53 protein-coding genes, 3 tRNA genes and 1 pseudogene (1 of these 57 running past the window's edge) are annotated in these 57,671 nt (G+C 37.8%); 42 read left to right on the forward strand and 15 right to left on the reverse strand.

Annotated elements, in window-relative coordinates; genetic code table 11:
• The 9 genes from MT391_RS09130 to rsxA form a co-directional block, all read right to left on the reverse strand.
• On the reverse strand, nucleotides 1-1,311 hold a 1,311-nt coding region (locus tag MT391_RS09130; protein WP_499497676.1), incomplete at its 3' end, for a hypothetical protein.
• Nucleotides 1,311-2,621 carry a tyrosine-type recombinase/integrase gene (locus MT391_RS09135; protein ID WP_499497678.1) on the reverse strand — a complete coding sequence of 437 codons (1,311 nt, stop codon included), beginning with the start codon at nucleotides 2,619-2,621 and terminating at the stop codon, nucleotides 1,311-1,313. The genes MT391_RS09135 and MT391_RS09130, both read right to left, overlap by 1 nt.
• A gap of 123 nt (nucleotides 2,622-2,744) precedes the next feature.
• Nucleotides 2,745-3,380, reverse strand: a complete 636-nt coding sequence (gene nth / locus MT391_RS09140; RefSeq protein ID WP_499497680.1) for an endonuclease III — start codon at nucleotides 3,378-3,380, stop codon at nucleotides 2,745-2,747.
• Nucleotides 3,377-4,111, reverse strand: a complete 735-nt coding sequence (locus MT391_RS09145; RefSeq protein ID WP_499497682.1) for an electron transport complex subunit E — start codon at nucleotides 4,109-4,111, stop codon at nucleotides 3,377-3,379. The genes nth and MT391_RS09145 overlap by 4 nt, the downstream gene beginning before the upstream one ends.
• Nucleotides 4,111-4,746: an electron transport complex subunit RsxG gene (rsxG, locus tag MT391_RS09150; protein WP_499497684.1), complete on the reverse strand. Its 636-nt coding sequence runs from the start codon at nucleotides 4,744-4,746 to the stop codon at nucleotides 4,111-4,113. Before rsxG ends, MT391_RS09145 begins: the two co-directional genes overlap by 1 nt.
• Nucleotides 4,743-5,798 carry an electron transport complex subunit RsxD gene (gene rsxD / locus MT391_RS09155; RefSeq protein WP_499497686.1) on the reverse strand — a complete coding sequence of 352 codons (1,056 nt, stop codon included), beginning with the start codon at nucleotides 5,796-5,798 and terminating at the stop codon, nucleotides 4,743-4,745. The genes rsxG and rsxD overlap by 4 nt, the downstream gene beginning before the upstream one ends.
• A 3-nt stretch (nucleotides 5,799-5,801) precedes the next feature.
• Nucleotides 5,802-8,504, reverse strand: a complete 2,703-nt coding sequence (rsxC, locus tag MT391_RS09160; RefSeq protein ID WP_499497688.1) for an electron transport complex subunit RsxC — start codon at nucleotides 8,502-8,504, stop codon at nucleotides 5,802-5,804.
• A gap of 1 nt (nucleotide 8,505) precedes the next feature.
• Nucleotides 8,506-9,078, reverse strand: coding sequence for an electron transport complex subunit RsxB (gene rsxB, locus MT391_RS09165; protein ID WP_166371581.1), 573 nt, complete (start codon nucleotides 9,076-9,078; stop codon nucleotides 8,506-8,508).
• The gene (rsxA, locus tag MT391_RS09170; RefSeq protein ID WP_028870201.1) at nucleotides 9,075-9,653 is read right to left on the reverse strand and encodes an electron transport complex subunit RsxA; all 579 of its coding nucleotides are present in this window, start codon (nucleotides 9,651-9,653) and stop codon (nucleotides 9,075-9,077) included. The genes rsxB and rsxA overlap by 4 nt, the downstream gene beginning before the upstream one ends.
• Nucleotides 9,654-10,112: 459 nt before the next feature.
• On the opposite strand from rsxA, the gene nrdD reads away from it, so the two are divergent.
• The 6 genes from nrdD (at nucleotide 10,113) to clpA (ending at nucleotide 17,755) form a co-directional block, all read left to right on the forward strand.
• Nucleotides 10,113-12,245 (forward strand): anaerobic ribonucleoside-triphosphate reductase, encoded by a 2,133-nt coding sequence (gene nrdD / locus MT391_RS09175; protein WP_499497690.1) that lies wholly within the window; start codon nucleotides 10,113-10,115, stop codon nucleotides 12,243-12,245.
• 197 nt (nucleotides 12,246-12,442) lie between these two features.
• Complete coding sequence (gene nrdG / locus MT391_RS09180; protein ID WP_499497692.1) at nucleotides 12,443-12,916, forward strand: anaerobic ribonucleoside-triphosphate reductase-activating protein; 474 nt, start codon at nucleotides 12,443-12,445, stop codon at nucleotides 12,914-12,916.
• 116 nt (nucleotides 12,917-13,032) lie between these two features.
• Nucleotides 13,033-13,740, forward strand: a complete 708-nt coding sequence (locus MT391_RS09185) for a DUF6942 family protein (RefSeq protein ID WP_499497693.1) — start codon at nucleotides 13,033-13,035, stop codon at nucleotides 13,738-13,740.
• 173 nt (nucleotides 13,741-13,913) lie between these two features.
• Nucleotides 13,914-14,858, forward strand: a complete 945-nt coding sequence (locus MT391_RS09190) for a chemotaxis protein CheV (protein WP_499497695.1) — start codon at nucleotides 13,914-13,916, stop codon at nucleotides 14,856-14,858.
• A 263-nt stretch (nucleotides 14,859-15,121) separates the two neighbouring features.
• Nucleotides 15,122-15,448 (forward strand): ATP-dependent Clp protease adapter ClpS, encoded by a 327-nt coding sequence (gene clpS, locus MT391_RS09195; protein ID WP_166371585.1) that lies wholly within the window; start codon nucleotides 15,122-15,124, stop codon nucleotides 15,446-15,448.
• 39 nt (nucleotides 15,449-15,487) lie between these two features.
• Nucleotides 15,488-17,755 carry an ATP-dependent Clp protease ATP-binding subunit ClpA gene (gene clpA / locus MT391_RS09200; protein ID WP_499497697.1) on the forward strand — a complete coding sequence of 756 codons (2,268 nt, stop codon included), beginning with the start codon at nucleotides 15,488-15,490 and terminating at the stop codon, nucleotides 17,753-17,755.
• A gap of 130 nt (nucleotides 17,756-17,885) precedes the next feature.
• On the opposite strand, the gene infA is transcribed toward clpA, so the two are convergent.
• Both infA and MT391_RS09210 read right to left on the reverse strand, forming a co-directional pair.
• Entirely contained in the window at nucleotides 17,886-18,104 is a 219-nt protein-coding gene (gene infA, locus MT391_RS09205; protein ID WP_007419779.1) for a translation initiation factor IF-1, read from the reverse strand.
• A 119-nt stretch (nucleotides 18,105-18,223) separates the two neighbouring features.
• Complete coding sequence (locus MT391_RS09210; protein WP_499497699.1) at nucleotides 18,224-18,940, reverse strand: arginyltransferase; 717 nt, start codon at nucleotides 18,938-18,940, stop codon at nucleotides 18,224-18,226.
• A 353-nt stretch (nucleotides 18,941-19,293) separates the two neighbouring features.
• On the opposite strand from MT391_RS09210, the gene MT391_RS09215 reads away from it, so the two are divergent.
• The 9 genes from MT391_RS09215 to nqrM all read left to right on the forward strand — a co-directional run bounded on the left by MT391_RS09215 (nucleotide 19,294) and on the right by nqrM (nucleotide 26,999).
• A complete protein-coding gene (locus MT391_RS09215; RefSeq protein ID WP_299665309.1) occupies nucleotides 19,294-19,605 on the forward strand; it encodes a BolA family protein in 312 nt (103 codons plus the stop codon).
• Nucleotides 19,606-19,879: 274 nt separating this feature from the next.
• Nucleotides 19,880-21,220 carry a Na(+)-translocating NADH-quinone reductase subunit A gene (locus MT391_RS09220; protein ID WP_166371589.1) on the forward strand — a complete coding sequence of 447 codons (1,341 nt, stop codon included), beginning with the start codon at nucleotides 19,880-19,882 and terminating at the stop codon, nucleotides 21,218-21,220.
• Between the two features lie 2 nt (nucleotides 21,221-21,222).
• Entirely contained in the window at nucleotides 21,223-22,428 is a 1,206-nt protein-coding gene (locus MT391_RS09225; protein ID WP_499441020.1) for an NADH:ubiquinone reductase (Na(+)-transporting) subunit B, read from the forward strand.
• A complete protein-coding gene (locus MT391_RS09230; RefSeq protein WP_166371591.1) occupies nucleotides 22,421-23,209 on the forward strand; it encodes a Na(+)-translocating NADH-quinone reductase subunit C in 789 nt (262 codons plus the stop codon). The genes MT391_RS09225 and MT391_RS09230 overlap by 8 nt, the downstream gene beginning before the upstream one ends.
• Complete coding sequence (locus tag MT391_RS09235) at nucleotides 23,202-23,834, forward strand: NADH:ubiquinone reductase (Na(+)-transporting) subunit D (RefSeq protein ID WP_166371592.1); 633 nt, start codon at nucleotides 23,202-23,204, stop codon at nucleotides 23,832-23,834. Before MT391_RS09230 ends, MT391_RS09235 begins: the two co-directional genes overlap by 8 nt.
• Before the next feature lie 5 nt (nucleotides 23,835-23,839).
• Nucleotides 23,840-24,448 carry an NADH:ubiquinone reductase (Na(+)-transporting) subunit E gene (gene nqrE / locus MT391_RS09240; RefSeq protein WP_166371593.1) on the forward strand — a complete coding sequence of 203 codons (609 nt, stop codon included), beginning with the start codon at nucleotides 23,840-23,842 and terminating at the stop codon, nucleotides 24,446-24,448.
• 66 nt (nucleotides 24,449-24,514) lie between these two features.
• The gene (nqrF, locus tag MT391_RS09245; protein WP_166371594.1) at nucleotides 24,515-25,738 is read left to right on the forward strand and encodes an NADH:ubiquinone reductase (Na(+)-transporting) subunit F; all 1,224 of its coding nucleotides are present in this window, start codon (nucleotides 24,515-24,517) and stop codon (nucleotides 25,736-25,738) included.
• A gap of 5 nt (nucleotides 25,739-25,743) precedes the next feature.
• Nucleotides 25,744-26,772 (forward strand): FAD:protein FMN transferase, encoded by a 1,029-nt coding sequence (locus tag MT391_RS09250; RefSeq protein ID WP_499497701.1) that lies wholly within the window; start codon nucleotides 25,744-25,746, stop codon nucleotides 26,770-26,772.
• Between the two features lie 2 nt (nucleotides 26,773-26,774).
• Nucleotides 26,775-26,999, forward strand: a complete 225-nt coding sequence (nqrM, locus tag MT391_RS09255) for a (Na+)-NQR maturation NqrM (protein ID WP_166371596.1) — start codon at nucleotides 26,775-26,777, stop codon at nucleotides 26,997-26,999.
• Nucleotides 27,000-27,079: 80 nt separating this feature from the next.
• Here nqrM and MT391_RS09260 read toward each other — a convergent pair whose 3' ends face one another.
• Nucleotides 27,080-27,529: a YaiI/YqxD family protein gene (locus tag MT391_RS09260; RefSeq protein ID WP_166371597.1), complete on the reverse strand. Its 450-nt coding sequence runs from the start codon at nucleotides 27,527-27,529 to the stop codon at nucleotides 27,080-27,082.
• Between the two features lie 759 nt (nucleotides 27,530-28,288).
• Here MT391_RS09260 and cspE point away from each other — a divergent pair.
• On the forward strand, nucleotides 28,289-28,495 hold the full coding sequence (gene cspE / locus MT391_RS09265) for a transcription antiterminator/RNA stability regulator CspE (RefSeq protein ID WP_019613006.1): 207 nt from the start codon (nucleotides 28,289-28,291) through the stop codon (nucleotides 28,493-28,495).
• A gap of 575 nt (nucleotides 28,496-29,070) precedes the next feature.
• Here the strand turns inward: cspE and MT391_RS09270 are convergent.
• The gene (locus MT391_RS09270) at nucleotides 29,071-30,666 is read right to left on the reverse strand and encodes a sensor histidine kinase (protein ID WP_499497703.1); all 1,596 of its coding nucleotides are present in this window, start codon (nucleotides 30,664-30,666) and stop codon (nucleotides 29,071-29,073) included.
• A gap of 114 nt (nucleotides 30,667-30,780) precedes the next feature.
• Here MT391_RS09270 and MT391_RS09275 point away from each other — a divergent pair, with 114 nt between their 5' ends.
• A complete protein-coding gene (locus MT391_RS09275) occupies nucleotides 30,781-32,007 on the forward strand; it encodes a cystathionine gamma-synthase family protein (RefSeq protein ID WP_499497704.1) in 1,227 nt (408 codons plus the stop codon).
• 56 nt (nucleotides 32,008-32,063) lie between these two features.
• A complete protein-coding gene (locus tag MT391_RS09280) occupies nucleotides 32,064-32,432 on the forward strand; it encodes a hypothetical protein (RefSeq protein WP_499497706.1) in 369 nt (122 codons plus the stop codon).
• A 224-nt stretch (nucleotides 32,433-32,656) separates the two neighbouring features.
• Here the strand turns inward: MT391_RS09280 and MT391_RS09285 are convergent.
• Nucleotides 32,657-32,887: pseudogene (locus MT391_RS09285) on the reverse strand (RNA recognition motif domain-containing protein); the annotation flags it as partial.
• Between the two features lie 593 nt (nucleotides 32,888-33,480).
• Here MT391_RS09285 and MT391_RS09290 point away from each other — a divergent pair.
• The 4 genes from MT391_RS09290 to greA all read left to right on the forward strand — a co-directional run bounded on the left by MT391_RS09290 (nucleotide 33,481) and on the right by greA (nucleotide 38,331).
• Entirely contained in the window at nucleotides 33,481-34,689 is a 1,209-nt protein-coding gene (locus tag MT391_RS09290; protein ID WP_499497708.1) for a multidrug effflux MFS transporter, read from the forward strand.
• Nucleotides 34,690-35,005: 316 nt separating this feature from the next.
• Nucleotides 35,006-36,592, forward strand: a complete 1,587-nt coding sequence (gene prfC / locus MT391_RS09295; RefSeq protein WP_299665277.1) for a peptide chain release factor 3 — start codon at nucleotides 35,006-35,008, stop codon at nucleotides 36,590-36,592.
• 392 nt (nucleotides 36,593-36,984) lie between these two features.
• The gene (locus tag MT391_RS09300) at nucleotides 36,985-37,770 is read left to right on the forward strand and encodes a TatD family hydrolase (protein ID WP_499497709.1); all 786 of its coding nucleotides are present in this window, start codon (nucleotides 36,985-36,987) and stop codon (nucleotides 37,768-37,770) included.
• Between the two features lie 78 nt (nucleotides 37,771-37,848).
• Entirely contained in the window at nucleotides 37,849-38,331 is a 483-nt protein-coding gene (greA, locus tag MT391_RS09305; RefSeq protein ID WP_028867983.1) for a transcription elongation factor GreA, read from the forward strand.
• 61 nt (nucleotides 38,332-38,392) lie between these two features.
• Here the strand turns inward: greA and yhbY are convergent, their stop codons facing one another.
• Nucleotides 38,393-38,689, reverse strand: coding sequence for a ribosome assembly RNA-binding protein YhbY (gene yhbY / locus MT391_RS09310; protein ID WP_028867984.1), 297 nt, complete (start codon nucleotides 38,687-38,689; stop codon nucleotides 38,393-38,395).
• 111 nt (nucleotides 38,690-38,800) lie between these two features.
• On the opposite strand from yhbY, the gene rlmE reads away from it, so the two are divergent.
• The 20 genes from rlmE to MT391_RS09410 all read left to right on the forward strand — a co-directional run.
• On the forward strand, nucleotides 38,801-39,454 hold the full coding sequence (rlmE, locus tag MT391_RS09315) for a 23S rRNA (uridine(2552)-2'-O)-methyltransferase RlmE (protein ID WP_166371605.1): 654 nt from the start codon (nucleotides 38,801-38,803) through the stop codon (nucleotides 39,452-39,454).
• Nucleotides 39,455-39,514: 60 nt separating this feature from the next.
• Complete coding sequence (gene ftsH, locus MT391_RS09320; RefSeq protein ID WP_499497761.1) at nucleotides 39,515-41,548, forward strand: ATP-dependent zinc metalloprotease FtsH; 2,034 nt, start codon at nucleotides 39,515-39,517, stop codon at nucleotides 41,546-41,548.
• Between the two features lie 89 nt (nucleotides 41,549-41,637).
• The gene (gene folP, locus MT391_RS09325; RefSeq protein ID WP_499497711.1) at nucleotides 41,638-42,468 is read left to right on the forward strand and encodes a dihydropteroate synthase; all 831 of its coding nucleotides are present in this window, start codon (nucleotides 41,638-41,640) and stop codon (nucleotides 42,466-42,468) included.
• Between the two features lie 205 nt (nucleotides 42,469-42,673).
• Complete coding sequence (gene glmM / locus MT391_RS09330) at nucleotides 42,674-44,005, forward strand: phosphoglucosamine mutase (protein ID WP_499441034.1); 1,332 nt, start codon at nucleotides 42,674-42,676, stop codon at nucleotides 44,003-44,005.
• A 212-nt stretch (nucleotides 44,006-44,217) separates the two neighbouring features.
• Nucleotides 44,218-44,541: a preprotein translocase subunit SecG gene (secG, locus tag MT391_RS09335; protein WP_166371608.1), complete on the forward strand. Its 324-nt coding sequence runs from the start codon at nucleotides 44,218-44,220 to the stop codon at nucleotides 44,539-44,541.
• 10 nt (nucleotides 44,542-44,551) lie between these two features.
• Nucleotides 44,552-44,636 (forward strand) — tRNA-Leu (locus MT391_RS09340).
• Between the two features lie 141 nt (nucleotides 44,637-44,777).
• Nucleotides 44,778-44,867 (forward strand) — tRNA-OTHER (locus MT391_RS09345).
• 66 nt (nucleotides 44,868-44,933) lie between these two features.
• Nucleotides 44,934-45,010, forward strand: a tRNA-Met gene (locus MT391_RS09350).
• A 308-nt stretch (nucleotides 45,011-45,318) separates the two neighbouring features.
• Complete coding sequence (gene rimP, locus MT391_RS09355) at nucleotides 45,319-45,777, forward strand: ribosome maturation factor RimP (protein WP_166371609.1); 459 nt, start codon at nucleotides 45,319-45,321, stop codon at nucleotides 45,775-45,777.
• A gap of 14 nt (nucleotides 45,778-45,791) precedes the next feature.
• Nucleotides 45,792-47,291 carry a transcription termination factor NusA gene (nusA, locus tag MT391_RS09360; RefSeq protein WP_166371610.1) on the forward strand — a complete coding sequence of 500 codons (1,500 nt, stop codon included), beginning with the start codon at nucleotides 45,792-45,794 and terminating at the stop codon, nucleotides 47,289-47,291.
• A 25-nt stretch (nucleotides 47,292-47,316) separates the two neighbouring features.
• Nucleotides 47,317-49,968 (forward strand): translation initiation factor IF-2, encoded by a 2,652-nt coding sequence (gene infB / locus MT391_RS09365; protein WP_166371611.1) that lies wholly within the window; start codon nucleotides 47,317-47,319, stop codon nucleotides 49,966-49,968.
• Between the two features lie 92 nt (nucleotides 49,969-50,060).
• Nucleotides 50,061-50,486, forward strand: coding sequence for a 30S ribosome-binding factor RbfA (rbfA, locus tag MT391_RS09370; RefSeq protein ID WP_028867992.1), 426 nt, complete (start codon nucleotides 50,061-50,063; stop codon nucleotides 50,484-50,486).
• Complete coding sequence (gene truB, locus MT391_RS09375; protein WP_166371612.1) at nucleotides 50,486-51,424, forward strand: tRNA pseudouridine(55) synthase TruB; 939 nt, start codon at nucleotides 50,486-50,488, stop codon at nucleotides 51,422-51,424. The genes rbfA and truB overlap by 1 nt, the downstream gene beginning before the upstream one ends.
• 75 nt (nucleotides 51,425-51,499) lie before the next feature.
• Complete coding sequence (locus tag MT391_RS09380) at nucleotides 51,500-51,709, forward strand: hypothetical protein (protein WP_166371613.1); 210 nt, start codon at nucleotides 51,500-51,502, stop codon at nucleotides 51,707-51,709.
• 22 nt (nucleotides 51,710-51,731) lie between these two features.
• Entirely contained in the window at nucleotides 51,732-52,334 is a 603-nt protein-coding gene (locus MT391_RS09385) for a protein-disulfide isomerase (protein WP_299665247.1), read from the forward strand.
• Between the two features lie 297 nt (nucleotides 52,335-52,631).
• On the forward strand, nucleotides 52,632-54,488 hold the full coding sequence (locus MT391_RS09390; RefSeq protein WP_166371615.1) for a TIGR00341 family protein: 1,857 nt from the start codon (nucleotides 52,632-52,634) through the stop codon (nucleotides 54,486-54,488).
• Between the two features lie 179 nt (nucleotides 54,489-54,667).
• Nucleotides 54,668-56,461: a DNA repair helicase RadD gene (gene radD, locus MT391_RS09395; protein ID WP_499441041.1), complete on the forward strand. Its 1,794-nt coding sequence runs from the start codon at nucleotides 54,668-54,670 to the stop codon at nucleotides 56,459-56,461.
• Between the two features lie 119 nt (nucleotides 56,462-56,580).
• On the forward strand, nucleotides 56,581-57,042 hold the full coding sequence (locus MT391_RS09400) for a DUF1499 domain-containing protein (RefSeq protein WP_499441043.1): 462 nt from the start codon (nucleotides 56,581-56,583) through the stop codon (nucleotides 57,040-57,042).
• Nucleotides 57,043-57,118: 76 nt separating this feature from the next.
• Complete coding sequence (locus MT391_RS09405; protein WP_166371618.1) at nucleotides 57,119-57,436, forward strand: hypothetical protein; 318 nt, start codon at nucleotides 57,119-57,121, stop codon at nucleotides 57,434-57,436.
• A gap of 45 nt (nucleotides 57,437-57,481) precedes the next feature.
• Nucleotides 57,482-57,671, forward strand: partial view of an HD domain-containing protein gene (locus tag MT391_RS09410; protein ID WP_499497713.1) — the 5' portion only. It continues 437 nt past the right edge of the window; the window shows 190 of its 627 coding nt (coding positions 1-190); it begins with the start codon at nucleotides 57,482-57,484; its stop codon lies beyond the right edge, outside the window.

Here is a 57,671-nt window from a genome sequence, read left to right on the forward strand (position 1 = left end):
ATCAAATCGCTGTATCACACTGTTACCTGCAAAGGCTTCATCAATTTTAACTCGCTCAGGGGCTTTTAAATCAAGGTAGGATTGTATTGCATCTACCGTAACGCCAGTAATCGCAGCAACTTGTGCAGGGCTTAACCCCATCCAAGCCGCAAGGGTTAACTGGGTGTGTCGCCAGCGGTTATTTTTAAAAGTAAGGGGGGTATGCGCAATACGGTCACTTTTTACATTTAATTTTTTATTGAACAAGTAAGTGATATTCCGTGCAAAGCTGTCAGCAGATAGATGAAAAGACTCTGATGTATCGCTTACTGATTGAAAAAGACTCTCTTTTGTATCAAATTTTGCCGAGAATAAGCTCTGGTCTGGAAACAAAGGGAGTCGCTGCATCAACTCTTTTATCTCGCTCTCAGACAGTGTAATGTCGTGCTGACTTAATGAAGCACAAAGAAAGCTTTCATAAACTTGGTAATATTGAAGTAATAGCTTAGACAGGTCGGGCTCTAAGCGATGCGAACGCGATTCAGCATTAGTTCTAAACGTGCCTTCTTTGCCTTTAAAGGTTCGTAAATGTAATTGCTCTACATCAGAAAAGTGATGCTGTGTTAGAGGTTGCCACTCTCGGTTGCTTTCTTTGTGCGACTTAAACGCTTGACCGACACGCAAGAGGTCGCACCATTTTATTTGAACCAGTTGCGAAGGTCTTCTTGTAATTGCGACCATCAACTGAGAACCCAACACATTTCTAAAGCGAGTAAAAGGTTTTGTCGTAACAAACTCCTTATCAAGTGCATTGAGTGTTTCAATTCTTAGTGCTTCAAGGAGGTTGTCACGCTCAATTTCACTGTAAGCACCAGTCGTCTCATCAAGGATACCCTTCAAGGCACTTTTTGTGCCTAAATTATCATCTTTAATGATGTTATATAACGGTGTTAATAGGTGGCTATTGTACTCATGACTTCGTTTGCAGAGTACGAATAGTGCGTCTCTTACCCCCTTTTTATAGACTGTGAGTGTTAACCACCATGCCTCGAAAGTTGCTGGCTCTAAGTAATCGCAAATGGTTTTTAATATGCTGATATGGCTATTTATAGTTTTATAAGCATAGTGTTTAGTTGCGTGAGCGATAGCCAGTCGTAAGTCAAGAAACACATCCTGTTCCAATTCATTCATCCACTCAAGATAAAGTGTTTTCTTATAACCTAGCGACCACTCATCAGAAAAAACATCAAACTCGTAACCCTCTTCCCTTGATTGAAAGGTTCTTTTTCCTGCGTAGCTGCTTTTTAAGTTTTTAAGTTCAGTATTGTTCATTAGCGACCTCTCAATACAGGTACAGATTGACTTTGGTTCTTCGATGATATTTCAGCAACCGTCACCGCTAATTGGAATTCGTTGTAGACTGATGCCATTTTTGAATCCTCCACCCAACCCATTGCGTATTTACGAAGGTCTTCAATTTTATCAGGTGAGAATCCCATCTCTCTTGCTTTATCTTCAAAGAGTTCGTTCCATTTATGTCGAAGTAAATGTGGATGTAGATTTATCCCGACAGAATCTCCAAATATTTTAACGACCTTATGCATTGCGTTGTAAGACATTGGCTGGCCACTAGTTTTTCCTTTCTCTGAAACAAAGATAAAATCATGTTCATGGGTGTTTGGTGTGCTTTGGCGTATTGTTTCGATATAAAGTTTGATTAGCTTCATTAAATTACTAGAAACAGATACCGATAGCGCTTTTGTTTTATTTGCAGCAGGTAAGCGCCTAGTGTCCGTTGGGTCATTAGGTGTGCGGGTTAGTAAGAATCGAGGGTTGTCCCAATCATCGACTAAATCACTCACTTTCAACTTCAAAACAGCCCCGACACGAACCCCTGTATCAATCAATATTTGGGTAATAATTTGATTTCTCAGTTTGCTGGACTTAAAGGGGTTGTCAGGCGAAGACTCTTGAATAACATCCAGTAATTTTAAGAATTTATCCGATGCTATCGCTGATTCAAAAGCATCTTTAGTGATGGTGTTGTCTTTTCGTGAGCTTGATATTGCTGCGCTTATATAGAGATTAAATTTATTAAATTTATTATCCGTGTTGATTTGCAGCTTAGTCTCAGCTTTATCGTAATGACGGCATACATATAAGAACTCAATGTAGGCTTTAAGTCGAATTAGACGCTGACGAAAAGTGTGCGCTGACACTTCTGGCTGGCTGTTTGATGTTGCATGTATGGCATCCCTAATTCGCTTATCTGTAAGACTGACTACTGCATTGTTTTCGTTGTCATCTTCTGTGTCTGCATAGAATTTGCAAGTGCGAATGTAACTGTCAATTTCCTCAATAGATAAAAATATGCCACTCGCAACTCGTTCAACAAGGTCAATACCCTGTACCATGAAAAAACAATATAGGAATTTGCACTCATAGGCATATTTCTTTCGAGTATAGAAAGATGGCGATTGCTTTGATTTCGCTTTAGAGAGCGGTGAATTATGATTGCCATTAAGGTAAGCGTTGAGGTACAAGCAGCAAGGAAGGCAACCATCTTCAGCAACTACTGGAAAAGAATAGCCATTCATATCCTTGTATATTTTAACTTGTATATTACTACTCAAATTGATCATTACAAAATCATTTTCTAATTATACATAAACATACTATAGTGGGGTTCTTGGTTTTGTAAAGGTAAAAAAAAGACTCAATTAAGAGTCTTATGTATTTTTGGTTTATTTGCTTCTAAATGTTCTTTACGTTTTTTTTAGTGGAGAGTATTCGCAGAGATCTTCTATTAAACATGAACCACAGCGTGGTTTTCTGGCAATACAAGTATAACGGCCGTGTAAGATCAACCAATGATGAACATCCACTTTAAACTCCGCAGGTACTACTTTTAATAGCTTTTGTTCTACATCGTCAACATTTTTACCCATGGCTAATTTAGTACGATTAGATACACGGAAAATATGAGTATCAACGGCAATGGTTGGCCAACCGAAGGCTGTATTTAACACTACGTTGGCGGTTTTTCTGCCCACACCTGGCAATGCTACCAAGGCATCTCTGTCTTGTGGCACTTCGCTGTTATGAAGCTCGATCAACATTTTACAAGCTTTGATGACGTTTTCAGCTTTACTGTTATATAAGCCGATGGTGCGAATGTATTCTTTTAATCCATCGACACCGAGTGCATAAATGCTTTCAGGGGTATTAGCGACAGGAAATAGCTTATCTGTGGCCTTATTAACACTCACATCGGTTGCTTGTGCTGATAGTGTTACTGCCACTAATAACTCAAAAGGGGAGCTAAAATTCAACTCAGTTTCTGGGTGTGGATTGTTATCCCTTAAACGGGTTAATATTTCTCTGCGCTTTACTGTATTCATTTGTTCACTATTTTATGGTCGATAAAGTTTTTAAGGGCAATGATTAAGCCCATCAGAATAAATGCGCCCGGTGGTAACGCCGCAAGTAAAAAGCTGGTATCGGTATTGTAAAGGGTGATGGTCATAAAACTTGCCCAATCGCCTAATAATGTTTCAATACCATCAAATAAGGTCCCTTGCGCTAAAATTTCTCGGCCAGCTCCTAATAATACTAATACTGCGGTAAAACCTAAGCCCATCATCAAACCGTCAAATGCGGAGTGTTTTACATTATTTTTAGAGGCGAATGCTTCTGCTCGACCTATTATCATACAGTTGGTTACGATCAATGGAATGAAGATACCTAGTGATAAATAAAGTTGGTAGGTATAGGCGTTCATCAGCAATTGTATACAGCTAACCAAGGAAGCGATGATCATCACAAAGACAGGAATACGTATCGCTTTAGGTACATGATGTCGAATTAACGAGATCAAGATATTAGAGGCAATAACAACAAATAATGTTGCCAAACCTAACCCTAATGCATTGGTTAAAGTATTAGTTACTGCTAATAATGGACATAACCCGAGTAACTGCACTATGCCTGGATTGTTTTTCCATAACCCTTGCCAGCTTAAGTCCTTATAGATTTGAAGGTCTTCGTTGGCTGTAATGACCACTTCATCTGCCGCTATATCACTTTCGAGATCTGCATTATTTGCCGTGTTGTGTACTGTTTCTTGCGTCATTATTTATCTCCACAATTTGCAGGGGTGTTAAATAACTGTGTTTTGTTTTTTTGAAAGTAAATAAGCGTATCTTTAACGGCATGCACAACCGCTCTTGGTGTAATAGTTGCACCAGTAAATGCATCAAAAGTACCGCCGTCCTTTTTCACTTCCCACTTGTTAGCGCTACTTTCTTGATATCTTTTACCATCAAAAGAATAAATCCAATCAGATTTATTGGTTTGGATTTTATCACCTAATCCTGGTGTCTCTGTATGGCTATTAATACGAACACCTGCAATTTTACCATCGGTATAAATGCCAACCAGTAGTTTAATTTCGCCAGAGTAACCCTTAAAGGTGCTGGTTTGGATCAACGCGGCGATCGGCTGTTTATTTTTGGTTGCTATAAAGACTTGTTTAGGTGTTTGGTCACCTAATAATTCTGAGTCAATTACGGTGAAACAACTGTTTATAATTTGGTTGTCATATTGGTCAGGTTCAATCAGTTCATTAATATTATTTTGCAGTGCAATTTGCTCCTGTTGCAAAATAATCGGTTGTGTTAACACGTTAATTAATGCGATTGCGCCAGTACAAACAACGGCAAAGGTTGCTAGTAAGAAAGCATTACGACTGATAATGGGTAGCATCATGTGCGTTTTCTCCCGTAAACCTTGGGTTTGCTATAATAATCGATTAATGGCACACACATATTGGCAAGCAATACTGCAAAAGCAACGGCATCCGGATAACCACCGACATTGCGGATCACCACAACTAATAAAGCACATAATAAACCATAGATTATGCGTCCCTTCACCGTGGTACTTGCCGTGACAGGGTCAGTTAGAATAAAGAAAGCGCCAAGCATAGTAGCACCTGAAAATAGATGGTAAAGAGGAGATGAATATAAATCGGGATCACTTGCAAAGGGAATAAACGAGAAAACAGTGACACCTACGATGAAAGCCACTGGGATATACCACATGATGACTTGTTTTTTCAGTAATAGAAGTCCACCGGCTAAGTACGCTAAATTAACCCATTGGCTACCTTGAAGTGAATCCAAACTGAATAAGGTTGTTTTCAATGTTTCAGATATTGTTTCACCGACGTGCAGCGCATTTCGAATGGTTTCCAATGGCGTTGCCAAAGTGAAACCATCGATAGACGTTTTAATTTGCGTGACACTATAACCATCAACACTGAAGCCGGTAAAAATCAGGCTTAAGGTATCAATAAACGTGACAGGAAAAGCTTGCATGGATTGTATTGGCAACCATGCTGTCATTTGCACAGGAAAAGATATTAATAACAATACATAACCGGCCATTGCAGGGTTGAAGATATTTTGCCCTAGCCCGCCATAAAGATGTTTAACAATAAGGATTGCAAACAGGGTACCAATTACAATCACCCACCATGGTGCAAGAGACGGGATCGCAATAGCTAATAAAATCGCAGTAAGCACGGCACTATAATCACCAATACTAGTCATCACAGGGCGTTTGCGCAGGGTCATAAATATTGCTTCAACTGCAACAGCGGTAATGACTGCTAATACTATCTGTACATAAATAGCTAAACCAAATAAGTAGCTATGTACAATAATCCCCGGCGTTAACCCTAAAATAACCATTTTCATTATTTCGGGTGTACGTCTTTTGATACGTTGGTGTGGCGAGGTCGAACTAAAAAGTGCCATGGGTTATTGATCCTTCTGTGCCAGTTTTTTGGCTTTTGCTTTGGCAATGACAGCCGCTATTTTGGCTTTTCTATCATCTTGATTATTATCACTGACAGACTCATTAGATGCTATTACTTGAGCCTGTTGAGTATCGTCTTCGTTGTTCGTTTCTGGTTGTGTTTCTTGAACACTCATTTTTGGCATTTCTTGTGTCGATTTTTGCGCTTCTTCCAATTGTTTTTTATGCAAACGAGCTTGCTCTTTTCGTATAGCGCGTTTTTTGATCACTTCTGTATTATCAGGCTCTGATGGATTGTTTGTTTGATCCGTCTCAACCTCTTTTGCTAATTTTTTTTCCTTGGCGCGTTTGATAGCGGCTGCTACGGCTGCTTTTTTAGGATCTGCTTGCTGAGTTGTTGGCTCAGTCGCTGATTCAGTAGCTGTCTTTGAGTCTGCATTTGCAGCTGCTAATTTTTTTTCCTTTGCGCGTTTGATAGCGGCTGCGACGGCTGCTTTTTTAGGATCTGCTTGTTGAGTTGTGGGTTCAGTCGCTGATTCAGTAGTTGTCTCTGAGTCTGCATTTGCAGCTGCTAATTTTTTTTCCTTGGCGCGTTTGATAGCGGCTGCAACGGCTGCTTTTTTAGGATCAGCTTGTTGAGTTGTTGGCTCAGTCGCTGATTCAGTAGTTGTCTCAGAGTCTGCATTTGCAGCAGCTTGTTTTTTTGCTTTTGCACGTGCAATAGCGGCTGCTACAGCTGCTTTTTTAGGATCAGCTTGTTGAGTTGTGGGTTCAGTCGCTGATTCACTGGCTGTCTCTGGCTCTGCATTTTCGGCAGCTAATTTTTTTGCTTTTGCACGGGCGATAGCGGCTGCAACAGCTGCTTTTTTAGGATCTGCTTGCTGAGTTGCTGGCTCAGTAGTTGTCTCTGAGTCTGCATTTGCAGCAGCTTGTTTTTTTGCTTTTGCGCGTTTGATAGCGGCTGCTACGGCTGCTTTTTTAGGATCTACTTGCTGAGTTGTTGGTTCAGTCGCTGTTTCTGCTGCTGCTAATTTTTTTGCTTTTGCGCGCGCAATCGCTGCGGCTACTTGGCTATTTTGAGAACTTGGTTTCTCTACATTAGCTGTATCAGCCTCTTTGCTGATGTCTAAATTTGCATTAGCTTGTTTTTTCGCTTTGGCACGTGCTAATGCTGCTGCAACAAGGTCTTCGCCATTATTGTTGTCTTTCATTTGTTGTTTACGTTTTTCAGCGGCTTGCTTATGTTTAAGTTGTCGCTGCTTTTTCTCGTTTTCTAAACGTAATTCTCTGTCTTCATGGCGTTGGCGTGCAATTGCAGCTTTTTCTGCTTCAACTTTTTCAGTTTTAATTTGTGCTTTAGAGACGCGGTAATATTCCACTAATGGTATATGGCTTGGACAAACATAAGCGCAGGCTCCACATTCAATACAAGCTGATAGGTCATACTCTTCTAATTTTTTATGGTCTTCACTTTGTGAGTACCAAAGTAATTGTTGTGGTAATAACTCAACGGGGCAAGCCTCTGCACATTCACTGCAGCGAATACAGCTCATTTCCTCTTTGGGCTCTGGTAGTTCTTTAATCGTTGGTGCTAATAGGCAGTTACAAATTTTACTTACTGGCATTTCAGGATCGCTAACGGTAAATCCCATCATAGGGCCACCGATAATAAGCTTCTGATGGTCTAATTCATTTAACCAATAAGTATCTAGGAGATGCTGGATCGGTGTCCCGATACGTACCCGCGCATTACCTTTTTTAACAAAAGCGTCTCCGGTGACCGTGACTATTCTTGATACCAAAGGTTTGCCATTAATGATGGCTTCTTTTACCGCAAATATAGTACCGACATTAAGCATCACAATGCCAAGTTCTGAAGAATGTTTGTGAGCCGGTGTTTGCTCGCCAGTTAATACTTCAATTAACTGTTTCGCACTGCCAGACGGATAGCGTGTTGGAATCACTCTGAGTAATATCTTCTCGCTGATGCTTTTAGGTAAGGCTTGTAATGATTTAGTAAAAGCTGCAATGGCTTCTGGTTTGTTATCTTCAACCGCAAAAATAGTTAGTTTAGGTTGCAGCATATACTGCATTATTTCAATGCCTTCGATAATCTCATCGGCATGCTCTTGAATCAAACGATCATCAGAAGTGATGTAAGGTTCACACTCAATGGCATTAATAATTAATAAGCGGTTTTCACTGTGTGCTAACTTTAAATGCGTAGCAAAACCAGCGCCACCTAATCCTATGATGCCCGCTTGTTGAACTGCTTCAACTAAGGTTGCAGGGTTTTCATTACGATAATTTTCAAAGCCTTGATATGGATAAATTCTGTCTAAGCCATCAGTGGCAATAACAATAGATAACACTGGTAAACCTGATGGGTGACAATCGGTTCTAGGTTCAATCGCTTTTATTGTGCCTGAACTACTGGCATGTTGAACCACTAATGCGCCATAAACTTTGGTTAAAGGCTGACCTTTTAATACGTTATCGCCAACCTTTACTAATAGCTCTGGGATATGCCCTTTTTGTTCAACGGCAATAATTAATTCTTCGGGAATACCCGCATCGGTAATGGCACTTTGATTACTCTGCTGTTTGTTTTGAACAGGGTGCACACCACCGTGAAAATCCCACATCTTACCGGCAGCAATTTGTTCTAATTTTTTGTCACTTAATAAATAATTAGGCTGGGTCATGTTACGGCTCGTCATTGCTTTCAGTTGGAATTGTTTTAGTTGGAATCGTTTGTAAGTTCCACTGCCAATTTTGGGTCGTTATTTTGATCGGTAGCATGTCGATGCAATCGGTTGGACAAGGTGCGACACATAGTTCACAGCCGGTACACTCATCGGTGATCACCGTGTGCATTTGTCTTGTTGCACCTAAAATGGCATCAACGGGACAAGCTTGAATACATTTGGTGCAGCCAATACATTCGTCTTCACGGATAAAGGCAACCGCCTTTGGCTTTTCTTCACCTTCTAGTTTTTTAGGCTCAATCCCCATACGCTCTGCTAACTGTAGCATTACAGCTTCACCACCAGGTGGACATTTATTGATGTCATCACCTTCAGCGATGGCTTTGGCATAAGGTTTACAACCCGGGTAACCGCATTGACCACATTGTGTTTGCGGTAACATTGCATCAAGTTCTTCAACTATTGGGTCTTCTTTCACTTTAAATCGAATAGACGAGTAACCCAATAAAGAGCCAAAAATAAGCCCTAAAATACCTAGCGTTAAAATCGCAACAATAATACTAATGATCATTTAATTAACCCAGTAAAGCCCATAAATGCTAACGACATTAAACCAGCGGTGATCATCGCTATAGATGCGCCTTTAAAGGGTAATGGCACATCAGCGGCACTTAAACGTTCACGTATTGATGAAAATAATACCAATACTAATGAAAAACCTGCACCGGCACCTAGCCCATAAATAACAGACTGAGCAAAATTATGTTGCTCAGTTAAATTCAGTAAGGCTAAACCAAGAATTGCACAGTTAGTGGTTATTAACGGTAAAAATATACCTAGCAAACGGTACAAAGTTGGGCTGGTTTTATGCATGACCATTTCAGTGAATTGTACCACCACGGCAATCACTAAAATAAAGCTTAAAGTTTGTAAGTAGTGTAATCCTAAAGGCTCTAATAAATAATTATTTACAATATAAGAAAGCGCAGCCGTTAAGGTCAATACAAAAGTGGTCGCCAATGACATACCAACAGCTGTTTCAATTTTATTTGAAACGCCCATGAAAGGGCATAATCCTAAGAATTTCACTAACACAAAGTTATTAACTAACACTGTGCCAAAAAAGAGTAAAAAATAATCGCTCATAAATAATAATTCCACTACTTTCGTAGGTGATTTGATGCGTTGAAAATGACGCGCATTATAACAATAAAAGTTGATAAGTTCAGCGTAAAAGTATTATCAATTTTAGCGATCTAGTTATTTGCTGTTGTAATCAATTAAAGCACCCAATTAATGGAGATTTTAATAGGGTAACTTTAAAAGGGTAACTATGGTGAAGGTATCATGTTGATAAGTATTAATTAATGATAATTTACGTAGCTATTTAACTTTTTACTTGTTTTTTTTTGCTCATTTTCATCATAAACCGAGATCTTTTAAAAAATATTATAGGGTTTTTTATTTCATTCAGTTGAATATTTAAAGCACAAATTGAGCTGGGTGTTTTCAAAGTTGATTTACATCAATATGCTACATATTGTGCTAGGTATAGTTCACGGGCACTATATATTGTGTCTTGTGAATTAATTATTGGAGCTGTAAATGAAACCTGTTGTGATCAAACGAGATGGTAGTCAAGTCCCTTTTAATGCTTTACGCATTGCAGAAGCGGTTTTAAAAGCCTCTGGCGCTGCTCGTTGTAAAGGTGTGGATGCTTTTGCGATTGCCGCTGAAGTTGAAGCAAGCTTAGCAGGACAAGACCAAGTAGATATCCATTATATTCAAGATTCCGTTGAAGCCTGTTTGATGAAAAGTAATCATATTGAACTGGCACGTATATATATTGAGTATCGCCACGATAGAGATATTGCACGAGAACGAAAAAGTCATTTAAACAGCGAAATAGATGGATTAATTGAACAAAGTAATGCGTCATTATTAAATGAAAATGCCAATAAAGATGGCAAGGTGATCCCTACGCAACGCGATTTATTGGCTGGTATCGTTGCTAAGCATTATGCCAAGTCGCATATTTTGCCTCGTGATGTCGTGCGAGCACACGAAGCGGGTGAAATTCATTACCATGATTTAGATTATGCGCCTTTTTTCCCGATGTTTAATTGTATGTTGATTGATATTAAAGGCATGTTTACGTATGGTTTTAAAATGGGTAATGCAGAAATTGAAGAGCCTAAGTCAATTTCAACCGCAACCGCAGTAACAGCACAAATTATTGCACAGGTCGCCAGCCACATTTACGGTGGTACTACCATTAATGGTATCGACACTATACTTGCTCCCTATGTAACCAAAAGTTTTGAGAAGCATTTAAAAACTGCGCAACATTGGAACATTAAAGATGTGCATGCCTATGCAACGCAGCAAACGGAAATAGAGTGTTACAACGCTTTTCAATCTTTAGAGTATGAAGTGAATACGCTGCACACTGCAAATGGGCAAACACCTTTTGTTACCTTTGGTTTTGGTTTAGGAAATGATTGGCAGTCACGCTTAATTCAACAGTCGATTCTTAAAAACCGTATAGCGGGTCTTGGTAAAAACCGTAAAACAGCTATTTTTCCTAAATTAGTTTTTGCGATTAAAGATGGCTTAAATCATCAAGCAGATGATCCAAATTATGATATTAAACAGTTAGCTTTAACCTGTGCTTCAAAACGTATGTACCCTGATATTTTAAACTACGATAAGGTCGTGGAGGTCACAGGGTCGTTTAAAACGCCAATGGGATGCCGCAGCTTTTTAGATGTTTATTACCAAAAAGAGGGGAAAAACCAGGGCGAATTAATTCATGATGGTCGAAATAATCTTGGTGTGGTGAGCATTAATCTACCGCGTATTGCATTAGAGGCTGATGGTAATGAAGCACGTTTTGATGAATTATTAAATACGCGCTTATTATTGGCTAAAAAAGCATTGGATACGCGTATTGAAAGATTAAGTGAGGTTAAAGCGAGTGTTGCTCCTATTTTATATATGGAAGGGGCCTGTGGCGTGCGCTTGAAAGCAGATGATTGTATCGCTGAGATTTTTAAAGATGGCCGCGCCTCAATTTCATTAGGTTACATTGGCTTACATGAAACGGTAAATGCTTTGTATGGTCATCAAGATCATATTTTTGATTGTGTTACCAAGCAACAAAAAGCGCTACAAATCATCACTCGTTTAAAACAAGCAACCCAAGCTTGGAGCGAACAATCTGGTTATGCATTCAGTTTGTATTCCACTCCCTCTGAAAATTTATGTGACCGTTTTTGTCGCTTAGATGCTAAACGCTTCGGTGTGCTAGAAGGGGTGACGGATAAAGGTTATTACACTAATTCCTTCCATTTAGATGTTGAAAAAGCCGTTAATCCCTACGATAAGTTAGACTTTGAAATGGCCTATCCACCGATCGCCAATGGCGGCTTTATTTGTTACGGCGAATATCCAAACATGCAGCATAATCTTAAAGCATTAGAGGACGTTTGGGACTATAGCTACAGTCGAGTGCCTTATTACGGTACTAACACCCCCATTGATGAATGTTATGAATGTAAATTTACTGGTGAGTTTGATTGTACTAGTAAGGGCTTTGTATGCCCGAGTTGTGGTAATTCAGATCCTGATAAGGTGGCTGTAACACGCCGAGTTTGTGGGTATTTAGGTAGTCCAGATGCACGACCGTTTAATGAAGGTAAACAAGAAGAAGTGAAACGCCGTGTCAAGCATCTATAACTTGTGGTTTATTAGTCGCTTTAGTTGTTTGTATAAGAAAAATGAACACTCTGATAAAGCGAACTCCAAGTATAAGGTTTCATTTAATACTTTGGTGGGCACAGAAGAACTGAATATTAAGCAACTGACTGACATTAAGACACTAATATTAAACAACTAATATTAAAAAACTAATACTAAGCAAATAAGAACTCGTTATGAATTACTCAAAATATTACCCAATTGATGTATTAAACGGCGAGGGCACGCGTTGTACTCTTTTTGTGTCCGGTTGTGTTCATCAATGTAAAGGTTGTTATAACCAATCAACTTGGTCGCCTGATGCCGGTGAGTTATTTACCGAACAACTTGCTGATCAAATTATTCAGGATCTTAATGATCAACGGATAAAAAAACAGGGGTTAACGTTATCCGGTGGAGATCCGCTGCATCCTGCTAATGTTGAGCAAGTGTTTAAACTAGTCCAGCGTGTAAAGCGAGAGTGTCAAGGTAAAGATATTTGGGTTTGGACTGGATACTTGCTTGAAGCACTAAACCAAGAGCAACAAAAAATAATTGATTTAATTGATGTGCTCATTGATGGTAAATTTGAACAAAGTTTAGCTGATCCTGCTTTAGCATGGCGAGGTAGTAGCAACCAAGTGATTCATTATTTGCATAAAGGCTGTTAATCATTCATAAGTAGTGCTGATAAAGCATGTTTCAATAACGCGGTTACACCGTTTTTATTACAGTATCAATGCGTCAACAATGAAACAGCCGCCACTTAAAAAGTGATAAATAAAAAATGAACAATCATATAAAAAATAAAGTTGTTGCTTTAGGTGATACTCAATTTACCTTTGCTGTGTATATTGCCAATCAACCAAAGATGCCTGAATACGAATCGCTGAAACATATAATGCCTTTACAGCTAGGGGAAATTGATTCAATTGGTAAAGCCTGTGGTAATGGTTGGCGCAAAGTATTTAATGTTTATGCCAAGCTTTTATATGCCTTAGACAAAAATCACTTTCACTTTTCTGAACTCGCGCCTACGTGGCAACAATATCGTGATCAATTTCTATTACAAAAAAATAGCACCACTGCATTGATATTTACTCCACCTTGTTTAAATAATATTGAAAGCAGTTATGTTGAAAATAGATATCTTGATAATAGCGAGATTGAAAATAAGCTTATTGAATGTAGCCATGTTGAAAATACAAATGCTGAAAAGAGTAAGGTTAGAATTCATAAAATAAAAAATAATACCGTGCATATAATTTGTGGCCGAACTTATGCGAAAAAAATGATTAATGATGGGCAACTGAGCATCGACTTGTTGTGGTTAGATGAAGAGTTTGCTATTAATTTTGAACATGTGGTTATTGTTTGCCCTTATTTTGATTATCGGCAATTATCCAATCAAAAAATACAGCGTTTATCTTCACTATTAAGCGCGCTTGTAACAGGTTCTGACGAAGACGTAATAGCTACTGCAAAGGGCGAATAAGCCATTGATTATGTTTGTAACTCTACTTTTTAATAGCTAATAACTTGGTTTACATTCAATTAATTCATTTGTGTTTCTAAAACTTTGCTCATTTTTTGTTAATCCGCAATATCTTTTCTGTAAAGCGAACTAGACTTAGCAACTCTTAAATTTGTTTTTAAAGGATATTTTGTATGGCGAACTTAATGGATACGGTTGATCAACGTACCAATTTGGTCGGTGAAAATCGGTTAGAATTATTGTTATTTCATCTTTTAGGTCGTCAACTGTTTGCTTTAAACGTTTTTAAAGTAAAAGAAGTGGTGAAATTACCTTACCTTAATAAATTACCCAACTCTCATCCTCATATCGATGGTGTTGCTACTATTCGAGGGGAATCTATTCCCGTTATCAATTTGAAGGCGGCTATCGGCCTGCAACCCTTGGTGCCCGATGAGCAATCAAATTTAATTATTACCGAATATAACCGAAGTGTTCAGGGCTTTTTAGTTGGGCCAGTTGATCATATTGTTAATATGACCTGGGGTGAGATCATGGAACCGCCGACTACCGTAGGTAGAGGGCACTATTTAACTGCGATAACAAAGCTTAAAAGAAATGATACTGAAGAGTTAGTTGAAATTATCGATGTAGAAAAGGTACTCGCTGAAATACTCGTTTATAAAGTGGATATTTCTGATGGAGTGTTGGACGAGAGCATTATCTCTGAATTCGCTGGTCGCAAAATTTTACATGCAGATGATTCACCAACAGCTAGAAATCAGGTTGCTAGTACCTTAGAGCAATTAGGGATCGAGATTATTCCGGCTAAAAATGGTTTAGAGGCATTGAACATTTTAAAAGGTTGGGCAGACCAAGGTAAAAAAATTGAAGATGAAATATTAATGCTGATCACCGATGCTGAGATGCCTGCAATGGATGGTTATAAATTAACTTCTGAGATCCGCAATGATCCGCGTATGTCGGACTTATTTGTGGTGCTTAATACTTCCTTAAGTGGTGACTTTAATAAAGCCATGGTAAAAAAGGTAGGCTGCAATGAATTTCTCTCTAAGTTTCAGCCTGACTTATTGGTAGAGTTAGTGCAGCAACGTTTAAAAGCAAAATTAAGCGAATAATCAAAATTGTTGGTTAAACGAGCAAATTAATAAATGTAGTTATGACTACTTCACATCACTACCGCTTTTTGTCTTTACGCGATTGCACATTATCTGCTTAAGCTTTACTCTAGGTTTTAATTGCAGCGTTGATTACCGAATCAATGGCTTTTATAAACAGGTTTATACTCAGTAGAATATTAAAAATGAGATGCTGGTAACGTAAATCGCTTTAATAATATTAACTATTTCAATAACTTTAATAATGAAGACTAGACTAAAACATGAGTGAACAAAATTCTCCACAAACGGGAAATGAGTCGGCAACAATCGAATCCCAAGAAACAAAGCTAGTGCCGCCGTCACTTTATAGTGTGTTATTACACAACGATGATTATTCACCAATGGATTTTGTGATTGATGTATTACAACGCTTCTTTCGATTAGATCATGAAGCTGCAACGGAAGTAATGTTAAATGTACACTACAAAGGTGTCGGTGTTTGCGGTACATTTAGTGCTGAAATTGCAGAAACAAAGGTAATGCAAGTTAATAATTATGCAAAAGAAAATGAACATCCATTGAAATGTACGATGGAAAAAGAGAGTTAACCAAGCCATTTTTTATTTCCACTCTCCTAAGGAGTCTCCATGCTAGATAAACCTTTAGAACATAGCCTCGATTTAGCTTTCCGAATTGCGTATGAAAAATACCATGAATTTATGACATTAGAGCATCTATTATTAGCTTTATTGGAAAATGAAGAAATAAAGAAAATTTTGCTAGCTTGTTCGGTTGATATTGTTTCCCTGCATCTTGAATTAACGGAGTTTTTAGATACTAATCCCAGTTTGTCAGAGGTTAAAAATCAAAAGCTAGAAATACAACCTACGATCGCTTTTGAGCGTGTACTGCAACGTGCTATTTTTCATGTGCAATCATCGGGAAAAACAGAAGTTAGTGCTGCTAACGTGCTGGTGGCTATTTTTAGTGAACAAGAATCACAAGCGGCTTACTTCCTTAAAAAGTCCAATGTATCGCGCTTAGATGTAGTTAATTACCTTTCCCATGGCGTTGAAAAACATCCTGATACGGTGATCTTTCATGAGCCTGAGCAGATTGAATCTAAAGTCGAAGAAAACGATGAAATGCCCTTTACCATTAATCTTAATGAGCAAGTGGTTGCTGGTGTTATCGACCCATTAATTGGTCGCGAAAAAGAATTAGAGCGTTGCGTGCAAATACTGTGTCGTCGCCGTAAAAACAATCCATTGTTAGTTGGAGAGTCCGGAGTTGGTAAAACCGCAATCGCAGAAGGACTTGCATACCGCATTGTACATAATGATGTGCCGGAAGTGATTGATGACCATATTATCTACTCTTTAGATATGGGTGCATTATTAGCAGGTACAAAATACCGAGGTGAGTTTGAACAACGTTTCAAAACTGTATTAAAAAAACTACAAGATCAAAAAAATGCGATTTTATTTATTGATGAAATCCATACTATTATTGGTGCAGGAGCGGCCACGGGTGGCCAACTAGATGCTGCTAATCTATTAAAACCTTTATTAACGGGGGGCAAACTTCGTTGTATTGGTTCCACAACCTATAAAGAGTTTGGTCAAGTTTTTGAAAAAGAACATGCATTGGCGAGACGTTTCCAAAAAATTGATGTGCTTGAACCTTCGGTTAAAGAAACTAGCCAAATTCTTCTCGGTTTACGTTCGCGTTACGAAGAACACCATAATATTCGTTATACCAACAAAGCATTGATGGCCGCGGCTGAATTAAGCGCTAAATACATTAATGATCGCCAGTTGCCTGATAAAGCGATTGATGTGATAGATGAAGCGGGTTCTCAAATGCGTTTATTGCCTGTCAGCAAACGCAAAAAAACCATTGGTGTGGCAGAAATTGAAACCATTATTGCTAAAATCGCACGTATTCCAGAAAAGTCCGTGTCTAGCTCAGACAAAGACGCACTAGAAAAATTACATGACCGTTTGAAAATGACGGTTTTTGGCCAAGATACAGCTATTGATGCATTAACTGATGCTATTCATTTGAATCGTTCTGGTTTATCTGATGAATTAAAACCTGTGGGATCTTTTTTGTTTGCTGGTCCAACTGGGGTGGGTAAAACGGAAGTTACACAGCAATTAGCCAAAGCATTAGGCGTAGAGTTGTTACGTTTTGATATGTCCGAATACATGGAGAAACACACGGTATCAAGATTGATTGGTGCTCCACCTGGTTACGTTGGATATGAACAAGCAGGTTTGTTAACCGATGCGGTAGTTAAACATCCCTATTCTGTGGTGCTGTTAGATGAAATAGAAAAAGCACATTCTGATGTTTATAATATTTTATTGCAGGTAATGGATCATGCAACATTAACTGATAGCAATGGTCGCAAAGTTGATTTTAGAAATGTTATCTTGGTGATGACAACTAATGCAGGCGTGCAAGAAACGGTTAAACAATCCATTGGCTTTAAAGAGCAGAAAGAAGGTGCAAAAGCGATGGATGAAATCAATAAGATTTTTTCTCCTGAATTCAGAAACCGTCTTGATAATATTATTTGGTTTAATCATTTAGATTTAAAAGTGATCAGCCAAGTGGTTGATAAGTTTATAGTGCAGTTACAGGTGCAATTAGATAAAAAACAAGTTTCACTTGAAGTAGATAGCAAAGCTCGTAATTGGTTAGCAGAGCATGGTTATGATAAAGCGATGGGGGCGAGACCAATGGGACGTTTAATTCAAGAGAAACTTAAAAAACCGCTCGCGAACGAAATCTTATTTGGTGGATTACAAGAGGGTGGTAGTGTCTCAGTGCGTTTAAACGAAACGGCGGATGGTGTTGAGTTTATCTATGATAAAAAGACTGAGAAAGAAGTGGAAATGAGTAACTAACTAATTATTTATTAACTTTTCTTTGTTCATTACGTACTTCAATTGTAGTTACAAATTTTAGTCATAAAAAAACCAGCGATAAAGCTGGTTTTTTTATGACTATTTAAAGCCTGACTTGGTTTCCGGCTAATTAACGAGCACGGAAAACAATACGACCTTTTGATAGATCGTAAGGGGTCAATTGAACTGTCACTTTATCGCCAGTTAGAATACGGATGTAGTTTTTACGCATTTTTCCTGAGATATGTGCAGTAACAACGTGACCGTTTTCTAATTCCACACGGAACATTGTATTAGGCAGAGTATCTAAGATAGTGCCTTGCATTTCAATACTGTCTTCTTTTGCCATTGGCGATGGATCCTTCGTATAGGTAAGTTGTGCTACTTTCAATCGGCGCATAATGCCAGAATAATTGGGAGTGGTAAAGGATTGTTGCTCATTAATCAAACTAAATAGTGAATGAAACCCTAATCAAAGGACTTCCATTGTTGGTTTATAAAGCGCTGATGTGGATTAAACTGATTTTTGTAATTCATTTTTTGACAGTTGTGAATGTAATAACCTAAATACAGAAATGTTATGTTTTTTTGTTTTGCTAAATCTAGCTGTTGTAAAACGGCATATTTTCCTAATGAATGTTCACTATAATCAGGATCATAAAAGCAATAAAAAGCACTCCAATCGGTTGCTGAGTCTGTACATAGTTGGTCTGTAACACTGACTGATATTAACTGTTCAGCATCATACACTTCAATAAATAGCATATCTCCCCAACTACATGCTAAAAAAGATTCAAATTGTTCTGAGCTAGCAGGATACATGACACCTTCTTTATGAACCTGATTAATGTAGCGTTCGTATAGAGGGTAGTAGGATGCTTTAGGGGTAGTGCTTATCAATGTAGTGAAATGTTTATTTTTGTTTACTAAGCGTTTTTGGCTTTTGGATAACTTGAAATTTTGACTATTCACACGTAATGATTCGCAGCCATTACATTCTGGGCAATGTGGCCGATACACTTGATCACCACTACGCCTAAAACCTATCAACATTAAAGCAGGATAATGTTGTTTTGCATGAACTTCAGGATCAACCAGCATAATGAGCTGTTCTTCTTTATCGGCTAAATAGGAACAAGCAAAAGCAGCGGTTAAACCTACTCGAAGATCAGAAGCATTAGACATGGTGAATTTTATCCTTATTTTTTAATATGATTAAGTATTGGTTGGATAACTTTCTGTATGTCTAGGATAAACAAAATTTTAACCCTGTCTTTATTTAATTCAAACTTACTTCAGTGTATCGTAAAATAGGTACACTTATTATGTGAATCTGACTGTTTTATCCATTGTGGATATTTAAAATTCACAATTATGTCGGCATCTTGCATCAAATTTTGCTTGTGAACAAAAACTTTTACCTTGGTAATGAATGTAGAGGTTAACTATTTTTTCTTAAGCATGTAACATAAACTGTTTTCTTTATTATCGATAAACGTCAGCCCAACTTCCAGCCATAAATTAATATGCGAGGCCTTATGACAGTTCACCAAACCATTCAAGATAAGCTAAAACAACGCTTTCAAGCTGATTATTTACAAGTAGAAAATGAAAGCCAGAATCATTCTGTTCCACCTAACTCCGAAACTCATTTTAAGGTCACACTTGTTTGCGAAGAGTTTGAAGGGGTGCGTTTGATCATGCGCCATCGTTTAATTAATGAATTGCTTGCTGAAGAGCTTGCGGGACCGGTACATGCATTGGCTATGCATACTTACACGCCTTCCCAATGGGCCGAGAAAAATAAAGTCTCGCCTAATTCGGCACAATGTTTAGGTGGTGGTAAATAAAAGCGTAGTATTGCTTTTCTAGAAACGCGAGAGAAAAGCTAAATTGCCAAAGTGTTAATGGACTCTCTACATTTTGTTACACTTTTTCTATTAAATTTGAACTTACTACGGTTAGCTTTTTATTTGATATAGCAATTAGCCCCTCTCTAATGTTAATATTTGCGAGAATTTTTTAGCGTACGTGTTAATTGTTTGTTAATAGCAAACGATTGCATGTAATGTTTTATTGCCGAAAGGCATCTAACTTTCCTCCCGTAACATAGTGCAAGAGAATATGATTACTATAAAAAAAGGACTGGACCTCCCTATATCAGGAGCGCCAGAGCAAGTCATTCAAAATGGCCCAGCCATTTCTGAAGTTGCTATACTGGGTGAAGAATACGTTGGTATGCGTCCGTCAATGGCTGTTAAAGTCGGCGACAGCGTAAAAAAAGGGCAAGTTTTATTTTCTGACAAGAAAAATGAAGGTGTGCTTTTTACCGCTCCAGCGTCTGGTGTAGTGAAAGAAATAAACCGTGGTGCTAAACGTGTACTGCAATCTGTTGTTATCTCTATACAAGGCAATGAGTGTGTGCAATTTGCTAAGTATGAAAGTAAACAATTAGCAAATCTTGAACGCAGTAAAATAGTTGCAAACTTAGTTGAATCCGGCGCGTGGACTGCATTACGTACTCGCCCATTCAGCAAAGTACCTGCTATTGATGCTCAACCCGCTTCTATTTTTGTGACGGCAATGGATACTAATCCATTAGCAGCAGATGCAACGATTATCATTAATGAAAATCAACAAGCCTTTACCGATGGACTAGCGATTTTATCGCATTTAACATCGGGTAAAGTGTATGTTTGTAAAGGTGAAGCTGCATTGCCTAAAAGCGCAGTGGCAACCGTGGAAGAAAAAATCTTCACCGGTGTTCATCCTGCTGGTTTAGCCGGTACACATATTCACTTTATTGATCCTGTTTCCGCTACTAAACAAGTTTGGTCAATTAACTACCAAGATGTAATTGCATTTGGCCAGTTATTTACTACCGGTGAATTATACAGTGAAAAAGTGATTTCTGTCGCTGGCCCTGCTGTTACAAAGCCTCGTTTAGTACGTACATTGCTCGGCGCATCGGTATCTGAACTAACTGCTGGCGAGTTAATCACAGGTCAAGTTCGTGTGATTTCTGGATCAGTGTTATGTGGTGTTACAGCAGCGGGCCCACATGGCTACTTAGGTCGCTACCATAACCAAATATCAGCATTGATTGAAGGTTATGAGAAAGAGCTATTTGGCTGGGGTGTTCCTGGTTTTAATAAACACTCTGTATCTAGTGCATTCTTATCAGCATTAAATAGTGCGAAGAAATTTGCATTTACTACCACTACTGGCGGTAGTAAGCGTGCGATGGTACCAATCGGTCAATATGAACGTGTGATGCCATTAGATATTTTACCAACAGTATTATTACGTGACTTGATCGTTGGTGATACAGATGGCGCACAGACATTAGGCTGCCTAGAATTAGATGAAGAAGATTTAGCACTATGTACTTATGCTTGCCCTGGCAAATATGAATACGGTTCAATCTTGCGCTCATGTCTAAGTAAAATTGAGAAGGAAGGCTAATAATGAGTCTTAAGAACTTAATTGAAAAAATGGAACCGCATTTCGAAGCAGGGGGCCGTTATGAAAAATGGTACGCACTGTATGAAGCCGCAGCGACATTTTTTTATACACCTGGTCATGTGACCAAAGGTATTACTCACGTTCGCGATAGTATTGACCTTAAACGCATGATGATTTTTGTTTGGTTAGCAACATTCCCTGCAATGTTTTACGGCATGTACAACACTGGTGTACAAGCCAATGAAGCAATTGTTGCAGGTTACTCTGCATTGGAGGATTGGCGTGTTGCGTTATTGGATATGCTAGGAGTCACACTTGGCTCTGGTGCTGGTTTATTTGATAACTTCCTGTTTGGTGCCGCTTATTTCCTACCTATTTATGCTGTTACTTTTATAGTTGGTGGCTTCTGGGAAGTGTTATTTGCTAGTGTGCGTAAGCATGAAGTAAATGAAGGTTTCTTTGTTTCTTCTGTATTATTTGCATTGATCGTACCGGCAACCATTCCTCTATGGCAAGTTGCTTTAGGTATTACCTTTGGTGTTGTTGTTGCTAAAGAGATCTTTGGTGGTACTGGCCGTAACTTCTTAAACCCAGCTCTTGCGGGCCGTGCATTCTTATTCTTTGCTTACCCAACGGATATTTCAGGCGATGCGGTTTGGACTGCTGTTGATGGTTTCTCGGGCGCAACATCATTAAGTGTGATGTCTCAAGGCGGCTTAGAAGCTGTTCAATCTAACCTATCTTGGATGGATGCTTTCCTTGGTAATATGCAAGGTAGTATTGGTGAAGTTTCTACACTGGCTATTCTGATCGGTGGTGCCTTTATTGTGATCACGCGTATAGCTTCATGGCGTATTATTTCAGGCGTTATGATCGGTATGATTGCGACTTCATTATTATTTAATGTGATTGGCAGTGATACAAACCATATGTTCCAATTACCTTGGTACTGGCATTTAGTCATGGGTGGTTTTGCCTTTGGTATGATCTTTATGGCAACCGATCCAGTATCAGCATCATTTACTAACAAAGGTAAATGGTACTACGGTATTCTAATTGGTTTGATGGTGGTATTAATTCGTGTTGTAAATCCAGCCTTCCCAGAAGGTATGATGTTAGCTATTTTATTCGCTAACTTATTTGCACCGTTATTCGATTACTTTGTGGTGCAAGGCAATATCAAACGGAGGCTCGCACGTAATGTCTAATCAACAAGAAACATTTGGCAGAACGATTATTGTAGTACTGGCAGTTTGTCTAGTCTGTTCAATTATTGTTGCTGGTGCTGCAGTTGGCTTACGTCCAATGCAAATCGCTAATAAAGAGATCGATAAGCAAAATAATATTCTTGCTGTTGCTGGTTTAACGACCAATAAATCAACTAAAGAAGTTTTTGCATCAAATATTGAAACTAAATTAGTTGATATAGCGACGGGTGAATTTGTAACTGATCTGAGTAAAGAAGAAGTTGCTAAATATGACCAACGTAAAGCATCAAAAGATCCAGAGAAGAGTGTTAAATTAACTGCGGATCAAAATGTCGCTAAAATAAACCGTCGTGCTAATTTAGCGACTGTATATTTAGTGTCTGATGATAACGGTCAATTGCAACGTATTATCCTACCTGTACACGGCGCTGGTTTATGGTCGACTATGTATGCTTTTGTTGCTGTGCAACCAGATGGTAATACGATTGATGCTATCACTTACTATGAACAGGGCGAAACGCCTGGACTAGGTGGTGAAGTTGAAAACCCTCGCTGGCGTGGACTGTTTGTTGGTAAAGAATTATTCGATGCTGACGGCAACCCCGCTATTAAAATTGTTAAAGGACAAGCTGCTGCTGGTTCTAAACATGAAATTGATGGTTTATCTGGGGCGACACTAACCAGTGTTGGCGTAGAGCATACCTTTACTTTCTGGTTAGGTGAGCAAGGGTTTGGTCCATTTCTTAGCAAAGTTCGTAAAGGAGCGCTAAACAATGGCTAAATCAAGTGAATTAAAAGAAGTACTAACTTCTCCGGTAGTAAGCAATAACCCCATTGCGCTGCAAGTATTAGGTGTTTGTTCTGCATTAGCAGTAACAGCCACCTTACAAAACGCAGTAGTAATGACCTTAGCGGTATTGTTTGTAACGGCTTTCTCTAACTTATTTATTTCGTCAATACGTAACTATATTCCTAACAGTGTACGTATTATCGTACAGATGGCGATTATTGCTTCGTTAGTAATAGTAGTAGACCAAGCGCTAAAAGCATTTGCTTTTGGTATCTCTAAACAGTTATCTGTTTATGTTGGTCTGATCATTACAAACTGTATTGTAATGGGACGTGCTGAAGCATTTGCAATGAAAAACAAACCTTTCCCAAGTTTTATGGATGGTGTGGGTAATGGTTTAGGTTACGGCTTAATCCTTGTTTTAGTTGGTGCTGTTCGTGAACTATTTGGTTCAGGTGCTCTGTTCGGTATTGAAATATTACCGTTAATTTCAAATGGCGGCTGGTATCAAAGTAATGGTTTATTACTTCTACCTCCTAGTGCCTTCTTTATCATAGGTGGCATTATCTGGGCAATTCGAGTAATTAAACCAGAACAAGTTGAGCCAAAGGAGTAATTTGAATGGAACATTATCTTAGTTTATTTGTGCGTTCTATTTTCATTGAAAATATGGCACTCGCTTTCTTCTTAGGCATGTGTACTTTCCTTGCTGTTTCTAAGAAAGTTAAAACATCAATGGGTCTAGGCGTAGCAGTAATTGTAGTATTAGGTATTTCTGTACCTGCTAACCAAATTATCTACTTTAACCTATTAGCACCTGGTGCACTTGATTGGGCGGGTTTCCCTGATGCGGATTTAAGCTTTTTAGGCTTTATTACGTTTATCGGTGTGATTGCTGCTTTAGTACAAATTTTGGAAATGGTATTGGATAAATACTTCCCAGCTTTGTATCAAGCATTAGGTATATTCTTACCACTTATTACTGTTAACTGCGCCATCTTCGGTGGTGTATCATTTATGGTTCAACGTGAGTATAACTTACTAGAATCAGCAGTTTATGGTATTGGTAGTGGTGTAGGTTGGACGCTTGCGATTGTTGCTCTAGCGGGCATCCGTGAAAAAATGAAATACTCTGACGTACCCGATGGTTTACGTGGTTTAGGTATTACATTTGTAACGGCTGGATTAATGGCATTAGGTTTCATGTCATTCTCTGGTATCCAGCTGTAATCGTTGCTGTTTTAGCTTAGATGAATTCGAGGGAATTTATTCCCTCTCAAAACAAGGAAAAAGTCGATGGAAATCTTTCTCGGCGTTGCCATGTTTACAATTATCGTTTTAGCATTGGTCGTTATTATTTTATCGGCAAAGGCAAAACTTGTAAGCACAGGTGATATTACAATTTCTATTAATGATGATGCGGACAAAAGCATCCATACCCAAGCAGGCGGTAAGTTATTAGGTGCATTAGCAAATGCTGGTGTATTTGTTTCTTCTGCATGTGGTGGTGGTGGTACTTGTGGCCAGTGTCGCGTGAAAATTAAATCAGGTGGTGGTGATATTCTACCCACTGAGCTTGATCACATCACTAAACGTGAAGCAAAAGATGGCGAACGTTTATCATGTCAGGTAAATGTTAAAGAAGACATGAGCATTGAACTACCAGAAGAAATCTTTGGTGTTAAGAAATGGGAATGTACGGTTATCTCTAATGGTAACGAAGCAACATTTATCAAAGAGCTTAAATTACAAATTCCTGATGGTGAATCAGTACCGTTTAAAGCCGGTGGTTATATTCAAATTGAAGCGCCTGCTCACCATATCAAATATAAAGATTTTGATATTGAAGAACAGTACCGTGGTGACTGGGAACACTTTAAATTCTTTGATTTAGAGTCAAAAGTTGACGAAGAAACGATTCGTGCTTACTCAATGGCTAACTACCCTGGCGAAGAAGGCATTATCATGTTGAACGTGCGTATCGCTACGCCTCCGCCACGTGATCTGTCATTACCTTGTGGCAAAATGTCATCATTTATCTTCAGCTTAAAAGCCGGTGATAAAGTAACTATTTCTGGTCCATTTGGTGAGTTCTTTGCCAAAGAAACTGAAAATGAAATGGTATTTATCGGTGGTGGTGCTGGTATGGCGCCAATGCGTTCACATATTTTCGACCAATTCCGTCGCTTAAAAACAACGCGTAAAGCAAGTTTTTGGTACGGCGCGCGTTCTAAGCGTGAAATGTTCTACGTTGAAGATTTTGATGCGATTGCAGCTGAAAATGAAAACTTCGAATGGCATGTCGCATTAAGTGACCCACAACCTGAAGATAACTGGGATGGTTACACTGGTTTCATTCATAATGTATTGTTTGAAAACTACCTTAAAGACCATGAAGCTCCAGAAGATTGTGAGTTCTACATGTGTGGTCCACCAGTTATGAATGCTGCGGTTATTGCTATGCTTAAAGATTTAGGCGTAGAAGACGAAAACATCTTACTTGATGACTTCGGCGGTTAACCCTGATGATTAACTCATCAATTAAATGGCTAGCCTTAATAGGGCTGGCCTTTTTTATATCTTCGTGCTCAAAACCTGAAGCGCAATTATTGCATATTCAGGGACAAACCATGGGCACCTATTATCAAGTTTCTTATGCGCTTTCTAGCGAACAGTCTGAAGATAAGCAACTTTTAACTAATCACTTACAGACATCAATTGATCAACAATTAGAGTTGGTAAATGATCAAATGTCTACCTATCGTCCACAATCCGAGTTGTCATTATTTAACCAAAGTAAAGATGCGTATGAGGTTTCTGATGCGACGATTAAGGTCGTTAAACGTGCTCTTAAGGTTTATCAGCAAAGTGGCGGTGCGTTTGATGTTACGGTTGGTCCATTGGTCAATTTGTGGGGCTTTGGTCCAGATAAAAAACCAAATAAAGTACCTAGTGCTGAATTAATTGAACAAACTAAACAAAAAATAGGTAGCCAATATCTTTCTATCGAAGGTAACCAATTAGTAAAAGCTAAGCCGGATCTCTATGTTGATCTGTCTTCCATTGCTAAAGGCTACGGTGTTGATGTAATTGCTGAGTTTTTAACTAAACAGGGCATCACAAACTATTTAGTAGACATTGGCGGTGAATTGCGAGCAAGCGGTACTAAGCTTAATAAAGCGCCATGGACATTAGCAGTAGAGCGTCCTGAATTCGGTCAAAATGTGCAGCGCCTATTGCATATCGGCGATAATGCAATTGCCACCTCTGGTGACTATCGTAATTATTTTGAGTTTGATGGTATTCGTTATTCGCATACTATTGATCCAACTACTGGTCGTCCGATTAGTCACAAGTTAGTGTCTGTGACAGTGATTGATAAGAGTAGTATGGTCGCCGATGCATTAGCGACGGCTATTACTGTATTAGGACCTGAAAATGGGTTAAAATTTGCAAATAAGCTTCATCAACCTGTTTTTTTATTAACTAAACAAGGCGATGGATTTGTTGAATCTTATACGCCTGAATTTGAACCCTTTTTTGTAAAGGAATAAACATGATCTATTTTATTGCCACGTTTGTTGTTTTTTTATTGGTTATTGTTGCGATGGCAATTGGTTATATAGTTAACCAAAAAACAATCGGTGGGAGCTGTGGTGGTTTAGCCTCTGTTGGTATCGATAAAGAATGTGATTGTCCTGAACCTTGTGATAATCGTAAAAAGAAAGAAGCAGAAGAAGCTCGTACGTTAAAGCTACAAGCTGAAACACGTATTCTATAATCTTCTTTTACATTTACTTCAAAAGGTAGCATTTCTATGCTTGTGCGCCATTAAATGGCGGTATTAAGTAATAGATAATGTTACCTTTTTGCTTTTTGTAACCACCTATCTAGTGAGTTCGCAAAGTTTTGTTTATCTTTGTCTGAGAATTTATTGGGTCCTCCACTGATTTGACCAACACTACGTAGTTCTTCTGCCAGATTACGCATTGCGAGTCGTTGTCTGACATTATCAGCTGTGTATAGCTCTCCGCGTGGGTTTAATGCAATGATGCCTTTTTCCACTAATTCAGCGGCTAATGGAATATCTTGAGTGATGACTAGATCTTTTAAGGCGACATGCTGACTAATGTAGTTATCCGCAACGTCAAAACCCTGTGATACTTGAACTGTTTTTACTAAAGCGGTCCTTTTTACAGGAAGGGGGGAGTTTGCAACAAAGATAAGCTCGGTCTGTGTTCTTATGCTTGCTCTTAATACCATTTCTCTTACAGATACTGGACAAGCATCTGCATCAATCCAAATTGTCATAGTTATTCCTTGATCTTTAAAGGTTAAATATAACAAAAAAACTATTATTAATTAATCATTATATTTCACTCATTATTTAACGATTAAATTATAATTTATTTAAATATTAATTAGTTAGCTTGGTTTTGTTGTGGTGCTGGTTGGCAATATAAAGTTCATTATTTTTAGAGTATTCAATTTTCTTTTTTGATTATTACCGGTGTTATCGAAAGGTTCATGATGGTGATAGCTTTGATAATGAAGTTTTTGATAATGTCGGTAATAATGTTATTAAGTGTATTGTTAAAAGTATTGTTGATGATATTGAAGAAAGCTTTACCTCCTAGATTCGCATAGTAAGCGGGGTTTATTTAAAAATTAGTTTAAGGGGGAATATGCTCAATCATTTAAACTAGTTAAATGATTAAAAAGAGAAGTGAGAGCTTACTTTTACAAATGAAGGTATTACTTGTTTCTTACTTTTCTACTAAATAATATTAATTCACATTCTTTTTTGTATTTTAGTGTGTTGATAAATATGCGTTTTTATTTATTGTTACGAATTTATTTAATGTTTTTTTTATATTTTAATTAAATAGCTATTGACACCTTTTTAAACCTATATATAATCTTTTTTAGCTTGAAAGTTCGTTTTATATTTATGTACTTTGTTCCGTATTAATGTACCGAATCCTATACATCATAAGTAATAGCAACACTTCTAGCCAACTGCCTTGATTTTTTTAAGGTTAAATTACTCAAATATATTAGGATATACACATGTCTACTACTACTGGTACAGTTAAATGGTTCAACGAATCTAAAGGTTTTGGTTTCATCGAGCAAGAAAACGGTCCTGACGTTTTCGCACATTTCTCTGCTATCGCAAGCACTGGTTTTAAAACTCTTGCTGAAGGCCAAAAAGTACAGTTCACTGTTACTCAAGGTCAAAAAGGTCCTCAAGCAGAAAACATCGTAGCTCTTTAATATTGCTTCGATGAGCGTTTACCGCTCATTCTGATTGAAAAAAAGGTAGGTTACTGACTTGCCTTTTTTTATACCTGAAACAAAATATTCTACACAATCAACCTATTATTTTTCCTATCTAGCTAATTAACCTTATTTCTTTCTTATGGTTAAACCTCTTCATTATTATTCTTTTAATTCCATTCTTACTCGTGGCTAGTTAAAATATTTCGTATATTGTGACTATTTTCATCAATAAATTTTATCAAAAAAACTGCTTCTATGGCTGTTATCAATCAACACACATTATTCAACCGCTACTCGAGCTATTACGTTAAAATTATAAAATAGGACCCTTCGTGCGATTAAAGACGGTAATTCTTATCATTGCTGTTTTAAGCTCTTATAAATAGCCATAAGTTCGTTCTAGTTCGTCAGCTATTGATCTTTATATTTAGGTTTTGTTCACTGCCATCTACTTATTTCTACATCTTGAATGGTAATTAGCTTAGACGACGATCACATACGACAAGAGGTTTCAATGGTTACAATAGGCTACTAAGCTATTTTTTATTAGAAGCCTTAAACTACAGCTATTAATGACGTATTAATTTTCGTTTTTCAAAGGGTAATATGACGGTGAATATAGAACCTTTACCTATTTCACTACTAACTTTAATCTCTCCATTATGTTGGTGAATAATTGAATAGCTAATTGATAGCCCTAGGCCAGTTCCTTTCCCTAGCGCTTTTGTTGTATAGAATGGAGTAAATATATCGTTGATTTTATTAGGATCAATACCAGATCCTGAGTCTGATACTTGAATGTATAAGTTGTTCTCTTGTACATGGGATTTGAAGAAAACAACTTTATTTTGTGATGTTTCAACGGAGTCTTTTGCATTTATTAATAAATTAATAAGTACCTGTTCAATTTGTGTTTTGTTGCAAAATAAAGCAGGTAGAGAAGGGGGAATAACTTGCCTTAATTCAACATTGTCCTGATTGTATTGATTAATAACTATACCAATAACATTATTGAAAATAGTGTTTGGGATTTCTTTCTGATAATTATCTAATTCACTATCTCGTCCAAAACTACCTACTTGTTTAACAATTTTTTCTATTCGGTCACTTTGTTCTACGATCGCTTTACAGCTTTTCTCAACTAAATGGTAATTCCCATTATGTAAATTATCTAGGCACATATCGGTGTGTATACAGATAACCTGTAAAGGTTGATTTATTTCATGTGCAATACCTGCAGCTATCTCGCCTAATGAGGCCAACTTGTTTGACTGAATAAGCTTGGCTTGACTATTTTTCCATTCATCATTAATGCGCTTATATTGTTCTTTGTCCTTAATATGTTTTTTATTCATGCTGTAATATAAAGTTAATAACTTGACCGTAATTGCAGCTAACAATGAAATAAGTAATGAAAAAATAAGGAATAAATCACCATTTGGAGCTGAGATATGCGACCAAATCATAAGTTGCCATTGATGCCCATACAAAGTGATTGTTAGTTGATTGGTAATATCATTAATGTGCGTTTTTTCAGGCAAAGAACTAAATAATGTAATGCCATTTTCTGATAAGGCAAAAGGCTTGGTTATCTGATAGGTATCTATTTTATGCCTCATTAACATATCTATATTTAATGATACTTCGATATAACCAACCAGCGCCTGTTCTATGATAAGGGGAAATTGTAAATTAAGTTCTAATTTATTATCTTCGGAATAGCTTGAGCGGCTAGTATAAACAAATGTTGAAATAACCTTTTCTTTTTCCATAGGGAGATGGCTACGAGCACGTAATTGCTGCTTTCTAAGCATAGGATCTGAGTGCTCAATCAGGTCTCCGGGTGGTAACGAAAATTGATTTTGTTCAACCAGTGGGAATAATTGTATTTTTTTAATCGTGCGGTTGATTCGTTTTAATGCATTCGTATCACTTTGCCAGTGTTGATTAAGGTCTTCAAGAGTCAACCACCGGTTGGTGACTAATTGAATTATTTCAGCATTATTTTCAATTGCCCCTCGAATATTAAAACTAATACTTTTACCTTCCACTTCAATATTGTTTTGTTGTACTTTGATTTCTTCTTTAATAAGTTGTGCAGAAATAAAGTATGAAATACTTAATCCAATTAAAAAAACAAAAACACAGTAAATATTTGACTTCAATTTATTTCCTTAAACCATCTAATGCTAAATTACTCTAGATTAGGCATAATACGTTAAATTTATAGATTTTGAGATCAAAGCGATCATTATTGAGATTAAAGGCAAGGAATTTAAATGACAGCGTTAGGTTTTACTACAAAAATAGTACATGCAGATCATCAATTAGGATTAGAAGCAGGTGCCGTCCATGCTCCAATACATAACTCAGTACCATTTGGTTTTAAAGATGTTCAAGGGTTAATTGACGTATTTCAAGGTCAACCTGGTCATGCTTATGCTCGCTCTTCAACACCCACTTTAGATGCTTTATGTAAAAAAATTCAAAAAATAGATAATGGTATAGCCACGGCTGTTTTTTCCTGTGGTATGTCAGCTATAGTGGCTACGTTTTTGACACTTTTAAAATCTGGTGATCATCTAATTTGTAGTCGATTTTTATTTGGCAATACAACGTCACTTTTAGGGACGTTACAGGACTATGGTATCGATGTAACATTAGTTGATGCAACAGATATCAATGACGTCACTGGTGCGCTAAACAGTAATACTAAAATGGTTTTTGTAGAAACGATTGCTAATCCAGTAACCCAAGTGAGTGCGTTAGCTGAAATTGGCGATTTATGTGAAGCAAATGGCCTTGTGTACGTTATTGATAATACAATTACTTCAAGTTATTTATTCGATGCGACTACCGTGAAAGCAAGTTTAATTGTCACTTCATTATCTAAATACGTTGCTGGCCATGGCAATGCAATGGGAGGCTCTGTTACAGATACTGGTTTATTTAATTGGGAAAACTATCCAAATATTTATGAGGGTTATCGAAAAGGTGATTCTAAAATGTGGGGGATCAGTCAAATTAAGAAAAAAGGATTACGTGATATGGGAGCTTGTTTAAGCTCACAGGGCGCACACCTTATTTCTGTTGGCAGTGAAACCATGGAGTTGCGCATGGATCGCCAAGCTATTAATACAATGGCGCTAGCTAAATTGTTAGATGCACATCCTAAAGTGGCTAAAGTGTATTACCCTGGTTTAGAAAATCATCCTCAACATCAACGTGCTAAAACATTATTTAATGGATATGGTGCGCTATTAAGCTTTGATTTAATTGATGGTATTGATTGTTGTGATTTTTTGAATAAATTAAATCTAGTTATTAGTGCAACACATCTAGGCGATAATCGTACCTTAGCATTGCCCGTTGCTCCAACTATATACTTTGAAATGGGACTCGCACTGCGTCAACAAATGGGGATCAGTGAGAATATGATCCGCTGTTCAATTGGCATTGAAAATACAGCTGACTTGATTGCTGACTTTGAACAAGCATTGGCATAATTAACAGTCATAAAAAAGAGGTTACGGCCTCTTTTTGTATGTTCGGATTAATAGTAATGATGCATTTTATTGTTTTTGGCTTAAGTTTGTTATTCCTCTCCGTTGGCGTTATTGCAAAGGACAGTAATTCCGATGCAGAGTTAACAACAGTGGGGTATACACTTGCCAATTATGAAGTCTGTGAGTTATTAGCAAAACAAAAAAATGACCCAGTGATGGGTTTTTATTATGCGCAAATGCATCAGTTAAGTGAGCTTGAGTATCAAGGCTACACTGAAGGTAAATTACAGGTAATTGAAAAAGAAAGAGCTAAAGCACTCTCTCTATTAAGGAAAGTGAGCAGCGCTAGTATGCTCCAGCTCTGCTCAAATAGGTTTGATCCTGTTTCTCGTCAGCATTATCAAATAAAATTATCTGAACAATAAAGTGAAGAGTAAGGCTGATATTAAGACAGTCAATAATTGTTAGCTATCAGTAGATATTTTACCTGTTTAATTAACTTACTTTACTCTTCTTTAACTTCACCCCAGACTGCCGCAGGGTCAACCATTGTTGATTTTTGCTCGGCAGACTCAGTTGCTTTCTTTTGTTTTGGTTTTACTTTTACGGCTTCAATTGCAGGCGTTTCTTCAGATTCTTTTTTTACTTCTGCTTTTTTAACTCGTATTATATTACCCGCTAATTTATATCCATTTAATTGTTTAATAGCAGCTTTTGCTTCACCTACTTTAGGCATTTCAACAAAAGCAAACCCCTTTGAAGCACCTGTTTCTTTATCTAATACCAGATTACAAGATTGTATATTACCGTGCTCTTTAAACAGGGACAGTAGTTTTTCTTCGGTGGTGGCTTTTGCTAGATTACGGACTAATAATTTCATTGGAACTCACTTAATTGGATAATTTCTCTTATTTTAGCAGGAAGTTAAATCGATTGCTGATTAAAGCGTAATGAATAAAGCTTATAAGCTATTTTTAATAAAAGATGTAATAAAAAGGTGCGTATTCATTTCGTGTTATCAATTTTATTAGTTGAAATAGATGATTCAAGTAATAAACATTTTATTGTTCGACAATGCACCTGTTAGGTGAGTCTACGTGCAGAATGGCTGAATTTTTTATTGATATTTACCTTTTATCACAGGCGCTATTATTTCGATGTTCCAGAATGAAAAAACGTTTTTATCGAACTAACTGTAGGCATAATAAAAATACATATTAACCCTAAGTTAACCTTGCAAAGATTATAATGGTGGACACCAGATCAGAATAATAGAAATGAAAGTCGTGATTATAGCAAGCAGTTAAGTTTACAGCTTCACTGTGCTGTATTGCTTCACTTATGTACTGTTGAGGTTATTTCAATTGAGATTGAAAGCCGACTTAACGGTATTATTTTAGCACTTTTTACAAACAGACTACACCTTATCAAAATACCCAATTATCTTTAATAAAAATTCAAGTGGAGAAAAAATTGAAACAAGTACAGCCAATTTTAGGGCGTAAAGGCACATTGCTATTTTTAGTCATCATTAGTGCTTTCCCTCCGCTAACGATGGACCTATACCTGCCCGCATTGCCGCAGATGGTCGAGGTATTAAATACTAATCAATCGATGGTCAATTTAACGTTAAGTGCCTATTTTGTTACCTATGCAATAGGGTTACTCTTCTGGGGACCTTTAAGTGAAAAATTTGGCCGTAAACCGATCCTATTAACCGGTATCATTATTTATATTATTGCCAGTGTGTTCTGTGGTTTGTCGGTTTCAGTTGAACATTTAATTTTTTCTCGTATTGTCCAAGCTTTTGGTGGTAGTGCTATCACAGTGGTCGCTACCGCGATTATTAAAGATCTTTATGATGGTAGAGAGCGCGAGAAAATAATGGCAACGATTATGTCATTAGTGATTATAGCTCCCATGGTTGCTCCAGTTTTGGGGGCATTTTTATTAAAAGTTGCTTCTTGGCACATGATGTTTTATACGCTTGCTGCATTTGGTGTGTTTGCTACGTTTTTTGCATTATGTTATCGCGAAACACTTGCCACTCGATATACTGGCTCTGTATTGCGTTCATGGGGGCGTTTGGGAACAGTATTAAAAAATCCTCAATTTATTTCATTGTTAGCCATTTTTTCGATTGTACCAATGGCTCTAATGGCTTTTTTAGCCGCTGGTTCTTACATCTATATTAATAACTTTGGACTAACTGAGCAGGAATTTAGTTATGCATTTGCCTTTAATGCCTTTTTTGCTTCATTTGGACCGGTTATTTATATCAAGTTATCAAAAGTCATTAACGTACAAAAAATCATTACAGGTTGTTTTTTACTATTAACGGTTTGTGGCTGTGTAACTTACACCTACGGATATACTTCACCCTGGTTATTTGCTTTCTTAGCGGGACCTGCCACGTTATCTGTGATCATGATGAGGATACCTGGCACTAATCTTATGTTAGATCAACATGATAGCGATACTGGCTCAGTTGTCGCTATTATACAATTTTTAAGCATGATCTTTGGCGCATTGGGAATGACATTAGTATCGTTACGTCCTGAGTCATTGATCGAAAATCTAGGCTTAATTCAATTAATTATTGGCCTGACAGGGGGAGGGCTTTGGTTATTGATAAAAAACAGTCCTCATGTTGCTGATAAGTTAGTTAAAGTAGCTGGTTAAGCCATTAATTATGCAGTTTATTTTTATGGCGGTGTTGCTGTTATAGAGTAAGGGCGGCTAAAAGTGTTTTAGCCGCGATTCATAGTAAGGTGTTTATTGCAACTGCTTATCTGTTAGGGGTATGTTTTGTGTAGCTAAGCGATTTAAAGCGTCCTTTTGTTGTAAAATTGAACGTAATAGGAAATGAATTAGTTTTCTCAATTTGCTATAGTTCAGCGAAATTTACAAATCACTCATTTTCGCAAAATATAATTATGTACATAGCTATGCGCGTAACTGTGCATCTAGTTATCTACATATTAAGAGAAAACTAAAAATGGCAGACGCTAAGTTCTTAGAAGCCGTCAACTGTAGACGCACATTCGCAATCATATCTCACCCTGATGCTGGTAAAACAACGATCACAGAAAAAGTACTTTTATTCGGAAATGCGTTACAAAAAGCAGGAACAGTTAAAGGTAAAAAGTCTGGACAACATGCAAAGTCTGACTGGATGGAGATGGAAAAAGACCGCGGTATTTCTATCACTACATCGGTAATGCAATTTCCCTATGGCGGTGGCTTAGTTAACTTACTTGATACGCCTGGGCATGAAGATTTCTCTGAAGATACTTACCGTACGCTAACAGCAGTTGACTCATGTTTAATGGTTATTGATGCCGCAAAAGGTGTTGAGCAACGTACTATTAAATTAATGGAAGTAACCCGTTTACGTGATACACCAATTATCACTTTCATGAATAAATGTGACCGTGATACACGTGATCCCGTTGATTTAATGGATGAGGTTGAAGACGTACTTAATATTGCCTGTGCACCTATTACTTGGCCAATTGGCATGGGTAAAGAATTTAAAGGTGTTTACCATATATTACGTGATGAAGTTATTTTATATGAATCAGGGCAAGGCCATACTATCCAAGATGTTCGTATCATTAAAGGGTTGAATAACCCTGAAGTGGATAAAGCAATACCTAACCATGCTGATGATTTGCGTGAAGAGATGGAGTTAGTAATAGGGGCATCGAATGAATTTGATCAGGCTCTGTTCTTATCTGGTGAATTAACTCCTGTATATTTTGGTACGGCATTAGGTAACTTTGGTGTCGACCATGTCTTAGATGGTTTAGTTGAATGGGCTCCCAAGCCATTGCCAAGAGAAACAGTGCAACGTGTTGTAGAGCCTACGGAAGAAGCGTTTTCCGGTTTTATCTTTAAAATTCAAGCTAATATGGATCCGAAGCATCGTGACCGTATTGCATTTATGCGTATTTGCTCTGGTAAATATGAGAAAGGCATGAAAATGCACCACGTGCGTACTGGTAAAATGGTCAGTATTTCAGATGCGGTAACCTTTATGGCCGGTGACCGAGCTGCAGCAGAAGAATCATTTTCTGGTGATATTATTGGTTTACATAACCACGGTACCATTCAAATCGGCGATACATTTACTACCGGTGAAGATCTTAAATTTACTGGTATTCCAAACTTCGCCCCTGAAATGTTCCGTCGCATCCGTTTAAAAGATCCTTTAAAACAAAAACAATTGTTGAAAGGATTAATGCAATTATCCGAAGAGGGTGCTGTTCAAGTGTTCCGTCCATTACGTAGTAACGATTTGATCGTTGGTGCTGTTGGAGTATTGCAGTTCGAAGTGGTTGTACAGCGCTTAAAATCAGAATATAAAGTGGATGCTATTTACGAAGGTATTAGTGTTGCCACCGCATTATGGGTGGATTGCGAAAATCCAATTAAAATGGCTGAATTCGAGAAAAAAGCATTCGATAACTTAGCATTAGATGGCAGTAATAATTTAACTTACGTTGCACCAACAATGGTCAACTTAAATTTAGCGATTGAACGTTATCCGGATGTGCGTTTCCGTAAAACACGTGAACACTAATTAGATATTGTGTATTAGATACGTTTATTCAGTATTGTTTATTAGGCCTTCTTCATTAGGTATTGTTAATTAGCTAATTGCTTTGGCAAAACTGAAAAGATTTTATTCTAGATAAACTGATGCAGATAAACTGATGCAGATAAACTGATGCAGATAAACAGCTAATAGTCACAAAAATAAAGCGTCTCAGGGCGCTTTTTTCTTTTTATTCCTTCCCTTTCTTACTACTCCAGTTAAAACGTTGTCGATCTCCCTCTTAAATATCCTTACACAGCCCTTGTGTAGACGGTGTCGTTATTTTTATATAAATTTTCTTTTCTGAGTTTATATCTCGACGTATTATAGAATAATGCCATGATCAATCATTGTAGGCCCTTACAGCAAGGTGGAATATGTTTATTGATAGTCATTGTCACTTTAATTTTGAACACTTTAAAGTTAATCGTAAATTGCTTATGTTTGCACTTAATAATGCTCACATTAATAAACTCATTATTCCTGGTACAGATGCGCAACGTTGGCCTGAAATCATCAAATTAACGAAGCAATACGAGGGGTTATATTTTGCGTTAGGGCTTCATCCTCATTTTTTAACTGATTTCGAACCACAACAACTTATACAACTTGAACATCTATTAACTAAAACGCGTCAACAATCAGGAAGTAAATGTGTTGCCCTAGGTGAAATTGGCCTAGATAAGCTCATTGATAGCGATTTAGCCTTACAAGAAAGCGTGTTCTTAGCGCAACTTGCCATTGCCCAGTCATTAAAGCTTCCGGTTATTTTACACGTCGTAAAAACACAATCCCGAGTACTGGATCTATTGAAACAGGTAAATTTTAGCTATGGAGGGGTTTACCATGCATTTTCAGGGAGCGCGGAAATAGCCAAAGAGTTCATTAAATTAGGTTTTAAGTTAGGTATCGGAGGTGTGATCACTTATCCGAGTGCTAAAAAAACCAGAAGTGCATTACAACAACTGCCTCTTTCAAGCCTAATATTAGAAACAGATGCCCCTGATATGCCTGTATATCAACAAATTGCGACAAATAACTCCCCTGCTAATTTACCGATCATCTTTAATGCACTTTGTGAACTGCGTGAAGAGTCAGCAAGCGTGCTTGAACACCAAGTTTATAATAACACCTTAAGCATTTTCTCTATAGACGATGACTAATGCTACTAACTAGCGTAAAATAGCCGCTTTTCTAAATACAGTTAGTGAAACATTGTTTCCAGAATAAGGTGATGGTTAATGACTCAATATCCAATGACAGCAAAAGGCGCTGATATTTTGCGTGCTGAATTAGAGCAATTAAAAACAGTAAAACGTCCTGAAATTGTTCACGCTATTGCTGAAGCCCGTGAACATGGTGATTTAAAAGAGAATGCTGAATACCATGCTGCGCGTGAGCAACAAGGGTTTTGTGAGGGCCGCATTCAAGATATCGAAGCGAAGTTATCAAATGCACAAATTATTGATGTAAGTAAAATTGCTAACAATGGTAAAGTTATTTTCGGTGCAACGGTAACGATTGTTAATGCAGAAACAGATGAAGAAGTTACGTATCAAATCGTTGGTGATGACGAATCTGATATTAAAAAGAACTTAATTTCAATCAACTCACCGATTGCACGTGGTTTAATTGGAAAAAGTGTGGATGATGAGATATCAATTACAACACCGGGTGGTGTGATTGATTATGATATTATCAAAGTTGATTATATTGCTTTGTAATAGATAATAAAAAGCCCAGATTATCTGGGCTTTTTATTAGAAGAATAGTATTAAACGTAAATTATTTACGTGGTAATTCTATTTTCTTAGCTTCACTTGGGCGGAATAAAACAACTATATGTCCAATTTTAGCAATCGCTAGTGATTCTGTTTCACGTACAATCGCATCGATAATAAGTTGTTTAGTTTCACGATCATCGGTCGCTATTTTTACTTTAATTAATTCATGGTGGCTAATAGCGTTTTCAATCTCAGCTAATACACCTTCGGTTAAGCCATTTTGTCCCAGTAATACAACTGGTTTTAAAGGATGAGCTAAACCTTTTAAAAATTGTTTCTGTTTGTTTGATAATTTCATGCAAATATCTTTCATTAAGGGTTGAAAATGGTTCATTCTACCCTTAAATATTAACCTTTACTATTTAGATTATTATTTATCCTAACTATTCATCCACTAAAGGAAGTAATTGTGGCAAAACCAGACAGTACAAATCGTCTTAAAAAGAGTGCATCGGGCAGTTCAAAGAGATGGATGCATGAGCATGTAAATGATTTTTATGTGAAAGAAGCTAATAAACAAGGTTTACGTTCACGTGCTGTTTTTAAATTGGATGAAATTAACGGTAAAGACAAACTTATCCGCTCTGGTATGACTGTGGTCGATTTAGGCGCAGCGCCGGGAAGTTGGTCACAATGGGCTGTTGATAAAGTGGGTTCAAAGGGAAAAGTAATTGCCTGTGATATATTACCAATGGATTCAATTGCAGGTGTTGATTTTTTACAAGGCGATTTTCGTGAAGAAGTGGTCTTAAATGCATTGCTAGAACGTATTGGTGATAATAAAGTTGATGTGGTGTTATCGGATATGGCACCAAATATGAGTGGTAACACTGGTATTGATCAACCAAAATCGATGTATTTAGTTGAGCTAGCATTAGAAATGTGCCGTGATGTACTTGTGAAAGACGGTAGTTTTATCGTTAAAGTATTTATGGGAGCAGAGTATGAATTCTATATTAACGAAGTGCGAAAACTATTTAAATCCGTCAAAACAAGAAAACCAGATTCTTCAAGAGCAAGATCGCGAGAAGTTTATTTAGTGGCGACTGGTTTTAAACTGTAGTAATCTGATTTAATATTATATTCTTTTCATTTTTAACACGAGGTTTACATCTTGAACGATATGGCAAAAAACCTGATATTGTGGTTAGTCATCGCAGTAGTCTTAATGTCTTTATTCCAAGGCTTTGGATCAGACGAAACAAAAAAATCACAAATCGACTACACCACTTTTAATAAAGAAGTAAGCCAAGGGCAGATCCAACAAGTACAAATTAATGGACAAGAAATTAAAGGTTTAAAAAGTAACCAAACTCCGTTTGTTACTTATATTCCTGCGCCAGATTTAGACTTAATGAATTACCTTATTAAAAATGATGTAAAAGTAGAAGGAACACCTCCAGAAGAAACTAGTTTCTTAGCGTCTATTTTTGTTTCGTGGTTCCCTATGCTGTTATTAATTGGTGTTTGGATCTTCTTTATGCGCAACATGCAAGGTGGCGGTAAAGGCGGCGCAATGTCATTTGGTAAGAGTAAAGCTAAATTGATGAGCGAAGACCAAATTAAAACAACATTTGCTGATGTCGCTGGTTGTGATGAAGCCAAAGAAGATGTTGTGGAGCTGGTCGATTACTTAAAAGATTCAACTAAATTCCAAAAATTAGGCGGACGTATTCCAACTGGGGTTTTATTAGTTGGTCCTCCTGGTACAGGTAAAACACTTTTAGCTAAAGCGATTGCTGGTGAAGCTAAAGTACCATTCTTCTCAATTTCAGGTTCTGATTTTGTTGAAATGTTTGTCGGTGTTGGTGCATCTCGTGTGCGTGATATGTTTGAACAAGCTAAAAAATCGGCACCTTGTATCATCTTTATCGATGAAATTGATGCAGTCGGTCGTGCTCGTGGCGCTGGTATGGGTGGTGGTAATGATGAACGTGAGCAAACATTAAACCAAATGCTAGTTGAAATGGATGGTTTCGAAGGTAATGAAGGTATTATTGTGGTTGCTGCGACGAACCGTCCAGATGTACTCGATGCGGCCTTATTACGTCCAGGTCGTTTTGACCGTCAAGTTGTTGTTGGTTTACCTGATGTACGTGGTCGTGAGCAAATTCTAAAAGTACATATGCGTAAAATACCACTGGATGAAGATGTGAAAGCAACCGTCTTAGCGCGTGGTACACCTGGTTTCTCTGGTGCCGATTTAGCTAACTTAGTTAATGAAGCTGCATTGTTTGCTGCACGTGGTAACAAACGCACAGTGTCAAAAGAAGACTTTGAACAAGCGCGTGATAAAATATTAATGGGCTCTGAACGTCGTAGTTTGGTAATGACAGTTAAAGACAAAGAGTCAACTGCTTATCATGAAGCGGGACATGCAATCGTGGCTAAATTAGTACCACAGCATCATCCAATTCATAAAGTAACGATTATTCCTCGTGGACGTGCTTTAGGGGTAACTCAGTTCTTGCCTGAAGGCGATCAAATTTCTCAAAACAAAGATGAGTTAGAAAGTAGTATTTCGGTTGCCTATGGTGGTCGTATTGCTGAAGAGCTTATTTATGGCGCACAAAAAGTATCAACGGGTGCGTCACAGGATATTAAACAAGCCTCTGCTATTGCACGAGCAATGGTTACGGAGTGGGGTTTCTCTGAGAAATTAGGACCTATTCTATTAACAGGTGAACAAGGTAGCTTACGTTCTAATGTTGTCTCACATGAAACGGGTAAAGTGATTGATGATGAAGTAAAACTATTTATCGATACTAACTATAAACGCGCTTTCAAGTTATTAAGTGACAATATTGATATTTTACATGCAATGAAAGAAGCATTAATGAAATATGAGACTATCGATGCCAATCAAGTTGATGACTTAATGGCGCGTGTAACTGTTCGTCCTCCAAGTGATTGGGATGATGAAAAAGAAGTTGAGTCACTTAAAGAGAAAAAATCGACTATCGATATGGTTAAACCAGAGAAATCGACAATTGATATCGATAAGTCTGAAAAATCTAATATCAATATGGTTAGGCCTGAGAAAAAGAAAGTAGATACTGAAAAAGATGTTGATCTTGAAAAACCTGCAGATGTTGAAAAACCAGAAACGGTGGAAACAACTGACACGTTAACTGATCAAGATAAAGACAATAAATAAAGTATTTATTTTGTTTCATTTATCTAAAAAAACCTAAGCTTGCTTAGGTTTTTTTTAATCTTAATTCTGGCTAATAAAAGTACACTGCAATGATATTAACTAACGGTAAAAAAATACTTAACCTTGAATACCCCCAAATAATGGGTATTTTGAATGTTACACCGGATTCATTTTCCGATGGTGGACAGTATGCTCATATTGAACAAGCTGTTTCTCGTGCTAAAGAGATGATTGAGCAGGGGGCAACGATTATTGATATCGGCGGCGAATCAACGCGTCCTGGTGCAAGTGATGTTTTATTAAATGAAGAGCTAGAACGGGTTATTCCTGTCATTGATGCCATTAAAAAAGAACTTAATTGCTGGATTTCTGTTGATACTAGCAAAGCAAAAGTGATGACGGAAGCTGTCCAAGCGGGCGCTGATATCATCAACGATATACGGGCATTACGAGAAGAGGGAGCGTTAAAAGCTGCCGTAGATGCTGGAGTGCCTGTTTGCTTAATGCATATGCAAGGGCAACCAAGAAGTATGCAAACAGCACCTGATTATAAAGATGTAGTTGTTGAAGTAAAAACATTTTTAATGGACCGCAGCAATACCTGTATTGACGCTGGTATTAAGGCTGAAAATATTATTCTCGATTTAGGTTTTGGTTTTGGAAAGTCTTTACAGCATAATTTTGAATTGTTAAATGCTACGCAGGAATTTATGGCGCTAGGTTTTCCTGTGTTGACAGGCGTTTCTCGTAAATCAATGTTTGGACAGCTTTTAAATCGTGATATAAATGGGCGATTAGCAGGAAGCTTAGCTGGGGCAATGATTGCCATGCAGCAGGGTTCAAAAATAATTCGGGTTCATGATGTTGCTGAGACGGTTGATGTCATGAAAGTATTAAAGCAGATAGATACTTTTAATTAACTTATTGGTATTAACCAATGACACCTATTAAGTGCTCTATTTTACTGACTAACATGACTTGTTTTTGGTTGTAAGTTTTGAAAGTAACTCAATCATTTGTATCAGTTTACACCTTAAACTAAGACTTTTAATGCAAAAAGTTAGAGTGCTTATTACTTGAATTCAAGATGCAATTACTATTACTTATTATAATAAGAGCTTTTCAATGAAGAAAAAATATTTTGGTACTGATGGTATTCGCGGCAAAGTTGGTGAATCTTTAATTACCCCTGAATTTGCATTAAAGCTAGGTTGGGCTGTTGGCCGAGTCTTAGCTAAATCTGGTAATAAAAAAGTATTAATTGGTAAAGATCCGCGAATTTCAGGTTATATGCTCGAAGCCGCACTCCAAGCAGGGCTTACTTCTGCAGGTGTTATTCCTGTTTTAATGGGGCCGATGCCTACCCCAGCTGTTGCTTACTTAACACATACTTTCCGTGCTACTGCTGGCATCGTAATTAGTGCTTCTCATAATCCATATTATGATAACGGTATTAAATTCTTCTCTGAGGAAGGACTTAAATTATCTGAAAAAGTAGAGTTAGAAATTGAAGCTGAAATTGATAAAGAATTAATTTGCGTCGATTGTAGCGAAATGGGGAAGGCTTATCGTATTAATGATGCGGCAGGTCGCTATATTGAGTTTTGTAAAAGTACTTTTCCTTCTCAGTATGATTTAAGTGGTCTTAAAATTGTTGTCGATTGTGCTAATGGCGCAACCTATCATATTGCTCCGTTAGTGATCAGTGAATTAGGTGCAGAAGTGATTACCATGGGTGTTCAGCCAAATGGTATTAATATTAATTTAAATTGCGGTGCTACTAGTATGGCTGCAATTGCTGAACGTGTGATCAACGAAAAAGCTGATTTTGGTATCGCATTTGATGGTGACGGCGATCGTGTGATGATGGTTGACCATACTGGGTATGTACTTGACGGCGATGAGATATTGTACATTATCGCACGCGATAAATTACGTAAAGGTACTTTAAATGGTGGGGCAGTGGGCACAATAATGTCCAACCTTGGTTTGGAGCAAGCTTTAAAAACATTAGGTATTCCTTTCGATCGTTCTGATGTGGGTGATCGCCATGTCATGGAGCTCATGAAAAAAAATGGTTGGAGTATTGGTTCAGAAATATCAGGTCATGTTATTTGCGCCGATTATTTAGCAACAGGTGATGGTATTGTTTCTGGTTTACAAGTGATCAGTGCGATGCAAGGTAGCCGAATGAATTTGCATGATTTACGACAAGGTATACGTAAATATCCTCAGATTGTTGAGAGTGTTCGCTATAATAATCAAATAGATCCGTTACAGGATAAAGACGTGTTAGAAGAACTGTCTCGTATCAAAGGGTTATTAGGCAACCGTGGTCGTGTTTTATTGAGAAAGTCAGGTACCGAGCCTGTATTTAGAGTTATGGTTGAAGCCGATGAAAGTGAAGAGCAAGTTATCGCTTATGCAAAATCATTAGCGAGTAAAGTAAAAATTTAAGTGGGTATACACAACTCAAAATAATAAAGTCTGTTTTAAATACTGTTAAAATAGAAAATATTGATGCTTTTTTATGCGGTTTTGTAAAGAAGCACCAACAGTTATTAATTTGTATTAATATTCACTTGTGATCCGCACTTGCATTGGGTAGTATTCGTCCGCTTCTTTGTGAGAGCATAAAGTTTTAATAAGATAAATTAGGTAATATAAATATGTATGAAATACTGTTAGTTGTTTATTTAATTGTTTCAATTATTTTAGTTGGTTTTGTTTTAATCCAACAAGGTAAGGGAGCTGGCATGGGTGCATCATTTGGCTCTGGCGCTTCTAATACAGTATTTGGTGCAGGTGGTTCTGGTAACTTCATGACCCGTACTACGGGTATCTTAGCATTAGCATTTTTTGTATTAAGCTTAGTACTAGGTAACCTTTCTACGCATAAAGTATCTGTAAATGATGACTTTTCAAACCTAGCTGTTGAAGAAGTTGTAGAAGTACCTGTTGAAGTAGATACCTCGACTCAGATTCCTGAGTAATATTTTTAAAGCGGATATGGTGGAATTGGTAGACACGCAGCCTTGAGGGGGCTGTGGCTTAGGCCGTGAGAGTTCAAGTCTCTCTATCCGCACCAAACATTAGATTTTAGATTGCACTGAGATCACACTTTATATATAATGACCTCGTTTTCAGCGTGATAGAAAATAAAAAGTATTCTTACTTAGATAAAGTTTTAGTTTAGATGTTAATTAAAACATTTAAATAATAGTTCGGACGCGAGATGGAGCAGTCTGGTAGAAGTTAGTCGGGCTCTTTCTTAGCGGTAAAAAGGCGAAGGTCGTAGGTTCAAATCCTGCTCTCGCAACAAGTGTTCTCACTTAGATAAAGTTTTAATTTAAATGTTAATTAAACATTTGAATAATAGTTCGGACGCGAGATGGAGCAGTCTGGTAGCTCGTCGGGCTCATAACCCGAAGGTCGTAGGTTCAAATCCTGCTCTCGCAACCACATTTTAGTGTATGTTTTAAGGAAAGCTCATCGGGCTTGACTCTTAATAAAACACTGGCGAAGGTTGTAGTTGTTAAATTGAACTCCCTGAACCACATTCGATATTGTAGTTTCCTATCGCAATATCTGTTTGATTCAATCAAACAAAACGAATGAAGCTCCAATTTATTGGGGCTTTTTTGTTATTTGCGTATTTGATTTTGTATTTAATACGTTTAACTGACAACTTATGTTTATCAAAAATAAACATAAGTTGTTATTTGAAATAGGGCTATATGCCCTTTTTTTGTTTCTGAAAGGGGATAGATTTGGCAAGTTTAGAAGAGCGTCTAACTGAAATGTTAGCGCCAAGTGTTGAAGATCTTGGCTATGAGTTAGTGGGCATTGAATACGTTCGTGCGGGTAAACACTCCACATTACGTGTTTATATTGACCAAGAAGAAGGTATTTTAGTAGATGACTGTGCAGCTGTAAGCCGCCAAGTCAGTGCTATTATGGATGTTGAAGATCCAATCACTAACGAATACACACTAGAAGTATCTTCTCCGGGATTAGAAAGACCACTATTTAATGCGGCACAATATGCTGCGTTTTTAGGTGAAGAAGTAAAAATACAACTACGTATGCCGATTCAAAATCGTCGTAGATGGAAAGGTGTGATCAGCAATGTCGATGGTGAAATCATTTGTATTGCAGTAGAGGGTAAAGAAGAGCGTTTTGCGCTGAGTAATATCCAAAAAGCGAACATAGTTCCGAAATTTGATTAATTAAGGCGTTAAAAATGAATAATAAAGAAATTTTATTGGTTGTTGAAGCTGTTTCAAATGAAAAAGGCTTACCAAGAGAAGCGATTTTTGAAGCATTGGAAAGTGCACTGGCTATTGCAACAAAGAAGAAGTACGAATTAGAAATTGAAGTGCGCGTTGACATTGATCGTGAAACTGGACATTTTGATACTTTCCGTCGTTGGTTAGTATTAGAGTCAGATGCTGAAATGGAAAATCCCGCAAAAGAGATGACTTTTGAAGCTGCTCAATATGATAGCCCTGAGATCCAAGTTGGCGAATTTATTGAAGATGAAATTGATTCTGTTACTTTTGACCGAATTACAACACAAACTGCAAAACAAGTTATCGTACAAAAAGTACGTGAAGCTGAGCGTGCACAAGTTGTTGCACAATATGCAGAAAAAGAAGGTGAATTAATCACTGGTGTTGTTAAACGTATGACACGTGATAGCATCTTATTAGATCTTGGTAACAATGCAGAAGCGGTTATTTTCCGTGATGAAATGCTACCTCGTGAAAATTTCCGTCCAGGTGACCGTTTACGTGGTTTGTTGTTTGCTGTTCGCCCTGAAGCTCGTGGCGCTCAATTGTTTATGACACGTACACAACCTGAAGTATTAGTTGAGTTGTTCCGCTTAGAAGTGCCAGAAATTGCGGAAGAGATGATCGACTTAATGGGTGCTGCTCGCGATCCTGGTTCACGTGCGAAAATTGCAGTGAAATCAAATGACCAACGTATCGACCCAATCGGTGCTTGCGTAGGTATGCGTGGCGCACGTGTACAAGCGGTTTCAAATGAGCTAGGCGGAGAGCGTGTTGATATTATCCTTTGGGATGAGAATCCAGCACAATTTGCAATCAATGCAATGGCGCCGGCTGAAGTAGCATCAATTGTTGTTGATGAAGATACACACAGCATGGATATTGCTGTAGAAGAAGAAAACTTAGCACAAGCAATTGGCCGTAATGGTCAAAATATTCGTTTAGCATCACAACTGACTGGTTGGGTATTAAATGTAATGACTGTAGCGGAATTAAAAACTAAGCATCAAGCTGAAGCGGATGGCGTAATTTCATTATTTACGTCAGCATTAGAGGTTGATGAAGACTTTGCTGGTGTATTAGTTGAAGAAGGTTTTAGTTCTCTAGAAGAAATTGCCTATGTTCCAGCTGATGAGTTACTAGCGATTGACGGTTTTGATGAAGAGATGGTTGAAGAGTTACGTACTCGAGCTAAAGATGTATTAGCGACAAAAGCACTTGCTGAAGAAGAAAGTTTAGAAGGTGCAAAACCAGCTGATGATTTATTAGCACTTGAAGGCTTAGAGCCGCACCTTGCATTTGTATTAGCAAGTAAAGGTGTAATTACGTTAGAAGACTTAGCAGAGCAAGCTGTTGATGATCTACTAGAGATTGAAAAACTAGATGCAGAAAAAGCAGCAGAGCTAATTATGGCTGCACGTAATATCTGTTGGTTTAGTGAAGATGCTTAATAGCGTCAGTATGGAGAAATAAATAATGTCAGAAATTCTATTAAAAGACCTCGCTAAAGACTTAAATAAATCTGAAGATACTTTAGTTAAACAGTTTGCCGATGCAGGTATAACTAAAAAAGCAAGTGATTCAGTGAGTGTTGAAGAAAAAGAAAAATTAACTACTTATTTGCAAAAGCAACACGGTGGCGAACAAAAACAAAAAATGACTTTACAACGTAAAACAAAAACAACGTTAAATGTTAAAGGTCAATCAAACGCTGTCAATGTTGAAGTGCGTAAAAAGCGTACTTTTGTAAAGCGTAGTGATGAAGAAATTCAAGCTGAAAGAGCTGCTGAGCAAGCATTAAAAGTAGAGGCTGAAGCTAAAATTCAAGCTGAACTTGATGCTAAAAAAGAACAAGCTGAAAAAGTATTAGCTGAAAAAATGGCAGCTAAGAAAGAAGCCGAAGCAAAAGCAAAAGCTGCTGCAGTAGCAAATAAGCAAAAACAAGCCGCTGCTAAGTCAACTAAAACAGATGAACAGCTGCAACTTGAAAAAGAAGAAGCTGATCTGCAGAAGAAAGCAGAAACAGAAGCGCTAGCTAAAATTGAAAAAGAAGCGGTACTACAAGCTGAGAATGCTAAAAAACTAGCTGAAGAAAATGCTGCACGTTGGGCTAAAGAAGAAGCAGACCGTAAAGCTGCTGAAGGTGCAGATTACCATGTAACTACATCATCAGAAGCGCGTGCTGCAGAAGATTCAGTTGATGCTAAAGCGGAAGGTCCAACACACCGTAAAAAGAAAAAGAAAGCGGTTGCTGATAAACCACTTGAAACACCTTACTCACGTCGTAATAACCGTAATAATCGTCGTGGTAAAAAAGGTGCAACAGCAACGCCATCTGCATTACAACAAGCGTTTGAAAAACCAGCCGCTAAAGTTGAACGTGACGTTAAAATTGGTGAAACGATTACGGTTGCAGAACTAGCAAGTAAAATGGCTGTTAAAGCAACTGAAGTGATCAAGGTAATGATGAAGATGGGTGCTATGGCAACTATCAACCAAGTTATCGACCAAGAAACAGCGACTATTGTAGCTGAAGAAATGGGTCACAAAGTTATCCTAACGAAAGAAAATGAGTTAGAAGAATCAGTACTAGCTGAAGCACAACAAGGTGGTGAGAAAACATCTCGTGCGCCAGTTGTTACTATCATGGGGCACGTTGACCACGGTAAAACTTCATTACTAGATTACATTCGTCGCGCTAAAGTTGCTGACGGTGAAGCAGGTGGTATTACACAGCATATCGGTGCTTACCATGTAGATACTGATAAAGGTATGATTTCATTCCTAGATACTCCTGGACATGCGGCGTTTACGTCGATGCGTTCTCGTGGTGCTAAAGCAACGGATATCGTTGTACTAGTAGTAGCGGCGGATGATGGTGTTATGCCACAAACTATCGAAGCGATTCAACATGCAAAAGCTGCGGGTGTTCCGCTAATGGTTGCAGTGAATAAAATCGATAAAGAAGGGGCAGATTTTGACCGTGTTAAAACTGAACTTTCACAGCATGATGTTATTTCTGAAGAATGGGGTGGTGAAAATATCTTCTCATTCGTATCTGCGAAAGTAGGTACTGGTGTTGATGAATTATTAGATAGCATCTTATTACAAGCTGAAATGTTAGATTTATCAGCTGTTTCAACGGGTCCTGCATCTGGTGTTGTTATTGAATCTCGTCTTGATAAAGGTCGTGGTCCAGTTGCATCTATTCTAGTACAGCAAGGCGAACTGAAACAGGGTGATATCGTACTTTGTGGTCTTGAATACGGACGTGTTCGAGCAATGCGTGATGAGAATGGTAATCCAATCGAATCTGCTGGTCCGTCTATTCCAGTTGAAGTTTTAGGTTTGTCTGGTGTTCCACAAGCGGGTGATGAAGCAACCGTTGTTAAAGATGAGAAAAAAGCACGAGAAGTTGCATTATACCGTCAAGGTAAATTCCGTGATATTAAACTTGCTCGTCAACAAAAAGCGAAACTTGAAAACATGTTCTCTAACATGGAATCTGGCGAAGTATCTGAGCTTAACTTAGTACTTAAAGCGGATGTACAAGGTTCACTTGAAGCAATCTGTGAGTCACTAAACAAACTATCTACTGATGAAGTTAAAGTTAACATTATCGGCCGTGGTGTTGGTGGTATTACTGAAACTGACGCTTCATTAGCATCAGCTTCTGGGGCAATCGTAATCGGCTTTAACGTTCGTGCTGATGCATCTGCGCGTAAGTTAATCGATAACGAAGCAGTTGAACTACGTTACTACAGTATTATCTACGACTTAATTGACGAAGTACGTGCTGCAATGAGTGGTTTATTAGCACCTGAGTTTAGACAAGAAATCACAGGTGTTGCTGATGTACGTGAAGTATTTAAATCTCCTAAGATCGGCGCAATCGCTGGTTGCATGGTGACAGAAGGTACTATTAAACGTAACAACCCAATTCGTGTACTACGTGAAAACGTGGTTATTTACGAAGGTGTACTTGAATCACTACGTCGCTTTAAAGATGACGCAACTGAAGTACGTAATGGTGTTGAATGTGGTATCGGTGTTAAGAACTACAACGATGTACGCGTAGGCGACCAAATAGAAGTATTTGAAATTATTGAAGTTAAACGTACTTTATAATTTCAATTTATAAATAATGATTAATAATGGGGGCTTTTGCCTCCATTCTCATTTAAAACAGCGCTTAATAAGTGCTGTGCTAGGAGTTAAAAATGGCAAAAGAATATAGCCGTGCTTCTCGAGTTTCTCAGCAAGTACAAAAAGAACTTGCTCGAATCTTACAACAAGAAGTGAAAGATCCACGCATTGGAATGGTGACTATTTCTGGTGTTGATATTACCCGTGACCTTGCTTATGCAACGGTATACGTAACCTTTTTTACTATTGGTGAACAGACAAACGATGAATCATTAAAGGGCTTAAATGCTGCTGCTGGTTATATCCGTCGTTTACTGGGCAAAGCAATGAAATTACGTATTGTTCCTGAAGTACGTTTTTGCTTTGACGAAACACTAACTGAAGGTTTACGTATTTCTGAATTAGTAAGCGGTGCAGTGAAAAACGATAAAGTTAAGCTTAAAGAAGCTGGCCGTGAAGAAGACGAGCTAGAAGCAACAGAAGAAGAGGAAGCGAAGTAATGGCAAAACGTGGAAAGGGTCGCCCGATCAATGGCATCGTATTATTAGATAAACCTACGGACATCAGTTCCAATCATGCATTACAACGTGTAAAACGAATTTTCTTTGCTCAAAAAGCAGGGCATACCGGTGCATTAGATCCACTCGCTACTGGTATGTTACCTGTTTGTTTAGGTGAAGCGACTAAGTTCTCGCAGTTCTTATTAGATTCAGATAAGCGTTATACCGTGACCGCTACTTTAGGTATTCGCACCGATACCAGTGACTCGCAAGGTGATGTGGTATGTGAAAAACCAGTTTCGGTAACGCAACAACAACTCGATACTGCATTAGATACTTTTCGCGGCGATATCATGCAAGTTCCTTCAATGTATTCAGCATTGAAATTTGAAGGAAAACCACTATATAAGTACGCACGTGAAGGTATTACGATTGATCGTCCTGCTCGTCCTATTACGGTTTATGAAATTAATCAGCTACGTTTCGAAGAAAATGAAATTGATCTTGATATTCATGTTAGTAAAGGTACCTACATTAGAACAATTGTAGATGACCTGGGGGAATTATTAGGTTGTGGCGCACATGTGTCGATGTTACGCCGTACACAGGTTGCAGACTATCCTTATGAACGCATGATCACTATTGACGAGCTCGAAGCGTTAATTGAGCAAGCTAAAGAAGAAGATGTTAGTCCTTATGACTTGTTGGATCCGCTATTGTTAGAAATGGATACTGCAGTTAAAAACTATCCTGAAGTTAATATTTCAGATGAGATGGGCGCTTATGTTTTACATGGCCAACCAGTACAAGTATTTGGTGCGCCAGATAATACGATTGTTAGGATCACTGTTGGTGAGCAGCATACTTTCATTGGTGTTGGTGAAATGAACGATGATGGTTTAATTGCACCGAAACGTTTAGCAAATTTAGATCTTTAAAATAAAGCTGAGATTTTTAAACAAAGCTCAGCATTTTAAATGAAATTTATATTGAAATAGATTGGCATAGTTAAGATGACTAAAATAGATTTTTCTCAAATAAATAAAACTGCCGCTGACTCTTTTAATCAGCAGCGTAATGTAATCAAACGCCTTGCAAAGGGCAAAACAGTACTTTGCGAGCAATGCCAGCAACCGTTAACGTTGACTGTCATCAGTGAAGGCGAAAGTGGTGTGCAATGCAGTAAAGGTTGTACCTTGATAAATTTAGAACTCGATAGTTAATTGGTCGAAAAAGGTAGGTTTTATGAGCTCAGAATTATATTTTATTTACGACTCTCATTGCCCATGGAGTTATGCTGCAACGCCTTTGGTTGTTGCTTTAACTGAAGCGTTTCCTGAGATGGAATTACATGCTTGGCATTGTGCTAATTACGATGGTGGTAATAGCGTTGGTTTTAATACCATTAAAGCGGTTGAGAGAGAAAGTGATGTGACTTTTTCACAGGAATATGTGCGTTTTGCGGATAGCCCTAAAAATAGTATTATCAGCGCGAATCTATTAACTTGGATTGCAACTAAACAGTCAGACAAGTTTTTACCCGTTTTACAAGCTTTACAACATGAACACTTTGTTAGCGGTAACTCTTTAGGTAAAAAGATAGACTTTAATGAGTTAGCTGAAGATCTTAAGTTATCAATTCCAAACAAAGTATTTAAAGAAGAATTAAGCAAAGATGCGATGTTTGTGCAATCTGAAATTATTGATCTACAAGCTTTTATGGGAACAGCTGCTTTCCCCGCATTGTTATTAGTACATAATGACAATGCCGTATTATTGAATCATGCTCAATATATTGGTGCGCCTGAAAGCATTGTGGCAGATGTACAAAAACAACTGCAAGACTAAACCTTTTATTTATAAATACAGCTGGTTTTATAAATACTAATAGTTCTATAAATAGTCTACTGGTTTTATCTAAGTGAAATAATGGATAGCATTATTTCACTTTCTAATCCTCAATTTCTTTTTTCCAACGTTTATTTACTGTATTTCTAATAAGTTATACGGTGAAATGATATATTCCATTATTTTTTTTAATCGTAAATTTCCTCTTTGATAACAGTTCTTTCCTGTACTGATTGCACTCCTGATAAGCTATGCGCATACTAGAATTCCTTTTAATATTTGTGTTGAGATTCGAATATGGCTGATAGTTTCTTACTTTTTGATATCGAGCAAAAAGATCAGTTAGCTGAGCATTTGTTACCTTTTTTTAAACAAGCCATTTTACCTCGAGCTTGGGATGAAGGTGATATTCACTTCAGCGCAGGTAGTCGTGTTTATGCGTACCTTAACGATCAGCAAGCACCCGCTGTTATAGAGGCTGCGATAGAAGGTGGATGGCACCTTGCTATTTTACCTCACCCTGATTCTCGTTATGCGAAACGTGGGTTTTGTGCTCATCGTAACCTTGAAAAAGCGATTCAAGAAGCTGAGTTAAGTAGCCCTGAACAAGTTGATATTGTACGTTGTAATGGCAATATTTTGCTTTCATCTCTGGTGATTGGTGAAAGTTTTAATTTATTACCAAGTGTTAAAATATTAGACTTTGTAGAAAGAGCTAAATTAGCTTGGCAGAACGTTGCTAAAATTCGCCAAGCTTGCCCTCAAAAAATATCCTTTAGCACAGAAAATGAAACTAATTTTACTACTGCGGCATTAGGTGTTGTTGTGACTGCGCACGTGCACGGTTCATGGTTAGCTAAAAGCATATTACCCAATAGTCACATTAATGATGGAATGTGCCACGCTATGATTATTGCCCCGCGCAGTATCATGGAGTTATTACGATTTTTTGTCGTTTCCACCTTAGGCAGACACTATAGCTTACCCAGCTTTTTAGGATTATTAAAAACCAAACAACTAGAGATTAAAAACGATCAACAATTAACCTATCAATTGGATGGACAAGAGCAACAATCAGATGCGTTATTAGTGACCATTGATCATCACGTATTAACCTTATTAGCAGGTGAAGAGCTACCTATAATAGACACAACAAGTGCGCAAAAAGAACAGATTAAAATAGAAAGATTACCCGCTGGTGAAGCTGTAATGGAAATAGCGGGCAAAACACTAGCATTTGTTGGGCATGCCGCAACGGATGAATTTAAAGAGTTATATCAATTATTACGTGACAACGCGACAACCACCACAGCATTCCTCACTTTGATGGCGTTATCGACTTTATTAGCTAGTGTGGGGTTATTTGCAAGCTCTGCACCAGTTATTATCGGTGCGATGATCCTTGCACCGTTAATGGCGCCTATTATTTCACTGTCGATGGCACTTGCCAGACAAGACCCTTCTCTACTGACTGCCAGTGCCACTACTTTGTGTATTGGTATATTGGTATCCTTGGGTTTTTCCTCCTTTGCTAGCTTTATTATTCCAATGGAAATTGTGACCCCTGAAATTGCCGCCAGGCTAAGCCCAAGTTTATTAGACCTAGGCGTTGCTGTTATTTCAGGTATTGCAGGCGCCTACGCACATGCGCGCGTTGATGCGGCTAAAAGTCTTGCTGGTGTCGCTATCGCTGTGGCACTGGTTCCGCCACTTGCTGTGACCGGTATAGGTATTGGCTGGTTAGACTTACATGTGGCTTGGGGAGCGCTATTGTTATTCCTGACTAACTTAGCAGGTATTGTGTTTGCTGCCGCTCTGACCTTTTTAGCATTAGGTTTTGCTCCCTTTACCCGAGCTAAAAAAGGTTTAACGATTGCTTTTATAGGCGTTGCATTAGTTTCTATTCCATTGATTTTTAGTTTTATGCGTTTATCCGATGAAGCCGCTATTATGCAACAGCTTGAAGGTAAAAAAATAGGTGAAGTAGTGATTAGAGAAGTGCATGCAAGAGCACTTCAACCAGTAGAAATATCGGTTAAATTAATGACCCCAACTACCTTAACCACTGCGAAGTTAGATTTGATTAAACAAACCATTGAATCACAGCTACAACAAAAAGTTATCCTTGAAGCACAAGTTATTATTCGTCGATGAGTGTTAATTAAAAAATAGCAGCCTCTTTACCTAAAAATGGCTTATTGGTAGTTGCTGGCGAGAGTTACTAGCGATAGTTGCTAGCAGTAATTACTGATCAGCCACTGATTTTTCTAATCAAAAAAGTATTGAAAATGCTATGCTTACTCTTTTTTTAATCACTCACTGCGTATTGTTTTATGTATCAACTTCGTCCTTATCAACAAGATGCCGTTAATGCCACACTGCATTATTTTCGTCGTCATAGTTCCCCTGCCGTTTTAGCACTTTCGACTGGTGCAGGTAAAAGCCTGATCATCGCGGAGCTTGCCAGAATAGCGAAAGGTAGAGTGTTAGTACTCGCTCACGTTAAAGAGTTAGTTGAACAAAATCATGCTAAATATGAAAGTTATGGCGTGAAAGCATCTATTTTTTCTGCAGGGTTAGGGCGTAAAGAAACATCCCAACAAGTCGTCTTTGCCTCGGTACAGTCTATCGTAAACAACCTTGATCTGTTTGCAGATGCCTTTTCATTGTTAGTGATAGACGAGTGTCATCGTGTACCCATGCAAGGTGATTCTAGTTACCAAAAAGTGATTAAACACTTACAGGCTATCAACCCAAATTTAAAGGTTTTAGGATTAACAGCAACACCGTATCGTCTAGGTTTAGGTTGGATTTATCAATATCATACCCGCGGCCAAGTGCGCAGTGAAGAAGCACGGTTTTTCCGTGATTGCATTTTTGATTTGCCAATTCGATTTTTATTAGATGAGCATTTTTTAACTGAGCCAAAAGTGATGGATATGGCTGTGCTCAGCTATGATTTTTCGCAAATTTCTCCGGCTAATACGGGAGCTTATAAAGAAGCTGATTTAAATAAAGTAATAGAAAAGTCGGGCCGAGCTACGCCTGAAATTATCAAGTCAGTGATTACTCACGCTCAAGACCGTCAAGGTGTGATGATATTTGCTTCAACAGTTAAACATGCACAAGAAATTTTAGGTTATTTACAAGGTGAAAGTGCGGCATTAATTATTGGTGATACCGCAAGTAAAGATCGCGATCAAATCATTCAAAACTTTAAAAATAAAAAAATTAAATACTTAGTTAATGTATCGGTCTTAACCACTGGTTTTGATGCTCCACACGTTGATTTAATCGCTATTTTGCGTCCCACTGAGTCGATCAGTTTATACCAACAAATAGTAGGCCGAGGGTTACGTTTATCCGAGGGTAAAAAAGATTGTTTAGTGATGGAGTTTGCTGGTAATTGTTATGACTTGTATCAACCAGAAGTGGGGCAAGAAAAACCAGAAAGTGGCAGTGAAATAGTGAGTATTCCATGTCCAGCTTGCCAGTTTACTAATAACTTTTGGGGTAAGGTGGATACTGCCGGTTTTGTAATTGAACATTATGGTCGTAAATGCCAGGGGTATTCGTTAAAAATTACCGAAGATGATGATGGCAATAAGTTTGAGCAACGCGTGCATTGTAACTATCGTTTTCGGGCTAAGTTTTGTGATCAATGTGGAATGGATAATGATATTGCAGCACGCGTTTGTGGGCATTGTGAAGCTGTATTGGTTGACCCCGATAAAAAGTTAAGAGAAGCATTAAAATTGAAAGATGCGATGATTATTCGTTGTGATGATATGGCGCTTACTGCTAGCAAGAATAAACATGGGAAAAACCAATTAAAGGTTACCTATAGCGGCGGCCAAGGACAAATAAGTGAAGTGTGGCAATTAACCACTGCAAAGCAAAAAGCACAATTTTTACAACGCTTTATTCAACCACACTTAATTGATCGTTTTCGCCCTTTTACTCACTCATCAGTGACTAAAGTGATGCTTAATGAACACCGATTACAAGCACCTGAAATAGTCATTGCTAATAAAGTCGGGCGATTTTGGCAGGTCAGAGATAAGTTGTTTAATATTGAGCAATTTCCCAAAGCTGTAGAAGTATTAGCCCAGTTGCAACCTGAATAGAGTTAGAGAGCTATACATCGGCAGTTAAACATAACCAGTTATATAGTTAGCGATATAAATACTACATATAACCAGCATAAATAGTTAAATTGAAATAAAAAAAACAAGGATTTAAGAAAATGAATAAAATTCTAATTATACTGACTGCAATTGTTGTTGTGATAGTGATTGCTTTTTTTGTGCTAGGCGTAATGTCTAAAACAGGACATGCTCCCGGATTAAAACAAGGAAAACTACAGGCTTGTACCAGTATTGAAAATTGTGTATTTAGTGAAACCATTGATGGCGTTGATAATAATATTCAGCCTTTTACTTTTAATGGAGATAAAGTGGTGTTCCTTACTCAATTAAAAACTCGCGTTGAATCGATGGGTGGTAAAATTGTCAATATTGAAGATGATTATATCGCGGCGACCTTTACATCAGGTATCTTTGGATTTGTTGATGATTTGGAACTGAGAGTCAGTGACGATAATTTATTACATTTTCGATCTGCGTCGCGTGTAGGGAAAAGTGACCTCGGTGCGAATAAAAAACGGGTTGAAGCGCTTAAGCTTTTGTTACAGGGAGCAGCTAAATAGGCGTTAAAGAATAATTTGATTCAGAAATAAGTAATGTTAGTTGCTAACTAGAGTAGTAGAAAATCGGGAATAATAAATGAATAAAAATATTGAACAACTGCTAACGTTAGTGGCTAACTGTAATGATCAATTAACGGAAAAGTATCCGCAACTTTCTACTGCAGTGGGCCTACTAGAGCAAAGTTTACAGGCCTCTAATGCAGTGACTATTGATAATGTTAAGCTTAAAAAGAGATTAATGTTTATTATTCTTGATGCTCATCCTGAAGTTGTAGGTATTGGTACCGGTCAATCCGGGACTGAAGATTTTACTTTTATTAAGCAAGTGTCACTGGCTGAGATATCACCAAGTTTATTAATTGAACTGTTAGAGCAGCATATTACTGATTGCTAATTAGGAAGGTGATACTTTCATTGAAAGTGATAGGAATGAGAAAAAATGTTTAAACAGTATCAAGCTCAGTGTGAAAGTTTTATTACTGAAAATATGAAAACGGATTTAGCACATGACTTGTTGCACGTTAAACGCGTAGTTAAGTTAGCAACACTGATAGCGAAGAAAGAGAAGGCAGAACTAAACGTAGTATTACCTGCTGCTTGGTTACACGACTGTGTTAGCTACCCTAAAA

Source organism: Vibrio sp. 1-Bac 57 (assembly GCF_037546855.1).
Lineage (GTDB): Bacteria > Pseudomonadota > Gammaproteobacteria > Enterobacterales > Psychromonadaceae > Psychromonas.

What these genes read in the sequence shown, in the direction of transcription:
- MT391_RS09135 (WP_499497678.1), bottom strand. Translation starts at nt 2,621, where the DNA reads ATGATCAATTTGAGTAGTAATATACAAGTTAAAATATACAAGGATATG.
- nth (WP_499497680.1), bottom strand. Translation starts at nt 3,380, where the DNA reads ATGAATACAGTAAAGCGCAGAGAAATATTAACCCGTTTAAGGGATAAC.
- MT391_RS09145 (WP_499497682.1), bottom strand. Translation starts at nt 4,111, where the DNA reads ATGACGCAAGAAACAGTACACAACACGGCAAATAATGCAGATCTCGAA.
- rsxG (WP_499497684.1), bottom strand. Translation starts at nt 4,746, where the DNA reads ATGATGCTACCCATTATCAGTCGTAATGCTTTCTTACTAGCAACCTTT.
- rsxD (WP_499497686.1), bottom strand. Translation starts at nt 5,798, where the DNA reads ATGGCACTTTTTAGTTCGACCTCGCCACACCAACGTATCAAAAGACGT.
- rsxC (WP_499497688.1), bottom strand. Translation starts at nt 8,504, where the DNA reads ATGACCCAGCCTAATTATTTATTAAGTGACAAAAAATTAGAACAAATT.
- rsxB (WP_166371581.1), bottom strand. Translation starts at nt 9,078, where the DNA reads ATGATCATTAGTATTATTGTTGCGATTTTAACGCTAGGTATTTTAGGG.
- rsxA (WP_028870201.1), bottom strand. Translation starts at nt 9,653, where the DNA reads ATGAGCGATTATTTTTTACTCTTTTTTGGCACAGTGTTAGTTAATAAC.
- nrdD (WP_499497690.1), top strand. Translation starts at nt 10,113, where the DNA reads ATGAAACCTGTTGTGATCAAACGAGATGGTAGTCAAGTCCCTTTTAAT.
- nrdG (WP_499497692.1), top strand. Translation starts at nt 12,443, where the DNA reads ATGAATTACTCAAAATATTACCCAATTGATGTATTAAACGGCGAGGGC.
- MT391_RS09185 (WP_499497693.1), top strand. Translation starts at nt 13,033, where the DNA reads ATGAACAATCATATAAAAAATAAAGTTGTTGCTTTAGGTGATACTCAA.
- MT391_RS09190 (WP_499497695.1), top strand. Translation starts at nt 13,914, where the DNA reads ATGGCGAACTTAATGGATACGGTTGATCAACGTACCAATTTGGTCGGT.
- clpS (WP_166371585.1), top strand. Translation starts at nt 15,122, where the DNA reads ATGAGTGAACAAAATTCTCCACAAACGGGAAATGAGTCGGCAACAATC.
- clpA (WP_499497697.1), top strand. Translation starts at nt 15,488, where the DNA reads ATGCTAGATAAACCTTTAGAACATAGCCTCGATTTAGCTTTCCGAATT.
- infA (WP_007419779.1), bottom strand. Translation starts at nt 18,104, where the DNA reads ATGGCAAAAGAAGACAGTATTGAAATGCAAGGCACTATCTTAGATACT.
- MT391_RS09210 (WP_499497699.1), bottom strand. Translation starts at nt 18,940, where the DNA reads ATGTCTAATGCTTCTGATCTTCGAGTAGGTTTAACCGCTGCTTTTGCT.
- MT391_RS09215 (WP_299665309.1), top strand. Translation starts at nt 19,294, where the DNA reads ATGACAGTTCACCAAACCATTCAAGATAAGCTAAAACAACGCTTTCAA.
- MT391_RS09220 (WP_166371589.1), top strand. Translation starts at nt 19,880, where the DNA reads ATGATTACTATAAAAAAAGGACTGGACCTCCCTATATCAGGAGCGCCA.
- MT391_RS09225 (WP_499441020.1), top strand. Translation starts at nt 21,223, where the DNA reads ATGAGTCTTAAGAACTTAATTGAAAAAATGGAACCGCATTTCGAAGCA.
- MT391_RS09230 (WP_166371591.1), top strand. Translation starts at nt 22,421, where the DNA reads ATGTCTAATCAACAAGAAACATTTGGCAGAACGATTATTGTAGTACTG.
- MT391_RS09235 (WP_166371592.1), top strand. Translation starts at nt 23,202, where the DNA reads ATGGCTAAATCAAGTGAATTAAAAGAAGTACTAACTTCTCCGGTAGTA.
- nqrE (WP_166371593.1), top strand. Translation starts at nt 23,840, where the DNA reads ATGGAACATTATCTTAGTTTATTTGTGCGTTCTATTTTCATTGAAAAT.
- nqrF (WP_166371594.1), top strand. Translation starts at nt 24,515, where the DNA reads ATGGAAATCTTTCTCGGCGTTGCCATGTTTACAATTATCGTTTTAGCA.
- MT391_RS09250 (WP_499497701.1), top strand. Translation starts at nt 25,744, where the DNA reads ATGATTAACTCATCAATTAAATGGCTAGCCTTAATAGGGCTGGCCTTT.
- nqrM (WP_166371596.1), top strand. Translation starts at nt 26,775, where the DNA reads ATGATCTATTTTATTGCCACGTTTGTTGTTTTTTTATTGGTTATTGTT.
- MT391_RS09260 (WP_166371597.1), bottom strand. Translation starts at nt 27,529, where the DNA reads ATGACAATTTGGATTGATGCAGATGCTTGTCCAGTATCTGTAAGAGAA.
- cspE (WP_019613006.1), top strand. Translation starts at nt 28,289, where the DNA reads ATGTCTACTACTACTGGTACAGTTAAATGGTTCAACGAATCTAAAGGT.
- MT391_RS09275 (WP_499497704.1), top strand. Translation starts at nt 30,781, where the DNA reads ATGACAGCGTTAGGTTTTACTACAAAAATAGTACATGCAGATCATCAA.
- MT391_RS09280 (WP_499497706.1), top strand. Translation starts at nt 32,064, where the DNA reads ATGATGCATTTTATTGTTTTTGGCTTAAGTTTGTTATTCCTCTCCGTT.
- prfC (WP_299665277.1), top strand. Translation starts at nt 35,006, where the DNA reads ATGGCAGACGCTAAGTTCTTAGAAGCCGTCAACTGTAGACGCACATTC.
- MT391_RS09300 (WP_499497709.1), top strand. Translation starts at nt 36,985, where the DNA reads ATGTTTATTGATAGTCATTGTCACTTTAATTTTGAACACTTTAAAGTT.
- greA (WP_028867983.1), top strand. Translation starts at nt 37,849, where the DNA reads ATGACTCAATATCCAATGACAGCAAAAGGCGCTGATATTTTGCGTGCT.
- yhbY (WP_028867984.1), bottom strand. Translation starts at nt 38,689, where the DNA reads ATGAAATTATCAAACAAACAGAAACAATTTTTAAAAGGTTTAGCTCAT.
- ftsH (WP_499497761.1), top strand. Translation starts at nt 39,515, where the DNA reads ATGGCAAAAAACCTGATATTGTGGTTAGTCATCGCAGTAGTCTTAATG.
- folP (WP_499497711.1), top strand. Translation starts at nt 41,638, where the DNA reads ATGATATTAACTAACGGTAAAAAAATACTTAACCTTGAATACCCCCAA.
- glmM (WP_499441034.1), top strand. Translation starts at nt 42,674, where the DNA reads ATGAAGAAAAAATATTTTGGTACTGATGGTATTCGCGGCAAAGTTGGT.
- secG (WP_166371608.1), top strand. Translation starts at nt 44,218, where the DNA reads ATGTATGAAATACTGTTAGTTGTTTATTTAATTGTTTCAATTATTTTA.
- nusA (WP_166371610.1), top strand. Translation starts at nt 45,792, where the DNA reads ATGAATAATAAAGAAATTTTATTGGTTGTTGAAGCTGTTTCAAATGAA.
- infB (WP_166371611.1), top strand. Translation starts at nt 47,317, where the DNA reads ATGTCAGAAATTCTATTAAAAGACCTCGCTAAAGACTTAAATAAATCT.
- rbfA (WP_028867992.1), top strand. Translation starts at nt 50,061, where the DNA reads ATGGCAAAAGAATATAGCCGTGCTTCTCGAGTTTCTCAGCAAGTACAA.
- truB (WP_166371612.1), top strand. Translation starts at nt 50,486, where the DNA reads ATGGCAAAACGTGGAAAGGGTCGCCCGATCAATGGCATCGTATTATTA.
- MT391_RS09380 (WP_166371613.1), top strand. Translation starts at nt 51,500, where the DNA reads ATGACTAAAATAGATTTTTCTCAAATAAATAAAACTGCCGCTGACTCT.
- MT391_RS09385 (WP_299665247.1), top strand. Translation starts at nt 51,732, where the DNA reads ATGAGCTCAGAATTATATTTTATTTACGACTCTCATTGCCCATGGAGT.
- MT391_RS09390 (WP_166371615.1), top strand. Translation starts at nt 52,632, where the DNA reads ATGGCTGATAGTTTCTTACTTTTTGATATCGAGCAAAAAGATCAGTTA.
- radD (WP_499441041.1), top strand. Translation starts at nt 54,668, where the DNA reads ATGTATCAACTTCGTCCTTATCAACAAGATGCCGTTAATGCCACACTG.
- MT391_RS09400 (WP_499441043.1), top strand. Translation starts at nt 56,581, where the DNA reads ATGAATAAAATTCTAATTATACTGACTGCAATTGTTGTTGTGATAGTG.
- MT391_RS09405 (WP_166371618.1), top strand. Translation starts at nt 57,119, where the DNA reads ATGAATAAAAATATTGAACAACTGCTAACGTTAGTGGCTAACTGTAAT.